The sequence below is a fragment of the Streptomyces typhae genome, assembly GCF_009755605.1.
In the GTDB taxonomy this organism is placed as follows: Bacteria; Actinomycetota; Actinomycetes; order Streptomycetales; family Streptomycetaceae; genus Streptomyces; species Streptomyces typhae.
Map to the genome: position 1 here is coordinate 321,511 of NZ_WPNZ01000007.1, position 57,246 is coordinate 378,756.

Annotated in this window: 49 protein-coding genes (2 of these 49 cut by a window edge); 20 read left to right on the plus strand and 29 right to left on the minus strand. The window is 73.5% G+C overall.

The window, feature by feature from the left end; all coding sequences use genetic code 11:
- Positions 1-192, plus strand: partial view of a flavin reductase family protein gene (locus GPA10_RS15345; protein WP_246259105.1) — the 3' end only. Its footprint begins 534 nt before the window's first position; only the last 192 of its 726 coding nucleotides appear in the window; the start codon falls outside the window, past its left edge; it ends in the stop codon at positions 190-192.
- A gap of 3 nt (positions 193-195) precedes the next feature.
- On the opposite strand, the gene GPA10_RS15350 is transcribed toward GPA10_RS15345, so the two are convergent.
- On the minus strand, positions 196-1,644 hold the full coding sequence (locus GPA10_RS15350; RefSeq protein WP_343040890.1) for an MFS transporter: 1,449 nt from the start codon (positions 1,642-1,644) through the stop codon (positions 196-198).
- Positions 1,645-1,716: 72 nt separating this feature from the next.
- Between GPA10_RS15350 and GPA10_RS15355 the strand changes: the two genes are divergently transcribed.
- Together GPA10_RS15355 and GPA10_RS15360 are read left to right on the plus strand one after the other, a co-directional pair.
- Positions 1,717-2,733 (plus strand): GlxA family transcriptional regulator, encoded by a 1,017-nt coding sequence (locus tag GPA10_RS15355; protein WP_157165964.1) that lies wholly within the window; start codon positions 1,717-1,719, stop codon positions 2,731-2,733.
- Positions 2,734-2,795: 62 nt separating this feature from the next.
- Positions 2,796-3,347, plus strand: coding sequence for a GNAT family N-acetyltransferase (locus tag GPA10_RS15360; protein WP_157166066.1), 552 nt, complete (start codon positions 2,796-2,798; stop codon positions 3,345-3,347).
- Positions 3,348-3,409: 62 nt separating this feature from the next.
- Here the strand turns inward: GPA10_RS15360 and GPA10_RS15365 are convergent, their stop codons facing one another.
- The 4 genes from GPA10_RS15365 to GPA10_RS15380 form a co-directional block, all read right to left on the minus strand.
- Positions 3,410-4,627 carry an MFS transporter gene (locus GPA10_RS15365; RefSeq protein ID WP_157165965.1) on the minus strand — a complete coding sequence of 406 codons (1,218 nt, stop codon included), beginning with the start codon at positions 4,625-4,627 and terminating at the stop codon, positions 3,410-3,412.
- Positions 4,628-4,733: 106 nt separating this feature from the next.
- Entirely contained in the window at positions 4,734-5,783 is a 1,050-nt protein-coding gene (locus GPA10_RS15370) for a Zn-dependent alcohol dehydrogenase (protein ID WP_157165966.1), read from the minus strand.
- Positions 5,780-7,075, minus strand: a complete 1,296-nt coding sequence (locus GPA10_RS15375) for an acyl-CoA dehydrogenase family protein (RefSeq protein ID WP_343040891.1) — start codon at positions 7,073-7,075, stop codon at positions 5,780-5,782. Before GPA10_RS15375 ends, GPA10_RS15370 begins: the two co-directional genes overlap by 4 nt.
- Positions 7,076-7,083: 8 nt before the next feature.
- The gene (locus GPA10_RS15380) at positions 7,084-8,094 is read right to left on the minus strand and encodes an SDR family NAD(P)-dependent oxidoreductase (protein ID WP_343040892.1); all 1,011 of its coding nucleotides are present in this window, start codon (positions 8,092-8,094) and stop codon (positions 7,084-7,086) included.
- 83 nt (positions 8,095-8,177) lie between these two features.
- Here GPA10_RS15380 and GPA10_RS15385 point away from each other — a divergent pair, with 83 nt between their 5' ends.
- On the plus strand, positions 8,178-9,140 hold the full coding sequence (locus GPA10_RS15385; protein ID WP_157165967.1) for a cyclase family protein: 963 nt from the start codon (positions 8,178-8,180) through the stop codon (positions 9,138-9,140).
- A 511-nt stretch (positions 9,141-9,651) separates the two neighbouring features.
- Here the strand turns inward: GPA10_RS15385 and GPA10_RS15390 are convergent.
- The 3 genes from GPA10_RS15390 to GPA10_RS15400 all read right to left on the minus strand — a co-directional run bounded on the left by GPA10_RS15390 (position 9,652) and on the right by GPA10_RS15400 (position 12,734).
- Positions 9,652-10,200, minus strand: coding sequence for an ATP-binding protein (locus tag GPA10_RS15390; RefSeq protein WP_343040894.1), 549 nt, complete (start codon positions 10,198-10,200; stop codon positions 9,652-9,654).
- Between the two features lie 466 nt (positions 10,201-10,666).
- Entirely contained in the window at positions 10,667-11,584 is a 918-nt protein-coding gene (locus GPA10_RS15395; RefSeq protein WP_343040895.1) for an acyl-CoA dehydrogenase family protein, read from the minus strand.
- Positions 11,585-11,591: 7 nt separating this feature from the next.
- Positions 11,592-12,734 carry an acyl-CoA dehydrogenase family protein gene (locus GPA10_RS15400; RefSeq protein ID WP_157165968.1) on the minus strand — a complete coding sequence of 381 codons (1,143 nt, stop codon included), beginning with the start codon at positions 12,732-12,734 and terminating at the stop codon, positions 11,592-11,594.
- 156 nt (positions 12,735-12,890) lie between these two features.
- Between GPA10_RS15400 and GPA10_RS15405 the strand changes: the two genes are divergently transcribed.
- Positions 12,891-14,444: a class I adenylate-forming enzyme family protein gene (locus tag GPA10_RS15405; protein ID WP_343040896.1), complete on the plus strand. Its 1,554-nt coding sequence runs from the start codon at positions 12,891-12,893 to the stop codon at positions 14,442-14,444.
- A 52-nt stretch (positions 14,445-14,496) separates the two neighbouring features.
- Here the strand turns inward: GPA10_RS15405 and GPA10_RS15410 are convergent, their stop codons facing one another.
- Positions 14,497-14,994, minus strand: coding sequence for an EF-hand domain-containing protein (locus GPA10_RS15410; RefSeq protein WP_157165969.1), 498 nt, complete (start codon positions 14,992-14,994; stop codon positions 14,497-14,499).
- Between the two features lie 342 nt (positions 14,995-15,336).
- Positions 15,337-15,711, minus strand: coding sequence for an STAS domain-containing protein (locus tag GPA10_RS15415; RefSeq protein ID WP_343040898.1), 375 nt, complete (start codon positions 15,709-15,711; stop codon positions 15,337-15,339).
- Between the two features lie 313 nt (positions 15,712-16,024).
- Between GPA10_RS15415 and GPA10_RS15420 the strand changes: the two genes are divergently transcribed.
- Both GPA10_RS15420 and GPA10_RS15425 read left to right on the plus strand, forming a co-directional pair.
- Complete coding sequence (locus GPA10_RS15420) at positions 16,025-16,612, plus strand: sigma-70 family RNA polymerase sigma factor (protein ID WP_157165970.1); 588 nt, start codon at positions 16,025-16,027, stop codon at positions 16,610-16,612.
- On the plus strand, positions 16,609-17,961 hold the full coding sequence (locus tag GPA10_RS15425; RefSeq protein WP_343040899.1) for a zf-HC2 domain-containing protein: 1,353 nt from the start codon (positions 16,609-16,611) through the stop codon (positions 17,959-17,961). The genes GPA10_RS15420 and GPA10_RS15425 overlap by 4 nt, the downstream gene beginning before the upstream one ends.
- Positions 17,962-18,150: 189 nt before the next feature.
- On the opposite strand, the gene purU is transcribed toward GPA10_RS15425, so the two are convergent.
- Both purU and GPA10_RS15435 read right to left on the minus strand, forming a co-directional pair.
- Positions 18,151-19,044, minus strand: coding sequence for a formyltetrahydrofolate deformylase (purU, locus tag GPA10_RS15430; protein ID WP_058846204.1), 894 nt, complete (start codon positions 19,042-19,044; stop codon positions 18,151-18,153).
- Between the two features lie 26 nt (positions 19,045-19,070).
- On the minus strand, positions 19,071-19,571 hold the full coding sequence (locus tag GPA10_RS15435) for an SCO4402 family protein (RefSeq protein ID WP_079085979.1): 501 nt from the start codon (positions 19,569-19,571) through the stop codon (positions 19,071-19,073).
- Between the two features lie 118 nt (positions 19,572-19,689).
- Here GPA10_RS15435 and GPA10_RS15440 point away from each other — a divergent pair, with 118 nt between their 5' ends.
- Positions 19,690-21,039, plus strand: coding sequence for an ABC transporter substrate-binding protein (locus GPA10_RS15440; RefSeq protein WP_157165971.1), 1,350 nt, complete (start codon positions 19,690-19,692; stop codon positions 21,037-21,039).
- Between the two features lie 8 nt (positions 21,040-21,047).
- Here the strand turns inward: GPA10_RS15440 and GPA10_RS42465 are convergent, their stop codons facing one another.
- Together GPA10_RS42465 and GPA10_RS15450 are read right to left on the minus strand one after the other, a co-directional pair.
- Positions 21,048-23,012: a hypothetical protein gene (locus GPA10_RS42465; RefSeq protein ID WP_343040900.1), complete on the minus strand. Its 1,965-nt coding sequence runs from the start codon at positions 23,010-23,012 to the stop codon at positions 21,048-21,050.
- A gap of 293 nt (positions 23,013-23,305) precedes the next feature.
- Entirely contained in the window at positions 23,306-24,694 is a 1,389-nt protein-coding gene (locus tag GPA10_RS15450) for an NsdA family TPR-like regulatory protein (RefSeq protein WP_058846206.1), read from the minus strand.
- A 387-nt stretch (positions 24,695-25,081) separates the two neighbouring features.
- Here GPA10_RS15450 and GPA10_RS15455 point away from each other — a divergent pair, with 387 nt between their 5' ends.
- The 4 genes from GPA10_RS15455 to GPA10_RS15470 all read left to right on the plus strand — a co-directional run bounded on the left by GPA10_RS15455 (position 25,082) and on the right by GPA10_RS15470 (position 30,119).
- Positions 25,082-25,744, plus strand: a complete 663-nt coding sequence (locus tag GPA10_RS15455) for a bifunctional DNA primase/polymerase (RefSeq protein WP_343040901.1) — start codon at positions 25,082-25,084, stop codon at positions 25,742-25,744.
- Between the two features lie 139 nt (positions 25,745-25,883).
- A complete protein-coding gene (locus GPA10_RS15460) occupies positions 25,884-26,660 on the plus strand; it encodes an ABC transporter ATP-binding protein (protein ID WP_058846208.1) in 777 nt (258 codons plus the stop codon).
- Positions 26,657-28,282 (plus strand): transporter, encoded by a 1,626-nt coding sequence (locus tag GPA10_RS15465; RefSeq protein WP_343040902.1) that lies wholly within the window; start codon positions 26,657-26,659, stop codon positions 28,280-28,282. Before GPA10_RS15460 ends, GPA10_RS15465 begins: the two co-directional genes overlap by 4 nt.
- A 466-nt stretch (positions 28,283-28,748) precedes the next feature.
- A complete protein-coding gene (locus tag GPA10_RS15470; protein ID WP_343040904.1) occupies positions 28,749-30,119 on the plus strand; it encodes a PAS domain-containing protein in 1,371 nt (456 codons plus the stop codon).
- 37 nt (positions 30,120-30,156) lie between these two features.
- On the opposite strand, the gene GPA10_RS15475 is transcribed toward GPA10_RS15470, so the two are convergent.
- Complete coding sequence (locus GPA10_RS15475) at positions 30,157-31,008, minus strand: SIS domain-containing protein (protein ID WP_343040905.1); 852 nt, start codon at positions 31,006-31,008, stop codon at positions 30,157-30,159.
- A 239-nt stretch (positions 31,009-31,247) separates the two neighbouring features.
- Between GPA10_RS15475 and GPA10_RS15480 the strand changes: the two genes are divergently transcribed.
- Both GPA10_RS15480 and GPA10_RS15485 read left to right on the plus strand, forming a co-directional pair.
- The gene (locus GPA10_RS15480; RefSeq protein ID WP_030361523.1) at positions 31,248-31,940 is read left to right on the plus strand and encodes an iron-dependent transcriptional repressor DtxR; all 693 of its coding nucleotides are present in this window, start codon (positions 31,248-31,250) and stop codon (positions 31,938-31,940) included.
- Positions 31,941-32,583: 643 nt separating this feature from the next.
- A complete protein-coding gene (locus GPA10_RS15485; protein ID WP_157165972.1) occupies positions 32,584-33,450 on the plus strand; it encodes an alpha/beta fold hydrolase in 867 nt (288 codons plus the stop codon).
- A 29-nt stretch (positions 33,451-33,479) separates the two neighbouring features.
- On the opposite strand, the gene pdxH is transcribed toward GPA10_RS15485, so the two are convergent.
- Entirely contained in the window at positions 33,480-34,226 is a 747-nt protein-coding gene (gene pdxH, locus GPA10_RS15490; protein ID WP_425505753.1) for a pyridoxamine 5'-phosphate oxidase, read from the minus strand.
- A 233-nt stretch (positions 34,227-34,459) separates the two neighbouring features.
- On the opposite strand from pdxH, the gene GPA10_RS15495 reads away from it, so the two are divergent.
- Entirely contained in the window at positions 34,460-35,560 is a 1,101-nt protein-coding gene (locus GPA10_RS15495) for a citrate synthase 2 (RefSeq protein WP_157165973.1), read from the plus strand.
- Positions 35,561-35,606: 46 nt separating this feature from the next.
- Here GPA10_RS15495 and GPA10_RS15500 read toward each other — a convergent pair whose 3' ends face one another.
- From GPA10_RS15500 to GPA10_RS15540, 9 genes are all read right to left on the minus strand, one after another.
- On the minus strand, positions 35,607-36,254 hold the full coding sequence (locus GPA10_RS15500; RefSeq protein ID WP_157165974.1) for a TetR/AcrR family transcriptional regulator: 648 nt from the start codon (positions 36,252-36,254) through the stop codon (positions 35,607-35,609).
- Positions 36,242-36,991, minus strand: a complete 750-nt coding sequence (locus GPA10_RS15505; protein ID WP_157165975.1) for an enoyl-CoA hydratase family protein — start codon at positions 36,989-36,991, stop codon at positions 36,242-36,244. Before GPA10_RS15505 ends, GPA10_RS15500 begins: the two co-directional genes overlap by 13 nt.
- Positions 36,992-37,036: 45 nt before the next feature.
- Complete coding sequence (locus tag GPA10_RS15510) at positions 37,037-38,200, minus strand: acyl-CoA dehydrogenase family protein (protein WP_343040907.1); 1,164 nt, start codon at positions 38,198-38,200, stop codon at positions 37,037-37,039.
- Positions 38,197-40,119, minus strand: coding sequence for an acetyl/propionyl/methylcrotonyl-CoA carboxylase subunit alpha (locus tag GPA10_RS15515; RefSeq protein ID WP_157165976.1), 1,923 nt, complete (start codon positions 40,117-40,119; stop codon positions 38,197-38,199). Before GPA10_RS15515 ends, GPA10_RS15510 begins: the two co-directional genes overlap by 4 nt.
- A 9-nt stretch (positions 40,120-40,128) precedes the next feature.
- On the minus strand, positions 40,129-41,727 hold the full coding sequence (locus tag GPA10_RS15520; RefSeq protein WP_058846218.1) for an acyl-CoA carboxylase subunit beta: 1,599 nt from the start codon (positions 41,725-41,727) through the stop codon (positions 40,129-40,131).
- A 37-nt stretch (positions 41,728-41,764) separates the two neighbouring features.
- Positions 41,765-43,456 (minus strand): acyclic terpene utilization AtuA family protein, encoded by a 1,692-nt coding sequence (locus GPA10_RS15525; RefSeq protein ID WP_157166081.1) that lies wholly within the window; start codon positions 43,454-43,456, stop codon positions 41,765-41,767.
- A gap of 86 nt (positions 43,457-43,542) precedes the next feature.
- Positions 43,543-44,334, minus strand: a complete 792-nt coding sequence (locus GPA10_RS15530) for a TIGR03084 family metal-binding protein (RefSeq protein ID WP_343040924.1) — start codon at positions 44,332-44,334, stop codon at positions 43,543-43,545.
- 198 nt (positions 44,335-44,532) lie between these two features.
- Positions 44,533-45,435, minus strand: a complete 903-nt coding sequence (locus tag GPA10_RS15535) for an EamA family transporter (RefSeq protein ID WP_425505754.1) — start codon at positions 45,433-45,435, stop codon at positions 44,533-44,535.
- Positions 45,436-45,774: 339 nt separating this feature from the next.
- Positions 45,775-48,603, minus strand: coding sequence for an FAD-binding and (Fe-S)-binding domain-containing protein (locus tag GPA10_RS15540; RefSeq protein WP_157165977.1), 2,829 nt, complete (start codon positions 48,601-48,603; stop codon positions 45,775-45,777).
- 134 nt (positions 48,604-48,737) lie between these two features.
- Between GPA10_RS15540 and serC the strand changes: the two genes are divergently transcribed.
- Positions 48,738-49,856 (plus strand): phosphoserine transaminase, encoded by a 1,119-nt coding sequence (gene serC, locus GPA10_RS15545; RefSeq protein WP_343040910.1) that lies wholly within the window; start codon positions 48,738-48,740, stop codon positions 49,854-49,856.
- 59 nt (positions 49,857-49,915) lie between these two features.
- On the opposite strand, the gene GPA10_RS15550 is transcribed toward serC, so the two are convergent.
- Positions 49,916-50,761, minus strand: coding sequence for an ABC transporter permease (locus tag GPA10_RS15550; protein WP_058846221.1), 846 nt, complete (start codon positions 50,759-50,761; stop codon positions 49,916-49,918).
- Complete coding sequence (locus GPA10_RS15555; RefSeq protein ID WP_157165978.1) at positions 50,758-51,744, minus strand: ATP-binding cassette domain-containing protein; 987 nt, start codon at positions 51,742-51,744, stop codon at positions 50,758-50,760. The genes GPA10_RS15550 and GPA10_RS15555 overlap by 4 nt, the downstream gene beginning before the upstream one ends.
- A 105-nt stretch (positions 51,745-51,849) precedes the next feature.
- Between GPA10_RS15555 and GPA10_RS15560 the strand changes: the two genes are divergently transcribed.
- Positions 51,850-52,623, plus strand: coding sequence for a TetR/AcrR family transcriptional regulator (locus tag GPA10_RS15560; RefSeq protein WP_157165979.1), 774 nt, complete (start codon positions 51,850-51,852; stop codon positions 52,621-52,623).
- Between the two features lie 22 nt (positions 52,624-52,645).
- Here GPA10_RS15560 and GPA10_RS15565 read toward each other — a convergent pair whose 3' ends face one another.
- A complete protein-coding gene (locus GPA10_RS15565) occupies positions 52,646-53,656 on the minus strand; it encodes a WD40 repeat domain-containing protein (RefSeq protein ID WP_157165980.1) in 1,011 nt (336 codons plus the stop codon).
- A 112-nt stretch (positions 53,657-53,768) separates the two neighbouring features.
- Between GPA10_RS15565 and GPA10_RS15570 the strand changes: the two genes are divergently transcribed.
- Positions 53,769-54,443: an SGNH/GDSL hydrolase family protein gene (locus GPA10_RS15570; protein ID WP_157165981.1), complete on the plus strand. Its 675-nt coding sequence runs from the start codon at positions 53,769-53,771 to the stop codon at positions 54,441-54,443.
- A 213-nt stretch (positions 54,444-54,656) separates the two neighbouring features.
- On the opposite strand, the gene GPA10_RS15575 is transcribed toward GPA10_RS15570, so the two are convergent.
- Complete coding sequence (locus GPA10_RS15575) at positions 54,657-55,490, minus strand: SDR family oxidoreductase (RefSeq protein WP_157165982.1); 834 nt, start codon at positions 55,488-55,490, stop codon at positions 54,657-54,659.
- Between the two features lie 59 nt (positions 55,491-55,549).
- Between GPA10_RS15575 and GPA10_RS15580 the strand changes: the two genes are divergently transcribed.
- Both GPA10_RS15580 and GPA10_RS15585 read left to right on the plus strand, forming a co-directional pair.
- Positions 55,550-55,933 carry a MerR family transcriptional regulator gene (locus GPA10_RS15580; protein WP_058846229.1) on the plus strand — a complete coding sequence of 128 codons (384 nt, stop codon included), beginning with the start codon at positions 55,550-55,552 and terminating at the stop codon, positions 55,931-55,933.
- A 6-nt stretch (positions 55,934-55,939) separates the two neighbouring features.
- A protein-coding gene (locus GPA10_RS15585; protein WP_157165983.1) for a tetratricopeptide repeat protein crosses the window boundary here: on the plus strand, positions 55,940-57,246 show its 5' portion. The gene runs 253 nt beyond the window's last position; the window shows 1,307 of its 1,560 coding nt (coding positions 1-1,307); its start codon is at positions 55,940-55,942; its stop codon lies off the right edge, out of view.

Genomic DNA, 57,246 nt, shown 5'->3' on the forward strand with positions numbered 1-57,246 from the left:
GCGCCGGTCACCGGGTCGCCGCGGCTCGCGGGGGTGCCCGCCTGGATCGACTGCACCGTGCACGCCGTGCACACCGGCGGCGACCACCTCATCGTCGTGGGGCGCGTGGAAGCGCTCGGCGCCGAGGCCGGGGCCGCCGCGCCGCTGCTCTTCCACCGCGGCGCCTTCGGCGACTTCACGCCCCGCGCGTGACGCTCACGCCGCCGACGCCGCCACCTCCGGCACATTGCGCCGGATCACCAGCGCCATCAGCGCCGCCGCCGCGCACAGCGCCCCGGACGCGTACCAGACCACGTCGTACGACCCGAAGACGTCCCGCGCGACACCGCCGAGGAAGGCGACCACCGCCGCCCCCACCTGGTGCGAGGCGAGGACCCAGCCGAAGACGATGGCGCTGTCGGCACCGTAGTGCTCACGGCACAGGGCCAGCGTGGGCGGGACCGTCGCCACCCAGTCGAGGCCGTAGAAGACGATGAAGAAGATCATCGGGATGTGCACGGTCGGTGCCAGGAGCATCGGCAGGAAGAGCAGCGAGACGCCCCGCAGCGCGTAGTAGACCGCGAGCAGGCGGCGCGCCTCGAAGCGGTCAGTCAGCCAGCCGGACGCGATCGTGCCCACGACGTCGAAGACGCCGATGACGGCGAGCAGCGACGCAGCCGCGGTGATCTGCATGCCGTGGTCGTGCGCGGAGGGCACGAAGTGCGTGCGGATCAGGCCGTTAGTGGAGGCACCGCAGATTGCGAACGAGCCCGCGAGCAGCCAGAAAGGGCCCGTGCGCGCGGCGTCCAGGAGCACACGTACCGTCCTGCGCGCCGCGCCCCGCGCCGGTTCCGGCTTCGGTACGTACTCCCCGCCGTACGGGGCGAGTCCCACGTCCGCCGGATGGTCGCGCAGCAGCAGCCACACGAACGGGACCACGACCAGCGCCGCCAGCGCCACCGTCACCGACGCGGGCCGCCAGCCGTGCTCGTCCACGATCCACGCGCACAGCGGCAGGAACACCAGCTGCCCGGAGGCGCCTGCCGCCGTCAGGATGCCCGTGACCAGGCCGCGGCGCCGAACGAACCAGCGGTTGGTGACCGTCGCCGAGAAGGCGAGCGCCATCGATCCGGTGCCGAGGCCCACGAGCAGGCCCCAGTAGAGCATCAGCTGCCAGCTCGCCGTCATCCATACGCTGAGCAGGTCGCCGGCCGCGACCAGGCCGAGGGCGGCCACGACGACCTTGCGGATGCCGAAGCGGTCCATGAGCGCCGCGGCGAACGGCGCGGTCAGGCCGTACAGCGCCATGTCGATGGACACCGCGAAGCCGATCTCGCCCCGGGACCAGCCGAACTCGTCGTGCAGCGGGTCGATGAGCAGGCCCGGCAGCGAGTTGAAGGCGGCGCCGCCGATGATCGTCACGAAGGCGACAGCGGCGACGAACCAGGCCCGGTGCACGCGGCGGACGCGGCGGACGCGGACGGTTCGCCGGCCCTTGCGCCCTGGGCGCGGCGACCCGCTCGGCTCGACCGGCCCGGCCGTCTCGTCCCCCACTTCCGCCTGGAGTGTTCCCGGCGTCCGCGGCGACTGCGGCGGCTGCTGCGGCTGCTGCGGCTGCTGCGGCTGCGGCTGCGGCTGCGGCTGCGGATTCATTGTCTCGCTCACGTCAGACAGCTTCCGTGGCGCCGATCACCGCCGACGAGTGGCCCGAGGGACAGCCTTCGCTAGGATCGGGCCATGGATCGAGCCGTGCAGGAATCCCGTAAGGAACTCGGCAAGCAGCACCGGGTCGTCGTCCTCGCCCTCGACGGCGTCATCCCCTTCGAACTCGGCATCCCGCAGCGGATCTTCGGGCGGGCCAGGAACGCCGCGGGCCGGCCGCTGTACTCCGTCGTGACCTGCTCGGTCCGGCCGCCGGGGCCGGTCCGTACGGACGCCGACTTCGCGATCCTCACCGAGCACGGGCCGGAGGCGCTCGCCGCCGCGGACACCCTCGTCGTGCCCGCCTCCTACGAACTGGGGCCCGTGTACGAGGAGGGCCGCCTCACGGACGAGCTGGCGGCCGCCCTCGCCCACCTGCGGCCCGGCACCCGGCTCGTGTCCATCTGCACCGGCGGCTACGTCCTCGCGGCGGCCGGATATCTGGACGGGCGTCCCGCCACCACGCACTGGTCGTCGGCCGAACACTTCCAGCGGCTCTTCCCCGCGGTCGACGTGGACGCGGACGTGCTGTTCATCGACGACGGCGACGTGCTGACGTCGGCGGGGGTCGCCGCCGGCCTCGACCTGTGTCTGCATCTGGTACGCCGGGACCACGGCACGGCCGTCGCCAACGAGGTCGCCCGCCGCACCGTGGTGCCGCCCCACCGTGACGGCGGGCAGGCCCAGTACATCCGGCGGCCCGTGCCCGAACCGCAGGTCGCGACGACGACCACGGCGCGGGCGTGGGCGCTCGGGCGGCTGCACGAGCCGATCCAGCTGCGGGACATGGCCGAGCAGGAGGCGATGTCCGTGCGGACCTTCACCCGCCGGTTCCGCGAGGAGGCCGGGGTCAGCCCCGGGCAGTGGCTGACGCGGCAGCGGGTGGAGCGGGCCCGGCACCTCCTCGAATCCAGCGACCTGTCGGTCGACCAGGTCGCCCGGGACGCGGGCTTCGGCACCGCCCAGTCCATGCGCCAGCACCTGCAGACGGCCCTCGGGGTGACCCCCACCACCTACCGGCGGACGTTCCGCGCCGCGGACGCCGACCGATAATGATCCCGCAGCCGCGGTGACGTACGCCGCGGTGGACGGGGAGGATCCCGATGAGGACGCCGATGTACGCGATATCCCTCGGTGCCGACGGCGCGGAGCTGCGCCCGTTGGAGCCCTGGCAGGCCGACGAGTTCCTGGCCCACATCGACCGGGGGCGGGAGTTCATCGGGCAGCACAACGGGCTGCCCGACGTCGTCACCGACCTGGCGTCGAGCCGGGCCTACCTACAGGCCTACGCCGACAAGGCCGCCACCGACACCGGCCGGATCTGCGGCATCCACCTGGACGGCGCGCTCGTCGGCGCGGTCATCCTGCGCACCATGGACGTCGCCCAGGGCACCGCCGAGGCGGGCTGCTGGCTGGAGCCCGCCGCGGCCGGCAAGGGGCTCGTCACCCGGGCGTGCCGGGTCCTCATCGACTGGGCCGTCGAGGAACGCGGGATCCACCGCGTCGACTGGTGGGTCTCCTCCGGCAACGCGCCCAGCATCGCCGTGGCACGGCGGCTCGGCATGTCCCGCGAGGGCGTGCTGCGGGACAGCTACCTCTACCGGGGGCAGCGGCACGACCAGGAGATCTGGTCGGTCCTCGCCCCGGAGTGGCGCGCGGGGCGCTGAGCCCCGCAGACCAGCCCGTCCGGCGTTTGAGGACGAGCGCGCAGCGCGACTGGGCGTCCACCTCAACTCGGCCGTGCCACAGAGTTCGACGGAGCCGGAACATCCGGTGCCGTGGCCGGTGCCGGGGCCGGGCGGACCTCCGCCAGCGTGCCCACCAGCGTCAGGACCACCGTCATGGCCACCCCGGCCAGGATCGCCGTGGAGGGCGTGGTGACGCTGAGGAGGGCGCCCGCCAGGGAGCCGCTCGCCGCGTAACCGGCACCCACGGCCGCGTACATCACCGAGTAGCCCGCGGCGAGCGCGCTCGGGGGCAGGACCTCGCGGAGGGTCAGATGCCGGGTGAGCATCGCACCGGCCTGGAGGAAACCCGCGCAGACGAGGACCACCGCGAGCCATGGCGCCGTCGGCAGCACGGCGATCACGGCGAGGCAGCCGCAGACGCCGAGCATGCACACCAGGCTCTGTCTGCGCAGGCGCCCCGGCCAGGTCCGCAGCCCGTACACGAAGGAGCCGGCCGCGGAGCCGACCGCGAGTCCCGCGAGCAGCGGGCCCGACATGCCGACGGATATCTCCCGCTGCTCCAGGAGCGCGGGCAGGATCAGCTCGGCGAGGGCCAGGAGCGAGAGTCCTGCCGCACCCGTCACGTACACCGGCCAGGCGCGGGCCATGATGCGCAGCATCGACTCGCCTTCCCGGTCGGACTCGTCCGCCTTCCAGCCCGCGGGCAGCGTCCACAGGCCCGGCACGGACAGCGCCATCAGGACGGCGGCGAGGAGCAGCGGCAGGCCCGGCGCGACCCCGAGCGCGAGCCCCGCCACCGTCGCGGGGGCCGCCGCCCAGATCATGAAGACCAGGATCGACTCGGCGGACATCGCCTGCGCCACGGCCCGCTCCGGGACCATGCCGTTGAGCAGGGCACGCAGACCGCCGGGAGCGGCGGCGGGCGCGGCACCGGCGACGAACGCGCACACCGCGAGCACCGCGGCGGGCGCTCCGGGCAGCGCTCCGAGCGCCCCGAAGCCCACCGCGCCGGCGGCCAGGCCCGCGGCCAGCTGCGGCCTGGCCCGCTCGGCCCGCATCCGCATGCCGAGGAAGGGGGCGCCTGCGATCTCACCGATGACGTAGGCCGCGGCGAGCATCGCACCCAGTGTGTAACCCCCGTCCCGTTCGCGAACGAGGAAGACCAGGGCGAGGGGCGCCATGGCCACGGGCATCCGGGCGCCCACGGACACGGCCGCCCAGGCCAGGGTCTGCCGCGAGGCGATGTCGCGATAGCTCATGGGAACGACGGTAGGACACACCACTGACAACGCCCCAGGAGTTTTCTCAGAACACCAGCGCCCCCGCGAGCTTTCGCAGAACACCAGCGCCCCCCCGCGAGCCTTCTCAGAACACCAGCACCCCCCGCGCCACCTTCCCCGCCTCCGCGTCCGCCCGCGCCGCCGCGAACTCCTCCACCGGATACGTCCGCGTCACCAGTTCGTCGAGCAGCAGGCGCCCCGCCAGGTACAGGTCGGCGTACAGCGCGAAGTCCCGTTGCGGGCGGGCCGATCCGTAGCGGCAGCCGAGGATCGACTTGTCCAGGAACAGGGAGGAGACGAGGAACGACGCCTCGGCCTGCGCGGGTGGCACGCCGAGCAGGACGGCCTGGCCGTGCCGGTCGAGTACGTCGACGGCCTGCCGGATCAGCTCCACGCGGCCCACGCATTCGAAGGCGTGGTCCGCGCCGGTCGGCAGGATCTGTGGGACGGCGTCCGCCGTGGGAAGGAAGTGGGTGGCGCCGAACTGCCGGGCCATCGCCTCCTTGGCGGGGTCGCAGTCCACGGCCACGATCGTCGTGGCACCGGCGACGCGGGCGCCCTGGAGGACGTTCAGGCCGATGCCGCCCGTGCCGATGACGACGACGGAGTCGCCGTACGCGACCCGCGCGCGGTTGAGGACCGCGCCGACGCCGGTGACCACGCCGCAGCCGATGAGCGCCGCGGACGTCAGCGGGATCTCCTCGGGGATCCGCACGGCCTGGACGGCCTTGACGACGGTGCGTTCGGCGAACGCGGAGTTCGCGGCGAACTGGTGGAGCGGCTTCCCGGCCCGCGCGAAGGGCTGTTGCGGCCTGCCGATGGCCTTGCGGCACATCGTGGGGCGGCCCCGGCCGCACTCGGCGCAGGCCCCGCAGCTCGCGATGGTGGACAGGGCCACGTGGTCGCCGGGCGCGACGTGCGCGACGCCCGCTCCGACGGCCTCGACGACGCCCGCGCCCTCGTGGCCGAGCACCACGGGCCGCGGGAAGGGAATCGTCCCGTCGAGGACCGACAGGTCGCTGTGGCACAGGCCGGCCGCCGCGACGGCCACCAGGACCTCCCCGGGCCCCGGGTCCCGTACCTCCAGGTCGTCGACGACCTGGACGCGCTCCCCGTCGCACACCACGCCTCTCATGGGGTACCCCTCACCGGCCCCTTGGCCTCTTTCGGCAGGCCGAGCACCCGCTCGGCGATGATGTTCCGCTGGATCTCGTCGGAGCCGCCGTACACGGTGTCGGCACGGGAGAAGAGGAACAGGCGCTGCGCGGCGTCCAGTTCGTACGGGGCGTCGGCGCGCCAGTCCGTGGGGCCGACGGCGGCCGCCGTGCCGCGTACGGCAAGCGCCAGTTCCCCCAGGCGCTGGTGCCAGCCGCCCCACAGCAGCTTGGCCACGCTGGGCGCGCCCGCGTCGTCCCCCGGTCCGCCGGTGCTCCCCAGCGTGCGGAGCGCGTTCCAGCGCATGACGCGCAGCTCCGCCCACTGCCGCACCAGGCGGTCGCGGTACACCGGGTCGGCCGCGCCGTCGCCGCGCAGCGCCGCGCGCACGACGTCCTCCAACTCCCGCGCGAAACCGATCTGCTGGGCCAGCGTGGCCACCCCGCGCTCGAAGCCGAGCAGACCCATGGCGACCCGCCAGCCGTTGCCCGCGCCGCCCACCACGTGGTCGCCGCGCGCGCGGGCGCCGTCGAAGAAGACCTCGTTGAACTCGCTGGTCCCGGTGAGCTGCCTGATCGGGCGGACCTCCACGCGTCCGGGCTGGTCCATGGGCAGCAGGAGCAGGGAGAGCCCCTGGTGCCGGTGGGAGCCCGGCTCCGTGCGGGCGAGCACGAAGCACCAGTCCGCCTCGTGCGCGAGGGACGTCCAGATCTTCTGGCCGGTCACGCGGTACGTCCCGTCGCCGTCCCGAACGGCGGCGGTGCGCACGCCCGCCAGGTCGGACCCGGCGCCCGGTTCGCTGTAGCCCTGGCACCACAGGGCCTCCCCGCGCGCGATGGTCGGCAGGAACGTGTCCTGCTGCTGCTTGCTGCCGTACGCGAGGAGGGTGGGCGCCAGCAGGTTCTCGCCTACGTGCCCGCAGCGGCCCGGCGCGCGCACGCGCGCGTACTCCTCGGCCCACACGACCTGCTGCGTCAGGGAGGCCCGCCGCACCCCGTACCCACCTCTGCCGCCTCCGGTACCTTCGCCGCCGCACCCACCTCTGCCGCACCCGGTACCTTCGCCGCCGCCCCCGACCCCCCACCCGATCCCGATCCACCCACCCCGCCCCAGCTCCCGCTCCCAGGCCCGCCGCACGCCCCCGCGCTCGTGCTCGCTGCCGGGCCCGCCCCGCCCGGCCGCCGCCGCGAACTCCCCCACGAGGTGTTCCTCCAGCCAGCCCCGCGCCTCCCGCCGGAAGGCCTCGTCCGCGGCCCCGAATGCGAAGTCCACGGCGTGGCCTAGGCGTTGGGGCCGGGGGCGGGAGAGGTTCCGGACCCGGCGGCGGAAGCGGTTCCGGACCCGGGGGCGGGCCCAGGGCGCTTCCCGGGGGACGGCGGCGCCGCGTTGGGCCGCTCCTCGGCCCCGGCGGCCCGAGCCATCTCCTCCAGCCTGCCCAGCATCGGCATCGGGTCGGTGCCCACGGTCCCCGGCAGGAAGTCCGCGATCCTCCGGGGTGTCCAGCCGCCCTCCGCGTACCCGGCGCGCAGCTCGCGCGGCTGGGCCCAGACGGCGATCTTCGGGCCTGCGACGGTGTACACCTGGCCGGTGATCCTCTCCTGCCGGGCCCGGTCGCTGAGGAGGTAGACGACGAGGGCGGCGACGTCCTCGGGTTCGCCGATCTCCGTGAGTTCCATGGGGACGTTCGCGGACATCCGGGTGCGGGCGACGGGGGCGACGGCGTTGGCGGTGACCCCGTACTTGTGCAGGCCGAGCGCGGCGCTGCGGACCAGGGAGATGATGCCGCCCTTGGCGGCGCTGTAGTTGGCCTGGGCCACGGAGCCCTGGTGGTTGCCGCTGGTGAAGCCGACGAGGGTGCCGGAGCGCTGCTCGCGCATGACGGCGGACGCGGCCCTGAAGACGGTGAAGGTGCCCTTCAGATGGGTGGCGACGACGGGGTCCCACTCCTGCTCGGACATGTTGAACAGCATGCGCTCGCGCAGGATGCCCGCCACGCACACGACGCCGTCCACGCGCCCGTACTCGGCGAGGGCCACGTCGACGATCCGCTGTCCGCCCGCCATCGTGGAGACGTCGTCGGCGACGGCGACCGCCGTGCCGCCCGCCGACTCGATCTCCTTGACGACGGCGGCGGCGACCTCGCTCGTGGGCTCACCGCCCTCGATCGACACGCCGTAGTCGTTGACGACGACCTTCGCGCCCTCGGCCGCCGCGGCGAGGGCGACCGCCCGGCCGATGCCCCGCCCGGCGCCGGTCACGGCGATGACCTTGCCTGCCAAGAAGTTCCCCACACCGGCCCCTTCCCGCGGTTTCTGACGACCCGTTAGATTTTATGGCCCGCCGGACACGGGAAGACAAGCCCCGGGGAGCGTCCATGTCAGCGCCGAGCCCGCCGGACCCGCCCGCCGCGCCGTCCTTGCCGCCGCCGTACCCCGATCTCGCCGCGCGCGTGAACAACTGGGGGCGCTGGGGCGCCGACGACGAGATCGGCACCCTGAACCTGATCACCGACGCGGTGGTGCGCGCGGCCGCCGCGACGGTGCGGACGGGGCTGCGGGTACCGCTCGCGCTGCCGCTGCGCCAGGACGGCGTCCAGTCCGGCGCGATCCCGGGCCGGGTCAATCCGCTGCACACGATGGTGCAGATCAACCGACGACTCTTCGGCCCGGACTCCGTCGCCACCAGCGACGACACCGTGACGATGGGCCTACAGGCGGCCACTCACTGGGACGCCCTGCCGCACGCCTCGCACTCGGGCCTGCTCTACAACGGCCGCCCCGCCGACACGATCACCGCGCACGGGGGTGCCCGCTTCAGCTCCATCGCCACGGCCACCCATGTCGTCTCGCGCGGCGTCCTGCTCGACGTCGCCGCCGCCAAGGGCCTGCCGCGGCTGGCCACCGGCCACGCGGTGACGCCCGAAGACCTGGACGTGGCCGAGGAGTTCGGGCGCGTCACGGTCGGCGCGGGCGACATCGTCCTCGTACGGACGGGCCAGCTCCAGGTGTATCTGGCGGGCGACAGGGCGGCCTACGCGTATCCGTCGCCGGGTCTGTCGGTGCGGACGCCGGAGTGGTTCCACGCGCGGGACGTGGCGGCCGTCGCCAACGACACGCTCACCTTCGAGATCTGCCCGCCGGAGATCGAGAACCTGTGGCTGCCGGTGCACGCCCTCGACCTGGTCGAGATGGGCATGCCGCAGGGCCAGAACTGGAATCTGGAGGACTTGTCCACAGCCTGTGGAGAGACGGGTCGGTACGCCTTCCTGCTGTCGGCGACGCCCGAGCCCTTCCTGGGGGCGACGGGCTCTCCGGTGGCGCCGGTCGCGATTCTGTGACCCCGGCACCGGCCCACCGGGAGGGTCGGGTGGCGGCGCGTCCGCGCCCGCCCCGAGCGCTGTACGGCGCGCCGCCATCCGGCTCCGGCGCACGGGCCCCGCCCCCCTTGCCGCCCTGGAGGAGCACCACGCCGAATCACGAACCGCACCTCGCCGAGGGCCGGGCCACAGGCACCAGCGCCCCTCGGCGTCCCCTCGCGACGGATCGCTGCGACCAGCGTGATCAATTGGTCACGGTACGTCAACACCGAGTCGAGGATTTACGGGGTTTGCCGGATTTACCCGCGCCCGCGCACGGCCGCGCATCGAGGCACGGGACGGCGCATACGACGGCACGGCGGGCGGCTCGGGGGCGCGGGGCGCGCGTCGTGGGGCGCGGGGACACAGGAGGGCGTGGGAGCGGCCGGGGGTCCACACTGCTCCGCGGGGGAAGCCGGGGGCTCGCGCGGCCCCGTACGGGAAGCCGGGGTTTCGCACGGCTCCGCAGAGGAAACCGGGGGTCCGCACCGCTTCACACGGCTTCGTACGCGACGTCCTGGTGGTTCGTGCCCGCGAACTTCTGGCGGGGGGCGCCGGTGAAGTCCTGGTGGGTGGTGCCGGCGAACGTGTCGGCGGGGGTGGACGCGTCGCAGCGGTCGACCTCGCACCAGATGCTCTTGCCGCCGCCCTCGTGCCGCCAGCCCCAGCGGTCGGCGAGGCCGTCGACGAGTTCCAGGCCGCGGCCGTTGGTGTCGTCGCCGTCCGCGTGCCGGGGCCGGGGCGGGCGGGCGCTGCGGTCGGCGACCTCCACCCGGACGGTGCCGGGCTCGTCGGTACCGGGCTCGTCGGTGCCGGGCTCGTCGGCGGGCGGTCCGGGGAGCAGCATGCGCAGGACCGCCGGACAGCCCGTGTGCACCACGGCGTTGGTGACGAGTTCCGAGATCAGCAGGATCAGCGTCTCGGCCACCGGCTCGTCGGCAGCTATACCCGACCCGGCAAGCCGGGAACGGGCCCATCTGCGCGCCCGGCCCACCTCCGCGGGATCCGGCCCGACTTCCAGCTGAACATGAAGCACCTGCACCGCTCACACCATCCGAACCGGCGGACACATCGCCTCGTGGCTCCAGGGGATCACCGACCGTGATCCCCTTGGGAGACAGCATGGTTGACGTTCAGTCACCCCAACAAGCGCTTCGGGCATATTCCAGCGCGAAGGAGTACGCGTGCGGCATACTGTGCGACGCACACTGCGGGTGGTCGAACAGGCGGGCGCTCGGCCTCGTCCTGCGCGGCGAGAAACGCGCGTCACCAGGCACGGAGCCGCCTCGGGGGCAACACCGGCACGGCTCGGCCTCAGGACCACTCGCATCTCACACAAGGTACCGGAGCCGGGCACCGACTCCGCGTCGTGACGAGTCGCGCGTAGGACACAACCCGATATCGACGCTCAGTAGCCTTACCGGCTTTTCACCGGCACACAAGTCGATCATGTGGTGCTCACGGGGCGCAATCGGCGACGTCCTGTCGCCCCTCGGTCCGGGCGCCCTTCAGAGAGCCGCGGCAAGGTCTTCCTCCGCGCGCCGGGCACCGGCGCCGAGCCCGGCCCGTACCCAGGCCCGCTTGAGGTGCAGATGGACGTCCGACTCCCAGGTGAAGCCCATGCCGCCGTGCACCTGAAGGCAGTCGCGGGCGTTGCGCACGGCGGCGTCGTCGGCGAGCAGCCGGGCCCCCGCGGCCTCCAGGCGGTCCCCGGTGACGGCGGCGGCGTACACGGCGACCCGGGCCAGTTCCGCCCGGACCAGCATGTCGGCGCACAGGTGCTGCACGGCCTGGAAGCGGCCGACGGGCCCGCCGAACTGCTCCCGGGTGCGGGCGTATCGCACGGCTGTCTCACACGTACGCGTGGCGGAGCCGAGCTGTTCGGCGGCGCGCAGGAGAGAGGCGGTCGCACCGGGGCCCAGGGTGTCCGGGCCCTGCGCACCGGAGCCCAGGGGGGCCGGGCGCCGCGTCCCGGTGTCCGGTGCCTCCGGTACGCGGTGCAGCGGCGTCAGGGGATCCACGGACCGCACGGCGACGGCGCCGCCGGTGTCGCCTCGCACCACGTCGGCCCCCGCAAGCCAGGGCACGAGCGCCCCCTCGGCGGCGGTGACGACGGTCTCGCCCGCCGCGGCGCCCTCGATTTCACCGGCGGCGAGGAAGGTGGCGACGGCGGGCCCCGGGAGCAGCACCCGGCCCGCCTCCTCGAAGGCGAGCACGGCCTCGGGCAGGCCGAGGCCGACGCCGCCCGCGTCCTCGGGCAGGCACAGGGCGAAGAACCCGGCGTCGCCGAGGGCCCGCCACAGCTCCCGGTCCAGGGCGGGGGCTTCGACCGCGGCACGCAGCGCCTCCGGCCCGAACCGGGCCTCCAGGACCTCCCTGATGCCGTGCCGCAACGCCTGTTGGTCCTCGCTCGGCCGGAAGTCCACGCGTGGCTCACCGCCCCTTCGGCAGGCCGAGGACGCGCTCGGCGACGATGTTGCGCTGGATCTGCGAGGTGCCCGCGGCGATGGTGTACGACAGCGCCGACAGCCGCTCCAGGACCCAGGGGCGATCCAGGTCCAGGGCGTCGGGGCCGAGCACGTCGGCCGCCGCCTCGTACAGCTCCTGGCGGGCGTGCGAGTAGCGCAGCTTGAAGACGGAGCCGCCGGAGCCGGGCACGCCGCCGGTGCGCCGGGCCCCGGAGACGTTCCACTGGGTCAGCCGCCACAGGGCGGTGAACTCCGCGCTCAGCCGCCCGATGCGGCGGCGCAGCACCGCGTCGTCCCAGCTCCCGTTGGCGCGCGCCCGCGCGGCGAGTTCACCGAGCAGCCGCCGGCAGGCCACGACCTCCCCGACGAAGGCGGTGCCGCGCTCGAACGACAGCGTCACCATGGACACGCGCCACCCGTCGTCCTGCGCGCCCACCCTGTTGGCGACGGGCACCCGCACCTCGTCCAGGAACACCTCGGCGAACTCCGTGGTGCCCGCGAGGGTGCGCAGCGGCCGCACGGTGACGCCCGCGGCGTCCATCGGCAGGGCGAGCCAGGTGATGCCGCGGTGCTTGGGCACGTCGGCACTCACCGGTGTCGTGCGCACGAGCAGCTCGCACCAGTCGGCGACCTCGGCGTGCGAGGTCCAGATCTTGGCACCGCTCACCACGTAGCAGTCGCCGTCCCGGCACGCGCGCGTGCGCAAGGACGCGAGGTCGGACCCGGCGTCCGGTTCGCTGAAGCCCTGGCACCACACCTCGTCGCCGCGCAGCACGGGCGGCAGCCAGCGTGCGCGCTGCTCGGGGGTGCCCTCGGCGGCGATGGTGGGGCCCGCGTGCAGCAGACCGACGAAGTTGGCGCCCACGTAAGGGGCTCCTGCCTTCTCCGTCTCCTCCAGGAAGATCAGCCGGAGGGTCGGGGACGCGTCCCAGTGCACCTCGCCGTACCCGGCGTCGTACAGCGTCCGCTGCCACCCGGTGTCGTACGCCCGCCGCCCCGGCCAGTCGTCGGGCGCCGGCCGGTCGGGCAGTTCGGGCAGCACCCGGGCGAGCCAGTCCCGCAGCCCGGCCCTGAAGGCCTCCTCCTCGGGTGTGTACGTCAGGTCCATGAGGCAGGGCCCCCGTCTCCGGCACTACGTTTCTGACGGTACGTCAGCTCGAAGGCTAACCCCGCCCCTCTGGACCGGCAAGGAGTCGCGCCCTACGCTCTGCACCTAACTGACGGAACGTCAGAACCCGTTCGCGGAGCCGCCGAGGGGGACGCCGTGCACGACGACACCGCCCACGCCCTGAGCGCCTGTGCCACGCTCTGGGAACTCATCGAGCGCCGCGCCGCCCTCACCCCGGACGCCCCCGCCCTGATCCAGGCCACCGCCGACCCCGCCGCCGACCGGACGCTGACGTTCGGCGGGCTGCGGGACCGCTGCGAGCGGGTCGCTGCGGGCCTGTACGGCATGGGAGTGCGTCCCGGCACGGTCGTCGCGTGGCAACTCCCCACGCGCGTCGAGACGGCCGTCCTGTCCTTCGCCCTCGCCAGGATCGGCGCCGTCCAGTCCCCCCTGATCCCCTTCCACCGGGACCGCGAAGTCGGCTTCGCGCTCCGGGAGACCGAGGCCGAGTTCTTCGCCGTACCGGGCGTGTGGCGCGGCTTCGACCACACGGAGATGGCGCGGCGGCTCGGGGCGCGCGGCGTGTTCACCGCGTACGACGACCTGCCCGAAGGCGACCCGGGGCTGCTGCCCGCGCCGCCCTCCGACGGGCGGGCGGTGCGCTGGATCTACTGGACGTCCGGCACCACGTCGGACCCCAAGGGCGTGCTGCACACCGACCGCTCCCTGCTCGCGGGCGGCTCCTGCCTGGCGCACGCGCTGCGCCTCACCCCGGACGACGTGGGCTCGATGGCCTTCCCCTTCGCACATGTCGCGGGCCCCGACTACACGGTGATGCTGCTCCTGTGCGGCTTCCCCGCCGTCATGTTCGAGCACTTCGCGCTGCCCGACGCGCTGGCCGGATACCGGCGGCACGGAGTGACGGTCGCGGGCGGCTCGACGGCGTTCTACTCGATGTTCCTCACCGAGCAGCGCAAGCAGCCGGGGCGCAGGCTGCTCCCCACGCTCCGGCTGCTCGCGGGCGGCGGGGCGCCCAAGCCGCCCGAGATCCACCACGCCGTGGTCCGCGAGCTGGGCTGTCGCCTCGCCCACGGCTACGGCATGACCGAAGTACCGATGATCACGATGGGCGACCCCGACGACACCCCTGAGAACCTCGCCACCACGGAGGGCCGCCCGCCCGCCGGCATGGAGATCCGGATCACCGGCGCCGACGGCGGGGTGCTGCCCCCGGGCACGGACGGCGAGGTGCGGCTGCGCGGCGAGGCGGTCTGCCGGGGCTATCTGGACGAGGCCGCCACGCGCGCGGCGTTCGACGCGGACGGGTTCCTCGTCACCGGCGACCTCGGACACGTACGGGAGTCCGGGCACCTCGTGCTCACCGGCCGGGCCAAGGACACCATCATCCGCAAGGGCGAGAACGTCTCCGCCAAGGAGATCGAGGACCTGCTGCACACCCACCCGGCGGTCGCCGACGTGGCGGTGGTCGGGCTGCCCGACCCCGAGCGCGGGGAACGCGTCTGCGCGGTCGTCGAAGGCGCTCCCGGAGTCCCCGAGTTGACGCTCCCGGAGGCGTCGGCGTTCCTGCGGGCGCGGGGCCTCGCGGTGTACAAGGTGCCGGAGCAGGTGGAGGTGGTGGGCGCGCTGCCCCGCAACGAGGCCTTGCGGAAGGTTCTCAAGTACAAGTTGCGGGAGCAGTTCTCCGGGTGAGCGGTCCGCTGCTCCGTGCGAGCGGTCCCGCCACTCCGGGCGAGCGGACCCGCTACTCGGGGACGGTGAAGTACTCCGCGAAGGCCGTGACCACCTGGTCCTCCGTCACCGGGCCGAGCGCGGCGGCGGACTGCTCGGCGAGGTCGGACTCCACGCCCAGGGCCCGCAGGGCGCGCTGGACCTCCGCGGGGGTCACGGAGGCGTCGCCGTCGCCGTCCGCCAGGGCGATCACCGCGTGCAGGAACGGCCGGGCGATCTCCGCGAACCGCGCGGGGTTGTCGCGCAGCCGCTTCACGGCTCCGCCCACGAACTCGTCCCGGGTGATGCGCTGGTCGCCGTCCCGGTCGGCGATTCCCGCCATGCCCTGCCAGAACGCCTCGGCCCCGATGTACAGGGACTGGCCCTTCTCGGACCGTGCGGTCACCCCGAACTCCGCGAGCAGCACCTTGGCCGCCGTGCTGAAGTCCTCACGGGAGATGTAGCCGTTGCCGTCCTGGTCGAAGGTGGCGAAACGGGCCGCGATCCTGCGTTCGTACTCGGCACTGTCCATGGTCTTCGGGCCGCCTCACTTCTCATGCGGTTGGGGGGTCCGGCCGCCGCGACCGCCGCCGCGTGAGCCGTCCTACAGGTATCTGTCCAGGAGCGTACGACGCCGTCGGCCGCCAGGAGGCGGAAAAGCAACGCCTGTGCCAAGACCGCGGGAAATCCGCGACAAAGGTGTGTCACGGACATCCGTGCGACCTCTGTGCGACCTTGCGGGCGCAGCGACGACGAGGGCCGTCCGGGACGGTTGTATCAGGAATCCGATCTTGACCGGGACACAGGGTTCCGCTTGGCGTCCGCCCGCGCTCCGCCCGGCCCTCCGCTCGGCCTTCCCTCCATGGGCGGAGCGCTACGCCGTCAGCGGTTCGGCGCCGTCGTCGACCGCCGACGCCGCGTCCGGATAGACCTCGAACAGCCGCCGCACACCGAGCGCGGCGAGCACCCGGTTGACGTGCGAGCCGTCGACCGCGCCCTGCGCGGGCAGGATCAGCCGCAGCCGGCCGCGACAGGACCGCATCAGACGGCGCGTGGTGATCAGTACGCCGACGCCGCTGGAGTCGCAGAAGAACACGTCGGACAGGTCGAGCACCAGGCTGCGGCGGCCGTCGGCCACGGCGTCGTGCACGCGCTGGCGCAGCACAGGTGACGCCAGGAGGTCCATCTCCCCCGACACCCGCAGCACGACCCAGTCGCCCTGCTCACCCACGGCCACCTTCAACGACACGCGCCAGCCCCTCGTCCACCGATCCGGAAGCAGCTCCTTCGTTTCTTCTCCTCGCGGCTGCCCCACAGCGGTTCCATGAAACACCAGGGCCCCATCCGTCCCGAAAGCGGGCTTTGCGCGCCCGGATCCGGGCACCCGGGACGACGGGCGGCGTTCAATATCATCCGTGGCCGCGCACGGCCCCGCTTTGCCGCAAAGAACATGAAAGCGAGGGGAAAGGGCGGTGCGCTGTCAGTGCCGCCGACTACATTCGAAGCAACCGAAGCAACCGAAGCAACGGGCCGGTGACGACGGCGAGCGCAGAGGGGGCCGCATGCCGAAGGACGCGCCACGCCGCTGGGACCGCCGCATGCAGCAGCGCCTGGCGCACGGCGAAGCAGCCGCGCTGGGCGAGCTGTACGACCACTTCGCCTCGCTGGTGCACGGCCTCGCGCACCGTGTGCTCGGCGACGTGGCGGCGGCCGACCGCATCACGCGCGAGGTGTTCACGCACATCTGGGAGAACCCCGAGGCGTACGACCCCAAGCAGGGCCCGCTGCGCTCGTGGATCGCCATGCTCGCCCACCAGCAGGCCGTGCGCCGCCTGCGGCACACGGAGTCGGCGGCCCTCGCCGACGGCGAGGGCACCCCGGAGGACCTGGAGCGCAAGGTGCACCGCGCCTCGGCCGCCGCCCGCGCCGACTACATCGTCACGGCCATGCCCGCCCCGCTGCGCGCCGCCCTGGAGCTGGCCTACTTCCAGCGCCGCGACTACCGCCAGACAGCCGCCGACCTCGGCGTCACGGAGGACGAGGCCCGCCGCAGGCTCCGCCTGGGCCTCCAGCTGCTCGCCACCGCCCACGACATCCCCGCCCACACCGAAGGACCGACCGGGACCACGGGCTACGGGAGAGCACTGTGAACAGGCCCGACCAGCCGGACCCCCACGACGGCGAGGAACCGGGCCGAGGCCCCCGCGACGGCGACCGGCAGGGCGACCACCGGACGCCGCGGATACCGGCACCGCGGTCACCGGTGGAGGACGGCGGCCTGCCGCTGCCGCAGGTGCCCGGCGCCCCGCCGCATCACGTACAGGACGCGCGTGACAACGGTGACGGCGGCAGCCGCGGCGACGGCTTGGACCACCACGTGCTGAAGTCATTACTCGGCGCTTGGGCGCTGTCCGCCTGTTCGGCACCGGAGGCGACGGCCGTCGAGGAGCATCTGGGCACGTGCGGGCCGTGCGCGGAGGAGGCGCTGCGGCTGCGGGACGCGGTCGGCCTGCTGCACCCCGAGGAGAGCCTCGACCTGGACCCGGGGCTGCGCACCCGCGTCCTGGAGAGCTGCCTCGGCCGCCGCCCGCCGCGCATCCCGCTGCCGGAGTGGGCCGCTCCGTACGACGCCGAGACGGCGCGGCTCGACGCGCTGCTGCGAGACATCGGGGACGCCGAGTGGCACGCCCCGGTCCGCCTGCGGTGGTTCGAGGACGACGTGCCGGTGAACCGCAAGACGACGGTCGCCGGGGTGATCGCCCATCTGCTCGCCGTGGACGGCCTGGTGGGCGCGGCGCTCGGCCTCACCGATCCGCTGGGGGTCGACGCGCCGCCGGTGCCGGATCCCACGCGGCGCACGGAGACGTTCTGGGGCGCGTCGCGCTTCCCGCCCACGCGGGCGGTGCGCGAGCCCTGGCGGGACCAGACGCACGAACTGATCAGGACGGTGTCGTTCGCGGGCGGCGGCTCGGGGCGGCTCGGCGTGGAGTACGGCGTGGCGGGTGCCCGGGGCGCGGAGGGGTGCCGGACCTTCACGGTGCCGCTGCGGGACTCCATGGTGGAGCGGGCCTTCGAGTGCTGGATCCATGCGGAGGACATCGCGGAGGCGGTGGACTACCCCTACGAACCGCCCTCGCCGCGGCACTTGCACCACATGATCGACCTGGCGGCGCGGATGCTGCCGGTGACGCTGGCCGAGCGGCGGCGGGCCGGGCGGGCGGCGCCGTCGCGGGAGCTGGTGGCCGCGGGGGCGCCGGGGCGCAGCCTGCGTCTTGAGGTGGAGGGGGTCGGCGGCGGGGAATGGTTCATTCCGCTGGACTCGCCCGGGGCCAGCGGGTCCGCCGAGTGCGAGGTCGCGCACATCGCGCTCGACGGGGTCGAGTTCTGCCGCCTCGCGGCGGGGCACGTCGCCCCCGAGGAGGCGGCCGCCGGCCAGATGGGCGACCGCGAGGCCATCCGCGACGTCCTGTTCGCGGCAGCTTCACTGAGCCGCCTGTAGCTGCGCGAGGCGCGGACGCCGACGGCGGGTGCGCCCCACAGGGGGCGTTCACCGGGCAGCCGGGGAGAAACGGGCGGGCGGGTGGGAGAGATTCCGACCGCGAAGCGGGCGGGCCAGGACGCGAGGGGCGGACGCCGACGGGGCGGGCCAGGACGCGAGAGGCGGACGCGTGGCGGGCCAGGCCGGGGGTCAGGCGAAGACGACGGTTCGGTGACCGTTCAGGAGGATGCGCCGCTCCGCATGCCACTTAACGGCCCGCGCCAGCGCCTGGCACTCGACATCCCGCCCGACGGCGACAAGCTGATCGGGAGTGACCCCGTGCCCCACCCGCTCGACCTCCTGCTCGATGATCGGCCCCTCGTCGAGATCGGCGGTCACATAGTGCGCCGTCGCACCGATCAGCTTCACACCCCGGGCATGCGCCTGGTGATAGGGCCGCGCCCCCTTGAAGCTGGGCAGGAACGAGTGGTGGATGTTGATGATCCGCCCGCTGAGCTGCTTGCACAGGTCGTCGGAGAGCACCTGCATGTACCGGGCGAGGACGACCAGCTCGACGTTCTCCTCGCGCACGATCTCCAGGAGCCGCGCCTCGGCCTCGGACTTGGTGTCCCGGGTGACCGGAATGTGGTGGAAGGGCACGTCGTACGAGGCGGCCAGCTCGGCGAAGTCGGTGTGGTTGGAGACGACCGCCGCGATCTCCACCGGCAGCGCCCCGATGCGCGAGCGGAACAGCAGGTCGTTCAGGCAGTGCCCGAACTTCGACACCAGGAGCACGACGCGCATCCGGTCGTCGGCCCGGTGGAGCTGCCAGTCCATCTGGAAGGAGTCACCGATCGCGGCGAAGCTCGCCCGCAGCTTGTCGAGCGTGACGGGCGCCCCGGCCGAGAAGTGCACCCGCATGAAGAAGAGCCCGGTGTCGTGGTCGCCGAACTGCTGACTGTCCTCGATGTTGCAGCCGGTCATGAAGAGGTAGCTCGACACGGCGTGCACGATGCCCTGTTTGTCGGGGCAGGACAGCGTGAGGACGTACTGCTCGGCGCGGTCGGCGCGCGGGGCACTGGCGACGGCGGACTGCTCGTTCATCCGCCCAGGGTCCCATATCCCCGCGGTCAGCCCGACCGGGTGAGGATCCGCAGGACCTCCAGGGTGCGGGGCGCCCCGTCCGGGTCGTCGCCGTCCCCGGAGGCGAGCCGCACGTGCGCCTCCCGCGCCGCGTGCACCGCCTCCGTCCAGCCCGGGTGGTCCAGGTACACGGACACCGCCGCGTCCGGGCCGACCTCGTGCATGATCCGCAGCACCCGCAGCACGGCGGCGTCGACGAGTGCTGCCTCCTGCTGGTCGCGGAAGATCGTCCCCACGTACTTCTCCGCCGACCAGTTGTCCAGCCACGTGTCCTCGACCAGGCGGTACACGGCGTCGGTCACATCCCCGTACTCCTCGCGCCCGGCGAGCCAGCACTCCCGCTGGAAGACCGGGTCCGAGAGCATGTGCAGCGCGGAGCGCACATTGCTGCGCCAGCGCCACCACGGCATGTCGTTCGTTGGCATGCCGCCTATGGTCGTCGACCGACGGCCACGACGGGAAGACTTCTCCGTTCCTTGCACGGTCATCGATCGTACGTTCCCACATCCTCCACGCGTCTATGACCCCACCAGTTCACGCGTCCGTCACCATTCGTTGCGTACGCGTCACTCCGCGGTTGGCCCGCTGCCGGAATCGTGCGTGTCCATGACCGCCTTGCGACGCGTCTTCCCTCCCCGTCCCGTCGAGTCCGCGCGCCGAGCGCGAAAAGCGCTGGTGGGCGCGGCGGCCGTGACGGCGTGTGCGTCCCTGGCCGTCGGCTGCGGGGTCATCCCCGGTACCACGGGGGGTGCCGAGGATGACCCCGTCAGGGTCATGACCTGGGCGCCGGACCACACCCGGGCGACCAACAAGCCCGGTATGCCCGCGATGGCCGAGGCCTACGCCCGCTGGATCAACGCCAACGGCGGCCTCGACGGCCGCAAACTCGAAGTCGTCACCTGCAACGAGCGCAACGACCCGGTCAGCGCGGGCAACTGCGCCCGCGAGGCCGTCAAACAGGACGTGGCCGCCGTCGTCGGCTCCTACAGCCAGCACGGCCGCGCCTTCATGGGCCCCCTGGAGTCGGCGGGCATCCCGTACATCGGCGGCTACGGCCTGACCGACGAGGAGTTCTCCAGCCCGCTGTCGTACCCCGTCAACGGCGGGCAGCCCGCGCTGCTCGCGGGCAACGGACGGCAGCTCGCCGGGGTCTGCGAGCGGGTCTCCCTGGTGCGGCCCGACACCATCGCGGGCGACAGCCTCTCCAAGCTCCTCGACTCCGGCCTCGCCCAGGACCACCGCGGCGCGTCCGCGGACATCCGGGCCCCCGAGGACGGTACGGACTACACGGCGCAGGCCGAGCAGGCGCTCGACCGCGCGTCGCGGGGCACCGGCGACGGCATCACCGCGGCCTCCGTCTCCGGCGGCAAGCGCTCCGGGCAGAGCAGGGGGTGCGTCGCGGCCGCGCTCGGCACCCGCACGGACACGTTCTTCGACTCGTTCCGGCGCACCGAGGACAACTATCCGCCGGTGCGCACCGCCTCCGTGCTCGGCAGCGTCGACCAGTCCCTGATCGACCGCACGGGCGGCGCGGAAGGCCCGTACGAAGGCGCGTACGTCACCGGCTGGTACCCCGACGGCGGCGACCGGCGCTGGTCCAAGATGCGCGAGGTCATCCGCGCGCAGGCGTTCGGGGACAACCGGGTCGACGCGGCGGACGCGGGCGTGCAGACGACCTGGATCGCGTTCACCGTCCTGAAGCAGGCCGTCGAGTCGCTGAACGGCGACGCCGTCACCGCCCGCTCCCTGCGGCGCACCCTCGACCAGGGCCTGCGGATCGACACGGGCGGGCTCACGCCGATGCTGAGCTGGCGCTTCGACGACATGCTCGCGGCGGGCGACTACCCGCGTCTGGTGAACGCGGGCGTCACCTTCCAGGTGGTGCGGGACGGCCGCCTCGTCCTCGCCCGCAAGGCGTTCGTCGACGTGGAGAAGACGCTGGAATCGGCCCGCTGAGAGGCCCGCTACAGCTGTGCCTTGTCCCGCTTCGTCAGGCCGTGCTTCTGGGCGATCGCGTTCCACAGGGTCGCGGCCTGCTGCTTGGCCTGGGTGGCCTCGCCGCTCGCGCGGTTGCCCGCGGCCGAGTGGCCGGTCTGGCGGGCGTGGCCCTTGCGGCAGCCCTTCTTGCGGGCGACCTGGTCGGCCCACGCGGCGTAGTGGTTGTCGGCCGAGGCGGAGGCCTTCCACGCCTTGTTGAGCGCCGCGGTCAGGCGGGTGTTCGCGGGCAGCTCGTCGACGGTCAGGCCGGACAGGCGGCCGACGAGGCCGTTGCGCTGCCTGGCCGCGGCCCGCAGGTCGGTGGCCGCCTGCTTGAGGTTCGTGCACTTGCCCACGTCGCGCACGGCGCCGATCACGCTCTCGCGGCTGTTGTTGCTGTCCGCGAGCAGCTTGTCCAGGGCGACGGCCTGCTTCTTGGCCGGGTCCGCGGTCGGTGTGGGCTTCTTGCTCTCGGGCGAGGCGGACGAGGCGAGCGGCTGGCTGTCGTCCTTGGCCTCCTCGCCGTCGCTCCCGCCTCCGCCGCCGCTGAGCAGCGCGCCCGCGCCCACACCGAGTACGGCGATGCCCACGCCGACGGCCGCGAGCAACGGCATCTTGGAGCCGCCGCGCCCGCGCCGGTTCCGCCCGGCGTCGGGCTCCGGCACGCCGCCCATCGGCGCCGGCTCGGGCACGGGGCCGGGCCCCGGCGCCTGGATGCGGGGCATCTGCTGCGTGGACGCGGGCCCCTCGGGCTCCGGCTCCCTGCGGAACAGGCTGTCGAACTCGGCGGGCGGCTGCCGGTCGCCGGGCGCCCCGGGGCGCACACCGTACGCGGCGGCGGGGGACGCGGCGGCAGGGCCCGAGGGGGCGCCGCTGTCCGTGATGGGCGCGATGAACTGAGTGGGCGCGTTGTCGTCCGGCACGCCGGGCGCCGCTCCCGGGAGCACGTCACCGGCGCGGCCGAGGAACTGCGTGGCACCGTCGGCGGGCCGCTCGGGCGGCAGCGCGCCCGGCACCTCGGCGGGGATCGGCGCGATGAACTGGGTGGCTTCGGCGTCGGGCCCGGTGGGCATCGGTCCTGACGCGGCGTGTCGGCCGCCGCCGGTGCCGGCCCCGCCGGGATAGCCGGGATCGGGCTGCCCGCCCGGGTACGCGGCGTGCGCGGGGCCCGCGTGCGCGGGGCCGGGGCTGCCGTACGCGGCGTCGTACTGTCCCGCCGACGGGAGGTGGCCGCCGCGCGGGGCGCCCTGGTCGACGGGCGGCAGCGGCTGACTGGGGTTGACCGGCGGCAGCGGTCGGCTCGGGGCCTGGGCGTGGGGCCCCGGCTGGGGCTGGTAGGGCTGCTCGTACGGTTGCTGCTGAGCGTGCTGGTGCTGCTGCTGAGCGTGCTGGTGCTGCTGGTACGGCTGGTGCTCCTGCTGGGCGTGCGGCTGCTCGTAGGCCTGCGGCTGATGCGGCTGATGCGGCTGATGATTCTGATACTGCTGATGCATCTGCTGCGCCTGCGGGGGCTGCGCCTGCGGCGGCTGTGCCTGCGGCTGCGGCTGGTAGGTGCCGCCCGCCACGGGTATCTGCCCCTGGCCGGGTATCTGCCCCGGCGTCGGGGCGTACCCCTCAGGCGGCAGCGGTGCCCCCGTCGACGGCGGCTGCGTGCCCTCGGGCGGCAGCGGCATTCCGGCCCCCGGCTGGGCGGAGGGAGCGGCGGACTCCTGGTAGGGGGCGCCCCAGGCCTCGCCCGCTCCCGGTGCCGGAGGCGGCGCCGGGGTCGAGGGGGCGGGGCCCCACGGGTCGCCCCAGGGGCTGCCCACGGGCGGGGCGGCGTGGTCGCCGGTGGTGCCCGGCATCAGGGGCGCACTGCCGTCCGCGGGCAGCACGATGCCCTCGTGCGCGTGTCGCGCCGAGGGCTGCTGCGGTTCGGAGGAAGCAGCGCCTTGCCCGCTCTGCTGCGTCACCGGGACTCCTACGAATGGGGGACCTTCGGAACGTCGGCTCACGCTACCGGGTCCCCGCGGCGCTCTGCCACGCAGCTCAGAGCCCGCCGCACGCCACCCCTGTCACAGACGGCACACGAGTAACAGAAGTCCAAGGGGAGACGCTGTTGAGGGGGTCGAGGGTTGACGGGGTACGAGGGGCAGGCGCCGGACGGGGTCCGAAAGGCCACGGCACCAGGGGTGGTGGGGGGGGGGGGGGGGCCGCACCCCCCCCCCCCCCCCCCCCCCCCCCACCCCTGGTGCCGTGGCGGCCGTCACGCCGCCTGGAGGTCGAGCCTGGCCCCGAACTCCCGTACCACCGGCTCCTCCCGGAACGGTTCGAGCCGCTGCTGGAAGTCGTCCAGGTACTCGGCGCCGCGGTTGGAGCGCAGGGTGCCGAGGAGTTCGACGGCCTTCATGCCGGTGTGGCAGGCCTGTTCGACCTCGCGCCGCTGGACCTGGGCGGTGGCGAGCAGGACGAGACCGATGGCGCGACGGCGCGCCCGCGTCGGCGGATGCCCGGCCAGGGACTCCTCCGCGCGCCGTGCGGCGGCGTCCGCCTGGCCCAGGTCGCGGTGGCAGTGGGCCAGTTCGTCGGCCAGATACGCCTGGTCGAAGTGGCGGATCCACACCGGGTCGTCGCCGGAGTCCTCCTCACCCGTGGCCCGTTCCATCGCCTCGACCGCGCGGCCCGCGACGGCCTGCGTGGACCGGGCGTCGCCGAGCAGCGCGTGGCCCCGCGCCTCCGCGGCGTAGAACATGGACTCGGCGCGCGGGGTGACGCGCCCCCGCGCCCCTTCCTGCGCCGCCCGTGCGAGCTGCGAGATCTCGCGGGGGTTGCCCAACTGCGCGGCGAGATGGCTCATCGACGCCGCGAGGACATAGCCGCCGTACGCCCGGTCGCCCGCCGCCTGGGCCAGGCGCAGCGCCTGGATGTAGTAGCGCTGGGCGAGGCCGGGCTGGCCCGTGTCCACGGCCATGTACCCGGCGAGTTCCGTCAACCGGGCCACGGCGGCGAACAGTTCACGGCCCACCGACTCCCGGTACGAGCCCGCGAGCAGCCCGGAGACCACCGAGTTCAGGTAGTGCACGACGACGGGGCGCACATGCCCGCTGCCGTACTGGTGGTCGAGCTGGGTGAGGGCCTCCGTCATCGCCTTGACGGCGGCGACGTCCGAGAGCCCGACACGCGGCCCGGCCGTCCGGCCGACCTGCGCGTCCGGCGAGGAGATCAGCCAGTCCCTGCTCGGCTCCACCAGGGCGGACGCGGCGACGGACGAGCCGGACAGGAAGTCCCGCCGGCCCACGTCGCTGCGCCACAGCTCGCAGACCTGCTCGATGGCGCCGAGAACGGTGGGCGAGAACTGCAGTCCCACGCCGGAGGCGAGGTTCTTGCCGTTCGCCATGCCGATCTCGTCGATCGTGACCGTGCGTCCCAGTTTGCGGCCGAGCGCCTCGGCGATGATGCCCGGCGCACGCCCGCGCGGCTGCTGGCCGCGCAGCCAGCGAGCGACCGACGTCTTGTCGTAGCGAAGATCGAGACCGTGCTCCGCGCCGCACATGTTCACGCGACGGGCCAGGCCGGCGTTGGAACAGCCGGCTTCCTGAATGAGCGCCTGCAGCCGTTCGTTGGGCTGCCGCGCGACGAGAGGCCTGGCGGCCATGGCGTACCCCCTGATGTGCACCGTGGACCATCTGGAACTTCGGATGTCGTGTGGAACGAGGAACGGTCCGGGCCGGATTGCCCGCATCGCCCAGATGATCAATGCCCTGGGAACAACTGGAAGATGCACCACAATCACCACAGATACGCAGCAACCTGTCGAGTTACCATGTTTGTTGGACTCTTGCGGCAGAACGCAGCGCATGTCAGCGAGCTGGGTGAAGACGGGTGAACTCCGACTGCCCCTGACCTGGCTACCCGCACCGGACGCCCCTTGCCCATGCGCGCCCCCACCTGTGCACCCATGCGCCCCGCGGGGGGAACGATGCTCCTCCCCCGCGCACATGACAGCCCGTAACCCCTGCTCACGCGCGCAGTTGAGACGTTCGTGGAAGAGACCATCGGAGTCACGTCAGCCGCCCAGATCCCGAAGCAGCGCGGAGAGGCCCTGCCCGACACGGCCGTACGGTACGCGGAGGAGCGGCACTGGGATGTCTTCCCCGGCGCCTGGCTCGAATCCGTCGAGGGAACGTGGCGCTGCTCGTGCGGTGAGGCCGCCTGCCCCGCGCCCGGCGCACACCCGGCGCGCGACGACTGGGCGACGCAGGCCACCGGCAGTGCGACGGTCGCCCGGCGGATGTGGGCGAAGCAGCCGAACGCCTCCATCCTGCTTCCCACCGGCCGTACGTTCGACGCGATCGACGTTCCCGAGACCGCCGGGTTCCTCGCTCTCGCCCGCATGGAGCGCATGGAGCTCACCCTCGGACCGGTGACGTGCACACCGGACCGGCGCATGCACTTCTTCGTGCTTCCCGGTGCCGCGGCGAAGGTTCCCGATCTCCTGCGGAAGTTGGGCTGGCCGCCCGCCGCGCTCGACCTCGTCACCCTCGGTGAAGGCAGCTACGTCGCCGCGCCCCCGACCCGTTTCGGCGCGTCCGGCGCCGTCCAGTGGGCCTGCCGGCCCACCGCCGCCAACCGCTGGCTGCCCGACGCCGAGGAAATCATCTCCCCCCTGTCGTACGCCTGCGGCAGGGAGTCCCGCCGCAAGTAGTTTCTCCCACCCACCCTGCCCTCTTCCTCCCGCGGAGCACCCGCCCGCGCTGTGGGCAACTGGGCCGCCGTCGAAGCCCCCGGTCACGGAGCCCCACGTAGGGTTCACGGACGGCCTACGGCAACAAAAAGGGGCACCGGTGACCGAGCCAGCAGTACACGTACACAACCTGTGGAAGGCCTTCGGCCAGCAACTCGCCGTGGCGGGCGTCGACCTCACCCTCCCCGCGGGCAAGTTCATCGGCCTGGTGGGCCCCAACGGAGCGGGCAAGACCACCACCCTCTCCATGGTCACCGGCCTGCTCCGCCCCGACCAGGGCACCGTCGAAGTCGTCGGCCACGACGTCTGGAAGGACCCCGCCGAGGTCAAGGCCCGCATCGGCGTGCTCCCGGAGGGCCTGCGCCTGTTCGACCGGCTCTCGGGCCGGGAACTCCTCGCGTACACGGGCAGGCTGCGGGGCCTGCCCGGCACGGAGGTCGACAAGCGCGCCACCCAGCTCCTGGACGTCCTCGACCTCGCGGGCGCCCAGCACAAACTGGTCGTCGACTACTCCACCGGCATGCGCAAGAAGATCGGCCTCGCGGCAGCGCTCCTGCACAACCCCGAAGTGCTGTTCCTCGACGAGCCCTTCGAGGGCGTCGACCCGGTCTCCGCCCAGACGATCCGCGGCGTCCTCGAGCGCTACACCGGCTCCGGCGCGACCGTCGTCTTCTCCAGCCACGTCATGGAACTGGTGGAGTCCCTGTGCGACTGGGTCGCCGTCATCGCGGCGGGCCGCATCCGCGCGCAGGGCCCCCTCGCCGAGGTCCGCGGCGACGCCGCCACGCTCCAGGAGGCCTTCCTCGAACTCGTCGGCGCGCACGGGCGCGACGCGGCCACGGACCTGGACTGGCTCGGCGGCGGGAGCACCCGGTGACGGCCCCGGCAGCAGCGCCCGCCGCCCCCGCCGCGGCACCGTCCCTGACCCCCGTCTTCGTACGTCTGAAACTGTCCCTCCTGCGCAACGGCCTGCGCCAGTCCTCCGGCCGCCGCGCCGCCTACGTGGCGTCCGCCGTCGTCGCGCTGCTGTTCGCCGCGCTCCAACTGCTCGGCCTGATCCTGCTGCGCGGCGACGAGCACGCCGCGACGGTGACGGTCATCCTCGTCGCGGTGCTCGCGCTCGGCTGGGCCGTCATGCCGCTGTTCTTCCCCAGCGGCGACGAGACGCTCGACCCGACCCGCCTGGTGATGCTGCCGCTGCGGCCGCGCCCCCTCGTCCGCGCCCTCCTCGTCGCCTCCCTCGTGGGCATCGGGCCGCTCTTCACGCTCTGCCTGGCTCTCGGCGCGGTGATCGCGGTGGCACGGGGCGGGGCGGCGGTCGCGGTGGGCGCCGTGGCCGTACCGCTGACGCTGCTCCTGTGCGTGGCGCTCGCGCGGGCCGTCGCCACCGCCAACGTCCGCCTGCTCACCAGCCGCAGGGGCCGGGACCTCGCCGTGCTCAGCGGACTCGTCATCGCCGTCGGGGCGCAGCTGGTGAACTTCGGCGCGCAGCGCATCGGTTCGTCGGCGGAAGGTCTCGGCGAGCTGGAACCGGCCGCGGACGTCCTCGGCTGGATCCCGCCGTCGTCCGCGCTGTCGGCGGTGCACGCGACGGGCGAGGCCCGCTACGCCACCGCGGCGGCCCAGCTCATCCTGTCCTTCGCCGCCCTGCTGCTGCTCCTGCACCTCTGGCAGCGCAGCCTGACCCGGCTCATGACCTCGCCCGACGGCTCGACGCTCGCGGCGGCGGAACCGGACCGCAGGCAACGCGGCGGCGGCCTCTTCGCCCGGCTGCCCGCCGGCCGCACCGGACCCGTCATGGAGCGCACGCTGCGCTACGTGTGGCGCGACCCGAAGACCAAGGCGGCCTGGGTGACGTCCCTCGCCATCGGCTTGATCGTGCCGGTGTTCAACGCCCTCCAGGACACCGGTTCCGTGTACTTCGCGTGCTTCGCCGCGGGAATGCTCGGCATCCAGATGTACAACCAGTTCGGGCAGGACACGTCGGCGTTCTGGATGGTCGCCATGACGGTCGCCTCCACCCGGGACGCGTACGAGGAACTGCGCGCCCGCGCGCTCGCCCTGCTCGTGATCACCCTGCCGTACGCGGCACTCGTCACCGTCCTGACCACGGCCCTGCTCGGCGAGTGGCACGCGCTCCCGGAGACCCTCGGTCTGTCCTTCGCGCTCCTGGGCGCCATGCTGGCCACCGGCGCCTGGTCGTCGGCCCGCTATCCGTACTCGATCCCGCAGCAGGGCCACAAGAACGTCGCCCCCGGCCAGGCGGGCCTCGCCTGGATCTCCATCTTCGGCGGCATGCTCGCCGCCGCCGTCCTGTGCGCCCCGGTCCTCGCTCTCACGATCTGGCTGCACACCGCGGGCCACGGCTCCTGGACGTGGCTGCTGCTGCCCGTGGGGACGCTGTACGGCGTCGCGGTCACCGGTGCGGGGCTGCGGATCGCGGCACCGCGGGTGGCGCGGCGGCTGCCGGAGATCCTCGCCGCGGTGAGCAAGGGCTGAGCGAGGCGTGCGCGAGGCGTGTGCGAGCTGCCCGCGAGGTGCGCGGGCTGAGCGCGCAGCGACCCGCGAGCCGTGGTTCCTCCGCCGTGCGGCGGGGGAAGCCGGCCGGACGTACCGGCGGCTCGCGGGTCGGGTGACTGCCTGAGATTAGGGCCGGCTGCGCGCCTGTCACACGCGCTGGTCCGGCACCGCACTGAGTGTGGTGGCGGGCCGCTAGCCCGCAGTCACCTCTTCCGTCCGGTTTCCATACATCTGCCGAACCACCTCCTCTCTGAAGTAACACTCACCCTAGGAAGGCCGCGGCGGCCGTTCAACTGTTTTTCGGGGATGCTGGTCCGGCAACGATTTGCCTCAACTTCCGGGAACTTACTGTGTGCTGGGTCACGTTCAAGTTGAATGATCTGACGTGCGGTAGGACTACGCGCGGTAGGAAGACGTGCAGTACACGGCGTGCAGGGGGGACCGGGTGAGTGCTTCCCGACAGAGCGGAACCACCGACGAACTGGGTCCCGAGGAGCCGGAGTCCGGCGGGGCGGAGCTGCTCGCGGCGCTCCTCGACGGGATGGACGCGGCGCTGTGCGCGTTCGACGCCGACGGGGTCGTGACGCACTGGAACCGCGAGGCCGAGCGCGTCCTCGGCTGGAGTGCCGACGAGGCCGTCGGGCGGCGCGGGTTCGCGGGCTGGGCGGTGCGCACCGCCGACGCGGCGGAGGTCGAGGGGCGGCTGCTCTCCGCCATGCACGCCCCGGGGCGGCGGGTCGACGAGTTCGCCCTGCTCACCAAGGACGGCGGGCGGGTCCTCGTGCGCACCCAGTCCGCCTCCGTGCGCGGCGGCGACGGCAAGCCCAGCGGGGTGTACTGCGCCTTCAGCGAGGTGCACGCCCAGATCGACCTGGAGCGGTCGATCGCGCTGAGCGAGGCCCTCTTCGACAACGCCTCGTGGGGCGTCGTCCTCGTCGACGCCGACCTGCGGCCCGCCGTGGTGAACGAGCACGCGGCCCGCGCCCTGCGCATGGGCCGCACGGCGCTGCTCGGACGCCCGCTCGGCGAGGTGCTCTCCCAGGGCGTCGAGGAGCTGGAGAGCGCCCTCACGCACGTCCTCGCCGAGGGGGCGCCGCCCGCGCCGGCCGAGATGTGGGTGGCCGTGCGCGGTGAGAGCGGCGAGCCGGAGCGCCGGTGCTGGCGCAGCGGCTTCCTGCGGCTCGGCTCGCCGCTGGCCGAGGAACCGGTGCCGCTCGGCGTGGGCTGGCTCTTCCTCGACGTCACGGAGGCCAAGCACACCGAGCAGGAGGCGGCACAGCTCCGCTTCCGGTCCCAGCAGCTGCACCGCGCCGCCCGCGCCGCCGCCGAGTGCGAGGACCCGATGGAGGCGGCCACCGTCCAGCTCGACTTCGCCCTGGCCGGGTTCGCCGACCACGCCCTGATCGACGTGGTCGTCGGCGAGGACCCCGAGCTGCGGCTCGTGCGCACGGTCGCGTCCCCGGCGGGGACCCCGGGGCCGCGGGTGCCCGGTGGCAAGTCGCAGCTGCCCGTGCGCTACCCGGAGGGGCATCCGGCGCCGCAGTGCGTGGAGCGGGTGGGGTCGGTGCGGGCCAGCGCCGGGCCGGGGACCGCTCCCGAGCGGGGCCGGGAGTGGGCCCTGGCCCGGCAGTGGCCGGAGTCCACGGTGCACGCCCTGTGCGCGGTGCTGCGCAGCCGGGGGCGGACCCTGGGCGTGGTGACCTTCCTTCGGGGATCCGCTCGGGCGCAGTTCGAGCGGGCGGACGCGGTGTACGCGGAGAGCGTCGCCGCGCGGGTCGCGGGCTGCCTCGACCTCGCGGGGCGCGGCAGGGAGTGAGCCGCCGCGCTCGCGCCGCGTGCCCCCGGCGAGGCCCTCAGTGCCGGTAGAAGATCCGGTCGCCGTACTCGGCGAAGATCCGCCCGTTCCAGTCGTGCCCCCCGTCCACGTTCCCGGAGCGCAGCAGGGGCGGCTGGATACCTCGGCTCCCGAGGGCGGCGACCGCGGTGGCCGTGACGGCCTGCATGAGCGCGCTGGTGACAGCGGTGGAAGCGGGTCCGAACGGAGCGTCGACGGAGTCGACGGAGAGCTCCGCGTCACCGATGGCGATCTTGGAGTCGAGCACGACGTCGCAGTGGTCCTTGAGGAAGGTCCCGGACACGTGCCGCGACTTCGTCTCCGTCGCGTACACCACCGAGGTCACGCCGATGACCTTCAGGCCGAGCGCGCGGGCGTTCATGGCCATCTCCACCGGCAGCGCGTTGCGCCCGGACAGGGAGATGATCACGAGGACGTCGCCGGGGCGGACCGGGCTGGAGTCCAGGACGGCGGCGGCGAGGCCGTCCACGCGCTCCAGGGCCGAGCCGAGCGTCGCGGGCATCACGTCCACGCCGACGGCGCCGGGCACGGCGAGCAGGTTCATCAGGGCGAGGCCGCCCGCGCGGTAGACGACGTCCTGGGCGGCGAGGGAGGAGTGGCCCGCGCCGAAGGCGAAGAGGCGGCCGTCCGCGGCCACCGCGTCGGCGATCAGCTCGCCCGCGGCCGTGATCGCCGGTGTCTCCTCGTCCCGCACCCGGCGCAGCAGGTCGATCGTGGCGTCGAGGTAGCGCTCGGCGACTGGCGCCGTGGCACCGGAACGGTCACCGCCCGTGCCGGACGCGCCCTCGCCACCGCCGGGTACGCCACCGCTCCCGCCGGGCGACGCGCCCGCCCCCGTCGCGTCTTTCACCGGGGTCGCTCCGCCCTCACGGACCCCCTCGGACCCGCCTGCCGCCATGCCGTGGCTCATCCGCGAAACCCCTTCGTCCCGCCGTCGTCCCGTCGTGTCGCGGATCACGGTGCGGTCTGGACCAGGGCCCTGTCAATACGGCCTCCGACCGCCTCTTTTCCCGGCGCAACCCGGTTGTCAGCGGTATGCGTCAGAATTGGAGACAGGGCCAGCGCACGAGCGAATTCTGAGGGGCACCCATGTCGGGGCTGATTGACACCACTGAGATGTATTTGCGCACCATCCTCGAGCTGGAGGAGGAGGGTGTCGTCCCCATGCGCGCCAGGATCGCCGAGCGGCTCGACCAGAGCGGCCCGACGGTGAGCCAGACGGTGGCGCGGATGGAGCGTGACGGCCTGGTGGCCGTCGCAAGCGACCGGCACCTGGAGCTGACCGAGGAGGGCCGCCGTCTCGCCACCCGCGTGATGCGCAAGCACCGCCTCGCCGAATGTCTCCTGGTCGACGTGATCGGCCTGGAGTGGGAGCAGGTGCACGCCGAGGCCTGCCGCTGGGAGCACGTGATGAGCGAGGCGGTGGAGCGCCGCGTCCTCGAGCTCCTGCGCCATCCCACCGAGTCGCCGTACGGCAACCCCATCCCGGGCCTGGAAGAGCTCGGCGAGAAGGACGGCGCCGACCCGTTCCTGGACGAGGGCATGGTCTCCCTGATCGACCTCGACCCCGGCACGGACGGCAAGACGGTCGTGGTGCGCCGCATCGGCGAGCCGATCCAGACGGATGCCCAGCTGATGTACACGCTCCGGCGCGCGGGCGTGCAGCCCGGCTCGGTCGTGAGCGTCACGGAGTCCGCGGGCGGCGTGCTCGTCGGCAGCAGCGGCGAGGCCGCCGAGCTCGCGGCGGACGTCGCGTCGCACGTGTTCGTGGCCAAGCGCTGACGGCGCCCGGCCCCGGGCCGGGTGCCGAACCGGCTGTTCCGGTCAACTCCTGTGAGCACAGAGGCGGTTGGGACAAGACCGAGACCGGCCGGAGTGGAAGATCCAGTGTGCCGAATCGCAGCGGCGGAACGCATTGCGTGCGAGGCTGTCGCGAGAGGCATATGACCCGATGATTCTCGACCCGGCGCCGTCCGGGCCCCCGGAGGACGGGACCCGGCGGGCGGTCGGCCAGGGCGGTCACCGGGTCCTGCACCGGGTCCTTGCCGCACGGCGGGAGAGGGGGCGGACGATGAGCCCGGCTGGTGATCAGGCGTGCGCGAACCGCAGAGCACCCCGCGTCGCCCGCGGCATGCCCCGCGCCGCCCGCGCAGAGGGCCCCGGCGCCCTTGGGCGCCGGGGCCTGTCCTCCCCTGTGCTGACCCGGAGCCCCGAGCTCTCAGGGTCATTCCCCACGGGCCGGTTTCCCCGAGCGGCCCGCCCCCCGATGAAGATCTCCCCTCGGCGGCGGCGGTCAATCCTTGAGCACGGTCACCCGAACGAGGGGTGTTGGCGGCAAGACGGCCGAGATCGAATGAGGGTTCGATAGCGTGCCGGGGTGCGTGAGCGAACGACACGTCCGGATCCAAGGGGGGTGCCTGGGACCATGGTGCGACGCATCGACGTGACCGGCGCGGGTGGCGTGGGCCTCGCCGCCTGGGAGTACGCGGACCCTCCCAAATCCAGGGAGGCCGAGGCGTCCCCGGGCGGAGTCCTGCTGCTGCACGGCCTGATGGGCCGTGCCTCGCACTGGGCGGGCACGGCCCGCTGGCTCGCCGAGCGGCACCGCGCGGTCGCCCTCGACCAGCGCGGGCACGGCCAGAGCGACAAGCCGGCCGACGGCCCCTACCACCGCGAGGCGTACGTGGACGACGCCGAGGCCGCCCTGGAACAGCTAGGCCTCGCCCCCGCCGTCCTCATCGGCCACTCCATGGGCGCGCTCACCGGATGGCAGCTCGCCGCGCGCCGCCCCGACCTGGTGCGGGGCCTGGTCGTCTGCGACATGCGCGCCTCGGCGCTCGGAGCCGCCTCGCAGCGGGAGTGGGCGGACTGGTTCAAGTCCTGGCCGGTGCCGTTCGCGACGCTCGCCGACGTCCGCAAGTGGTTCGGCGAGGACGACCCCTGGGTGGAGCGGCCCAACCCCTCGCGGGGCAACTTCTTCGCGGAGGTGATGACCGAGGGCGACGACGGCTGGCGCCCCGTCTTCGACCCGGCGCACATGCTGAAGTCCCGCGAGACCTGGGTGTACGACGCGCACTGGGAGGAGCTGATCCAGGTCCAGTGCCCCGCCCTCGTCGTCCGCGGCCTGGACGGCGAGCTGGGCCGCGCCGAGGCCCAGGAGATGGTGCGCGTCCTGCCCCGCGGGGCCTACGCGGAGGTCCCCGACGCCGGCCACCTCGTGCACTACGACCAGCCGGCGGGCTGGCGAGAGGCGATCGAGCCGTTCCTGGACGGCGTCCTGACGGGCTCCTAGGCCCGCCCGGCCCGCAGGAACTCAGGAACTCAGGGGCTGAGGCGCTGGAGCGTCCACGGCGCGGAGGCGTCCTCGCGGACGTAGCGCAGCCTGTCGTGCAGGCGATCGGCGCGGCCCTGCCAGAACTCGACCGCGTCCGGGACGACGCGGTAGCCGCCCCAGTGCGGCGGCGCGGGCACCTGCTCGCCCTCCGGATGGCGCGCGGCCAACTCCGCGTACGCGGCGTCGAGTTCCGCGCGGGAGCCGATGACGGACGACTGGGCGCTCGCCCAGGCCCCGAGCTGGGAGCCGTGCGGGCGGCTGCGGAAGTAGCGGACGGTCTCGTCCCTGCCGGTCCGCTCCGCCGTGCCGGTCACGATCACCTGGCGGGCCATCGGGTGCCAGGGGAAGAGCAGCGAGACATGCGGGTTGGCGTCGATGTCCCGCGCCTTGCCGGACTCGTAGTTCGTGTAGAAGACGAAGCCGCGGGTGTCGTAGCCCTTCAGGAGCACCGTGCGGGAACTGGGCCGCCCCTGGGCGTCCGCCGTGGACACGACCATCGCGTTGGGCTCGTGGATCACCCCGGCGGGGTCCGCGGCCTCGGCGGCCGCTCGGGCGAACCAGTGCCCGAACTGTTCGAAGGGATCGGCGGGGAAGTCGGCTTCGGCGATGCCCTCGGCGACGTAGTGGGCACGCATGGCGGCCAGGTCGGCGGCGCCCGCGGGGGAGCCCGCGGTGGGGCCGCTCTCGTCGGGGTCGGTGGCACGGGAGTCGGTCACCCGGTCATCTTGCCGTATCCGAACACCGCGGCACGCGGCGGCAGTCGGCGGTGTTCAAGTCCCCCTTGAGGTGATGTGTGGCACTGAGTGCCGCAGTCCATCGCCAAGGGTGGCACCAAGGGCTATCGTTCCCAATCCGTGTCGGTTGGGTGACCTCCGGCCGCGCGGGGCATCACCGGGTTACCCCGGATCCCGGAGACCGGGTTCCGGGTCGCATCCACCCCGTCGTACACATCCCGAGGAGCCGCCTGATGTCCGACTTCGTACCCGGACTTGAAGGAGTCGTCGCTTTCGAGACGGAGATCGCCGAACCGGACAAGGAAGGCGGTGCCCTGCGTTACCGGGGCGTCGACATCGAGGACCTGGTCGGTCACGTCTCCTTCGGCAACGTCTGGGGCCTGCTCGTGGACGGCGCCTTCGACCCCGGTCTGCCGCCCGCCGAGCCGTTCCCCATTCCCGTGCACTCCGGTGACATCCGCGTCGACGTGCAGTCGGCGCTCGCCATGCTCGCCCCCGTGTGGGGCCTGCGCCCGCTGCTCGACATCGACGAGTCCCAGGCCCGCGACGACCTCGCGCGTGCCGCCGTCATGGCGCTGTCGTACGTGGCGCAGTCCGCGCGCGGCCAGGGCCTGCCGATGGTCCCGCAGCGTGAGATCGACAAGGCCCAGACCGTCGTGGAGCGCTTCATGCGGCGCTGGCGCGGCGAGCCCGACCCGCGCCACGTCCGGGCCGTCGACGCCTACTGGACGTCCGCCGCCGAGCACGGCATGAACGCCTCCACCTTCACCGCCCGCGTCATCGCCTCCACCGGCGCCGACGTGGCCGCCGCCCTGTCCGGCGCGGTCGGCGCCATGTCGGGCCCGCTGCACGGCGGCGCGCCCTCCCGCGTCCTCGGCATGATCGAGGAGATCGAGCGCACCGGTGACGCCGTCGCCTACGTCAAACAGGCCCTCGACAAGGGCGAGCGGCTGATGGGATTCGGGCACCGCGTCTACCGCGCCGAGGACCCGCGCGCCCGCGTCCTGCGCCGCACCGCCCGCGAGCTGGGCGCCCCCCGCTTCGAGGTCGCCGAGGCCCTGGAGAAGGCCGCCCTCGACGAGTTGCACGCCCGCCGTCCCGACCGGGTCCTCGCCACCAACGTGGAGTTCTGGGCGGCGATCGTCCTGGACTTCGCCGAGGTCCCGGCGCACATGTTCACGTCCATGTTCACCTGTGCCCGCACCGCCGGCTGGTCGGCGCACATCCTGGAGCAGAAGCGCACCGGCCGCCTGGTGCGCCCGTCGGCGCGGTACGTGGGCCCCGCCGCGCGCAGCCCCCGGGACATCCCCGGGTACGGAGACCTGAAGGGCTGAGGCCCCGCGCCACCGGGGTGGGGGCGCCGGGCCGGAGCCGAGCAGGTCAGCCCAGTGCCTCGTCCACCAGGCGCCCCCACTGCGCCACGACCCGCTCGCGGCGGGCCCCGTCGTCCGTGAGGAGGTTCGCGAGGCCGAGGCCGCGCGCCATGTCGAGCAGGCCCTGCACGGTCTCGCGGACGCCGGGCCCGCGCTCGTCGGCGCCGAGCAGCTCCACCGCGATGCGGTGCGTCTCCCGGCCCACGCGCGCCTCCAGCTCGGCCACGCGCGGGCTCAGCTGCTCCTCGTTGGAGGCGGCGACCCACAGTTGCAGGGCGGCCCGGAACAGCGGGCCCGTGTACAGGTCGACGAGGGCGGCGACCACCGCGGTCCGGTCGGCCCCGGCCGCGCGCCGACCGCCTCGCGGGGTCGTGCCCCGGCCGCCTCGCGGGGCCGTGGGGAAGAGGCCGCGCAGTGCGGCCGACCGCTCCTCGGCGACGTACTCGACCGCCGCCGTGAACAGTTCCTCGCGGGTGCGGAAGTGGTGCTGGGCCGCGCCGCGCGACACCCCCGCGCGTTCGGCGACCACGGACACCGTCGACCCCGCCCAGCCGTGCTCGGCGAGGCAGGCGACCGCCGCCTCCAGGAGCCGCTGCCGGGTGACCCGGCTGCGGTCCTGCTTGGGGGCGCGGTCGGCCTCGGTCACAGCGCCCATGAACGCTCCCGTCGTTCCAGGAACGCCTCCATCCCCTCCCTGGCCTCGGCGGAACCGAAACGGCGTGCGGAAAGGGCGACGAGGGCGTCCGCTTCCTTGTCGAATGCGTCAAGCACCCTAGCCGCCACGAGTTCCTTCGCGTCCGCCAGCGCCCCCGGGGCCGCCTTGCGCAACCCTTCGAGCACCGGCGCCAGGACCGTGTCGACGTCCCCGCCGTCCTGCGCGCACGCCGTGAGCAGGCCGATCCTGGCCGCCTCCGGCGCATCGAAGCGTTCCCCGGTGAGGTAGTAGCGGGCGGCGGCGCGCGGCTGAAGGCGTGGCAGCAGGGTCAGTGAGATCACCGCGGGGACGACACCGATGTGCACCTCGGTGAGCGCGAACGACGCGTCCGTGCCGCCCGCCACCGCGATGTCGCAGGCCCCGAGCAGACCGAGCCCACCCGCACGTACATGCCCCGTCACGCGTGCCACCACCGGCTTCGGCAGCGCGACGAGCTGCCTCAGCAGCGCCACGAACGCCCCCGGGTCCGGCGGTTCGCGCAGGTCGGCGCCCGCGCAGAACGTCGAGCCGGTGTGGGTGAGGACGACGGCGCGCACGGCGTCGTCCGCGCCCGCCGCCGTCAGCGCGGCGGCCAGCTCACCCACGAGGGCGGCCGAGAGCGCGTTGCGGTTCGCGGGCGCGTCCAGGGTGAGCGTGAGGACACCCCGGTCGGGCCCGGCCACCAGAACCGATGCCATGAGAACTTCCTCTGCTCTAAAACGACCGTTCTATTTATTGCTGAGCTAGTACGACTTGGGCAGGCCCAGGGTCTGATGGGACACGAAGTTCAGGATCATCTCGCGGCTGACCGGCGCGATCCGCGCCACCCGGGACGCCACGATCAGCGAGGCGAGCCCGTACTCCTTGGACAGGCCGTTGCCGCCGAGGGTGTGCACGGCCTGGTCGACGGCCTTCACACAGGCGTCGGCCGCCGCGAACTTCGCCATGTTCGCGGCTTCGCCCGCGCCCATGTCGTCGCCCTCGTCGTACAGGCGCGCCGCCTTCTGCATCATCAGGCGGGCCAGTTCGATCTCGATGTGCGACTGGGCCAGCGGGTGCGCGACGGCCTGGTGGGCGCCGATCGGGGACTTCCACACCGCGCGTTCCTTGGCGTACTCGACGGCCCGCTCAAGGGCGAAGCGGGCCATGCCGACGGAGAACGCGGCCGTCATGATGCGTTCGGGGTTGAGCCCGGCGAACAGCTGGAGCAGGCCCGCGTCCTCGTCGCCGACCAGCGCGTCCGCGGGCAGCCGGACGTCGTCGAGCACCAGCTCGAACTGCTTCTCCGGTGCCTGCACCTCCATGTCGATGCGGTTCCGCGCGAAGCCCGGGGCGTCGCGCGGAACGATGAACAGACACGGCTTGAGACGGCCGGTGCGGGCGTCCTCGGTGCGGCCGACGATCAGTGTGGCGTCGGCGATGTCGACGCCGGAGATGAAGACCTTGCGGCCGGTCAGGAGCCAGTCGTCGCCGTCCCTGCGGGCGGTGGTGGTGATGCGGTGCGAGTTGGAGCCGGCGTCGGGCTCGGTGATGCCGAACGCCATGGTGCGGCTGCCGTCGGCGAGGCCGGGCAGCCACTGCCGCTTCTGCTCGTCGGTGCCGAAGCGGGCGATGACCGTGCCGCAGATCGCCGGGGACACCACCAGCATCAGCAGCGGGCTGCCCGCGGCGCCCAGCTCCTCCAGGACGATGGAGAGCTCGGCTATGCCGCCGCCCCCGCCGCCGTACTCCTCGGGCAGGTTAACGCCCAGGTAGCCGAGTTTCGCGGCGTCGGCCCACAGCTCGTCCGGGTGGCCCTCCTCCGCGACGACGCGGGTCATGTAGTCGCGGCCGTAGCGCCTGCCGAGCGCGGCGACGGCGGCGCGCAGTGCCTGGTGTTCCTCGGTCTCCAGAACGGGAGCGTTCACAGTTCTTCCTCCTGTACGTCTTCCTCGACCCCGGTGAGCTGTACGTCTTCCTGGACCACGGCGAGCAGCGCGCCCACCTCGACCTGCCTGCCGGGCACCGCGTGCAGCGCGGTGAGCCGCCCGGCCGCCGGGGCCACCACGCGGTGCTCCATCTTCATGGCCTCCAGCCACACGACCGGCTGGCCCGCGGTGACGTGGGCGCCCTCCACCAGGCCTTCGGCGACCCGCAGCACCGTTCCCGGCATCGGCGCGAGCAGCGAGCCAGGCTCCTGGCGCACGGTCGGCTCGGGCAGCAGCGGCAGCGCGGTGAGCGGTACGTTCCCGACGTACACGCGGTCGTCCCCGTACCGGGCCACGGGGAACTCCCTGCGCACGCCGTCCACTTCGAGCACGACGAGGCCGGGGGCGGCGGCGAGGACGCGTACGCCCTCCGCGACCGGACCTCCACGGGTGTGCGTGTAGCGGACCTCGTGCTCGACGCCGTCCGCCTCGGTCCGGTACCGCTTGGTCTGCGGCTGCGAGCGCAGGTTGCGCCAGCCGCCGAAGCGGGAGCGCCCGCAGGCGTCGGCGAGGGCGGCGGCCAGCGGCGCGTACCGGACGTCCGGGCCCGCGTCGGTGCCGGTGCCGGTCAGCCCGGCCAGGTGCCGGTCGTAGAAGGACGTGGTCATGCGCCCGGCGGTGAACTCGGGGTGGCGCAGCGAGCGGACCAGGAGTTCCCGGTTGGTGACCGGTCCGTGGACGGTGGTCCGCTCCAGGGCGCCCGCCAGTTTGCGCAGGGCCTCCGCGCGGGTCGGCGCGTGGGCGACGACCTTGGCCAGCATCGCGTCGTAGTGCACGCCGACCGCGTCGCCGTCGACGTACCCCGTGTCGAGGCGCACGCCCTCCGGTACGGAGAGCCGGTGCAGCGTCCCGGTCTGCGGGGCCCATCCGGCCGCCGGGTCCTCCGCGTACAGACGGGCCTCGATCGCGTGGCCGCGGGCGGGCGGCGGTTCGGTGCCGGGCAGCGGCTCACCCTCCGCGATCCGGATCTGGAGGGCGACCAGGTCGAGCCCGGACACGGCCTCCGTCACGGGGTGCTCGACCTGGAGGCGGGTGTTCATCTCCAGGAAGTGCGCGGTGCCGTCGGCGGCGAGGAGGAACTCGACGGTGCCCGCGCCTCGGTAGCCGGTGGCGCGGGCCGCCCGGACCGCCAGGTCGTGCAGCTCCCGCACCTGGTCCCCGGTGAGCCCTGGCGCCGGGGCCTCCTCGACGACCTTCTGGTGGCGGCGCTGGAGCGTGCAGTCGCGCGTCCCGAGCGCCCACACCGCCCCGTGCCCGTCGGCCATGACCTGCACCTCGACGTGGCGCCCGCCCTCGACGTACGGCTCGACGAACACCTCGCCGTCCCCGAAGGCGCTCGTGGCCTCGGCACGGGCCGCCGCCAGCTCGCCCCGCAACGCGTCCAGTTCGCGTACGACGCGCATGCCGCGCCCGCCGCCACCGGCCGCCGCCTTCACCAGGACGGGCAGGTCGGCCTCCGTGACCGTGTCCGCGTCCAGGGGCGCGAGCCCCATCAGCTCCTTCGCGCGCGTCTTGGACGCCATCGCCTCGATGGCCTCGGGCGGCGGCCCGATCCATACGAGGCCCGCGTCGACGACGGCCCGCGCGAACTCGGCGTTCTCCGAAAGGAATCCGTACCCGGGGTGGATCGCGTCCGCGCCGGCTGTCTGCGCGGCCTTCACGATCAGGTCGCCGCGCAGGTACGTGTCCGACGGCGCGGCTCCCGGCAGCCGTACCGCCTCGTCGGCCTCGCGTACGTGCAGGGCGTCCGCGTCGGGGTCGGAGTGCACGGCGACGGTGGCGATGCCGAGGTCACGGCAGGTGCGGAAGACGCGGCAGGCGATCTCGCCCCGGTTGGCGACGAGGAGTTTGGAAAGCATCAGCGTGTCTCACATCCTGAAGACGCCGAAGCCGCCGCGGGCGCCTTCGACGGGGGCCGTGTGCAGCGCGGACAGGCAGATGCCGAGGATCGTGCGGGTGTCGCGCGGGTCGATGACGCCGTCGTCGTACAGCCGCCCGGACAGGAACATCGGCAGCGACTCGGACTCGATCTGCTGCTCCACCATGGCGCGCAGCGCCGCGTCGGCCTCGTCGTCGTAGGGCCGGCCCTTCGCGGCGGCCGACTGCCGGGCGACGATCGACAGGACGCCCGCGAGCTGCTGCGGGCCCATGACGGCGGACTTGGCGCTCGGCCAGGCGAACAGGAAGCGGGGGTCGTAGGCGCGTCCGCACATGCCGTAGTGCCCGGCGCCGTAGGAGGCGCCCACGAGGACGGACAGGTGCGGGACCTTCGAGTTCGAGACCGCGTTGATCATCATGGCGCCGTGTTTGATGATGCCGCCCTGCTCGTACTCCTTGCCGACCATGTAGCCGGTGGTGTTGTGCAGGAAGAGCAGCGGGATGTCGCGCTGGTTGGCGAGCTGGATGAACTGGGCGGCCTTCTGCGACTCGGCGGAGAAGAGCACGCCCTGGGCGTTGGCGAGGATGCCGACGGGATAGCCGTGCAGCGCCGCCCAGCCGGTGACCAGGCTCGTCCCGTACAGGGGCTTGAACTCGTCGAAGTCGGAGGCGTCGACGACGCGGGCGATGACCTCGCGCGGGTCGAAGGGGGTGCGCAGATCGCCGGGGACGACGCCGAGGAGTTCGTCCGGGTCGTACTTCGGCGGTTCGGCGGGGGCCGGATCGGGGTGCGCCTTGCGCCAGTTGAGGCGGGAGACGACGCGGCGGGTCCGGCGCAGGGCGTCCCGCTCGTCCTCGGCGAGATGGTCGGCGAGGCCGGAGGTGCGGGCGTGCATCTCGGCGCCGCCGAGGGACTCGTCGTCGCTCTCCTCGCCGGTGGCCATCCGCACCAGCGGCGGTCCGCCGAGGAACACCTTCGCGCGCTCCTTGACCATGATCACGTGGTCGCACAGGCCGGGCACGTAGGCGCCGCCCGCCGTGGAGTTGCCGAACACGACGGCGATGGTGGGTATCCCGGCGGCGGAGGACTGGGTGAGGTGCTTGAACAGCGCACCGCCGGGGATGAAGATCTCCTTCTGGGAGGGCAGGTCGGCGCCGCCGGACTCCACGAGGTGGATCGACGGCAGCCGGTTGGCGTACCCGATCTCGTGTGCGCGGAAGGCCTTCTTCAGCGTCCAGGGGTTGCTGGCGCCGCCGCGTACCGTCGGATCGTTGGCCGTGATCAGGCACTCGACGCCCGCGACGACGCCGATGCCGGTGACCATGGACGCCCCGACCGGGTACTCGCTGCCCCAGGCGGCGAGCGGCGACAGCTCCAGGAACGGGGTGTCGGGGTCGAGCAGCAGCTCGATGCGCTCCCGGACGAGCAGCTTGCCGCGGTCGCGGTGGCGCGCGACGTATTTCTCACCGCCGCCTTCGAGGGCCTTGGCCTGTTCGGTGTCGAGCTCCGCCAGCTTGGCGAGCATGGCTTCGCGGTGGGCGGCGTACTCGGTGCTCGCGGGGTCGAGCGCCGAGGCGAGGACGGTCACAGGAGTACCTCCGGTGGGGCAGGCGGGGCGGGGGCGGTCACAGGAGTTCCTCCGGCAGGTCGACGTGGCGGGAGCGCAGCCACTCGCCGAGTGCCTTGGCCTGCGGGTCGAAGCGGGCCTGCGAGGCGACACCGGCGCCGAGGACGCCCTCGACGACGAAGTTCAGGGCGCGCAGGCCGGGAAGGAGGTGCCGGGTGACGTCGAGGCCCCGGCTCTCCGGGATCAGCTCCCGGAACCGCTCCACCGTCAGCTCGTGCGCGAGCCACCGCCAGGCGTCGTCCGTGCGGACCCACACCCCGACGTTGGCGTCGCCGCCCTTGTCGCCGCTGCGGGCACCGGCGATCAGGCCGAGGGGGGCGCGGCGGACGCGGTCGCGGTCGTACGGCAGGGGCTCGGGGAGGGGCGGCGGGGGGACGTCGGTGAGGTCCAGGGTGGTGCCCGGCGCGGGGATGTCCAGGCGCCGCCCGTCGTGCAGGACGACGACGTGCGGGACGTCGGCGGCGGGCACGTACACCGCCTCGAAGACTCCGTACGGTGTGCCCTTGCCGGGGGGAGCGGTGACGTGGAAGCCGGGGTAGCTGCCGAGGGCGAGTTCGACGGCGGCACCGGTCAGCGGCCGCCCCACCGCCTCCGGGTCCGGGTCGCGCACGACGAGCCGCAGCAGGGCGCTCGCGGTCTCCTCGGTGTCCGCGTCGTCGCGATCGGTGCGGGCGAGCTCCCAGCACACCTCGCCGGGGCGGGAGTCGGCGCGGTCCAGGGCGTCCTCGATCTGGGCGCGCGCGAGGGCGGCCTTCGCCTCGATGTCGAGGCCGGTGAGGACGAACACGACCTCGTTGCGGTGGCCGCCGACGCGGGTGAGTCCGGCCTTGAGGGTGGGGGGCGGCGGCTCGCCCCGTACGCCGTGGACGCGGACGCGGTCGGGGCTCTCCTGGGTGAGGCGGACGGTGTCGAGGCGGGTGGTGACGTCGGGTCCCGGGTAGCGGGCGCCGGACGTCTCGTACAGCAGTTGCGCGGTGAGGGTGCCGACGTCGACGACGCCGCCGGTCCCGTCGTGCTTGGTGATGACGCAGGACCCGTCGTCGTGGATCTCGGCGAGCGGGAAACCGGGCCGGAGCAGGGCGGCGGGCTCGTGCTCGGTGAAGAAGGCGTAGTTGCCGCCGGTGGCCTGGGTGCCGCACTCCAGGAGGTGACCGGCGACGACGGCGCCCGCGATCCGGTCGTGGTCGTGCGGGCCCCAGCCGAAGTGGGCGGCGGCGGGACCGGTGACGAGGGCGGCGTCGGTGACGCGTCCGGTGACGACGACGTCGGCGCCGGCGCGCAGGGCCTCGGCGATGCCGGTGCCGCCGAGGTAGGCGTGGGCGGTGAGGGCGTCGGGGTGGCGGGGGCCGAGGTCGTCGCCCTCGACGTGGGCGACGCGCACGCCGTCGAGCCCGAGCTTGCCCGCCAGTTCCCGGACGGCGGTGGCGAGTCCGGCGGGGTGGAGTCCCCCCGCGTTGGTGACGATGCGCACGCCCCGGTCGACGGCCTCCCCGAGGCACTCCTCCAGCTGCCGCAGAAAGGTCTTCGCGTACCCGCGGGCGGGGTCCTTCAGGCGGTCCCGGCCGAGGATGAGCATGGTCAGCTCGGCGAGGTAGTCGCCGGTGAGGACGTCCAGGGGGCCGCCGGTGAGCATCTCCCGCACGGCGGAGTGGCGGTCGCCGTAGAACCCGGAGGCGTTGCCGACGCGCAGGGGCCGCGGGGCGTCACCCGCACGCCCCCGCTCCGGGGCGGGGCGGGGACGGGGCCGCCGGACGCCCGCGCCGCCCCGCGCTCCGCTCACGCCTCTCCCGCCTTCGGCTGCCGCGCGCCCGCCTCGCGTCCCCGCCCCGGCGGTCCGGCGAACGCCTGGGCGATGTCGAGCCACCGGTCGGCGTCGGGGCCGTCGGCGCGCAGGGCGAGGTCGGCGCGGTGGGCCCGCTGGGTGGCGAGGAGACAGAAGTCGAGGGCGGGGCCGGTCACGCGCTGGGCGGCGTCCGCGGGCCCGTACGTCCACACCGCGCCGGAGGGCGCGGTCAGCTCCACCCGGAACTCCTCCTCCGGCGCGCTCAGCCCCCGCACGAAGTAGGCGTAGTCGCGGGCCCGTACGCCGATGCGGGCCACGTGCCGCAGCCGGTCCGTGGGGACGCGCCGCACCCCGAGGGCGTCCGCGACGTCCTGGGCGTGGGCCCAGGTCTCCATCAGGCGCGCGGTGGCGACGGACGCGGCGGACATGGGCGGCCCGTACCAGGGGAAGCGGGCCCCGGCGGGAGCCGCGCGCAGCACCCGCTGCAACTCCTCACGCCCGGCGCGCCACTGGGCGAGGAGTGCGGCGGGCGGCAGCGCGGCCCCTTCGCGGGCACCGTCGTCGACGAAGGTGCCGGCCGCCTTCAGGGCGTCGGCGGCGTGCGCGGCGAAGGCGTCGGGGTCGGTCGCCGCGAGCAGCGCCGCCCGGTCGGTCCAGGCGAGGTGGGCGATCTGGTGGGCGACGGTCCAGCCGGGCGCGGGGGTGTCGAGCGCCCAGCTCCCCTCCCCCGTATCTCCGACGAGCCGGTCGAGTTCACCGCTCTCGGCACGCAGGTCGTCGAGCACGGCGACGACGGTGGCGGCGGGCGCGGCGGGGGTGGCGGCGGGCGCAGCGACGGTGGCGGCTGGCGCAGCGGCGGCGGCGTTGGCGGCGGCGGCGTTGGCGGCGGATGTGGGTACGTCGGACACGGGGCGCTCCCCTCGGGGCACGGCGGTGTGCCCTGGAGCATGGCAGCGCGACAGGAAACAATCAAGCGCGCTTGGTTATTTTCGCCCTACCTGCGTCCGCACCGCCCCCATGCTCGCCGCGACGACCAGCGCGATCGCCAGGGACTCCAGGAGCGTCAGGGCCTGGTCGAGTACGAGGAGACCGGCGATGGCGGCGATGGCCGGTTCGAGGCTCATCATGACGGCGAAGGTCGACGCGGGCAGGCGGCGCAGGGCGAGGAGTTCGAGGGTGTAGGGCAGCACGGAGGACATGACGGCCACGGCCGCGGCGAGGCCGAGCGTGCTGGGGACCGTCAGCTTCGTACCGGACTCCACGATGCCGAGGGGCAGCATCAGGACCGCCCCGAACGCCATGGCGAGGGCGAGCCCGTCGGCCTGCGGGAAGCGGCGGCCCGTGCGGGCGCTGAAGACGATGTACAGCGCCCACATCGCCCCCGCGGCCAGCGCGAAGGCCACGCCGGCCTTGTCCAGCGCGCCGAAGCCCCCGGCCCCGCCGCCGCCGAGCAGGAAGACACCGCAGAGGGCGAGACCCGCCCAGACCACGTTCACCGCGCGGCGGGAGGCGATGACGGACAGGGCCAGCGGGCCGAGGACCTCCAGGGTGACGGCGGGGCCCAGCGGGATCCGGGCCACGGCCTGGTAGAAGAGGCCGTTCATCGCGGCCATCGTGGCGCCGAAGGCGAGGACCGTGCCCCAGTCCGCCCGCGAGTGCCCGCGCAGGCGGGGGCGGCAGACGACGAGCAGCACCAGGGCGGCGAACACCAGGCGCAGGGTGACGATGCCCAGCGCGCCGGCGCGCGGCATCAGGCTCACGGCGATGGCGCCGCCGAACTGCACGGAGACGCAGCCCGCGAGGACGAGGCCGACGGGCCCGAGGGCCGCCCGGCGGCGGCCGGCTCCGGGCCCGCCCGGCCCCACACCGGACCCACCCGGCCCCACGCCGGACCGGACCGGCCCCACGCCGGACCGGCCCGGCCCCACGCCGGACCCACCCGCGGCCGCCGCGCCCGCCACCTCCGGCACCCCCACCGTGGCGGGCGCCTCCACCGCGGCGGGGACTCCCACGCCTCCCCCAGGACCGCCGGGGCCGCCCCGGCCCGCCGTCGCACCGTCCGCCGTACGCGAGCTGTTCACGCCACGCCTTTCCCGTCGCCACCAGCACGGCGACCCTGCCCACAGTTCATCTTCATGCACTCTCAAGTCCAAGCTAATGGACCATGTCAGGGTTGTGAAACCCTTTTGCCACTGTACGAGGGGTCCGAGGGGGGCCTGGCGGCGTCAGGTCCGGTCCAGTGCCTCCGCCAGGACCTCGGCCAGATGTCGCCCCCGCAGCCCGCCCAGCTGCTCCAGCTGGGTCCGGCAGGAGTAGCCGTCCGCCAGAATCTGCGCGCCCTCGGGGGCCGACCGCACCGCGGGCAGGAGCTGGTCCTCCGCGCAGGCCGACGACACGTCGTAGTGACCTTTCTCGAAGCCGAAGTTGCCCGCGAGGCCGCAGCAGCCGCCGCTCAGCTCGCCGTCCAGGCCCGCCCGCGCGCGCAGCCGCTGTTCGGCCGCGTCGCCGAGCACGGCGTGCTGGTGGCAGTGGGTCTGGCCGGTCACGGGCCGGTTCACGCGCGGCGGCTCCCAGTGGGGGGCGTACTCCTCCAGGGTCTGCGCGAAGGTGCGCACGGACGCGGCGAGCACGCGCGCGTCCGGGGCCCCGGAGGGTGCCAGCTCCACCAGGTCCGTCCTCAGCGCCGCCGCGCAGCTCGGTTCGAGGACGACGAGGGGCGTGCCCGCCGCGAGCAGTGGAAGCATCCGCTTCATCCGCTCCAGGGTGCGGCGCTGCACCGCGCGCGCCTGGTCGAGCTGCCCCGTGGAGACGTAGGTGAGCCCGCAGCACACGCCGTCGGGCGGCAGCAGGACCGTCAGACCCGCGGCTTCGAGCACGCGTACGGCGGCGCGTGCGACGGAGGGCGAGAGGTGGTCGGTGAAGGTGTCGGGCCACAGGACGACCGTGCGGCCACCTCCATGCCCGCTCACCACCGCCCGACTCCCCCACCACCGCCGGAACGTCCGCGGCGCCACCCGCGGCAGCGCACGCCGCGGCTCGATGCCGCCGAGGCGCTTCGCGAGCGCGGCCAGCGGTGGGACGGACGTGAGGAGGTTGACGAGGCGGGCGGTGCGGGTGGCGGCGACGGCCCGCAGCCAGCGCGGGAGGCGGCCCATGACGTAGTGCGCGGCGGGCCTGCGCCGCCCCGCGTAGTGGTGGTGCAGGAACTCGGCCTTGTACGTGGCCATGTCGACGCCGACCGGGCAGTCGGAGCGGCAGCCCTTGCAGGACAGGCAGAGGTCGAGCGCGTCCCGCACCTCCACCGAGCGCCAGCCGTCCTCGACGACCTCGCCCGCCAGCATCTCGTGCAGGAGCCGGGCCCGGCCGCGCGTGGAGTGCTCCTCCTCGCCGGTGGCGCGGAAGGAGGGGCACATCACGCCGCCGCCGGAAGCGGCGCTCGGCGTACGGCACTTGGCGACGCCCACGCATCTGCGGACCGCCGCCGAGAAGTCCCCGCCGTCGTGCGGGTAGCCGAAGGCGACGTCGACGGGTTCGCGGGGCAGGGGCGCGAAGCGCAGATGGGAGTCGAGGGGGTGGGGGCGGACGAGGATGCCGGGGTTGAGGAGACCGGTCGGGTCCCAGAGGTCCTTGACCCGCGCGAAGAGCCCGACGAGGTCGGGCCCGTACATCTTCGGCAGCAGTTCCGCGCGGGCCTGGCCGTCGCCGTGTTCCCCGGACAGCGAGCCGCCGTGGGCGACGACGAGTTCCGCCAGGTCCTCGGAGAAGCGGCGGAAGCGGGCCACGCCCGGCGCGGTCAGGAGGTCGAAGTCGATGCGTACGTGGATGCAGCCGTCGCCGAAGTGCCCGTACGGGGTGCCCCGCAGGCCGTGTTCGGCGAGCAGCGCGCGGAAGTCCCGCAGATAGGGGCCGAGCCGGGCGGGCGGCACGGCGCAGTCCTCCCAGCCCGGCCAGGCCTCGCTGCCGTCCGGCATCCGGGTGGCCGTGCCGGAGGCGTCCTCGCGGACCCGCCACAGCGTGCGCTGCCGCGCCGGGTCCGCCACGACGGCGGCGTCCAGGCAGTCCGCCGCGCGCACGATCGCGGTGGCGTGCGCCTGCGCATCGGCGGCCGTCGCACCGCCCGTCTCCACGAACAGCCAGGCACCGCCCCGGGGCAGACCGTGCGTGTCGCGTACGAGGTCGGCGGCCATGCCTTCGACGGTGAGCGGGTGGTGCGGGAGCAGCCCGGGGGCGGCTTCGGCGGCGGCGCTCTCGTCGGTGTACCCGAGGACCGCGAGGGCGCGGGCGCGGGGTGCCTCGACGAGCCGGACCGTGGCCTCGGTGAGGACGCCGAGGGTGCCTTCGCTGCCGCAGAGGAGACGGGTGAGGTCGGGGCCCCGTTCCGGCAGGAGGGCGTCGAGCGCGTAGCCGGAGATGCGGCGGGGCAGGTCGGGGAAGCCGGTGCGGAGCAGGGCCAGGTCCCGTTCGACCAGGTCCTTCAGGCCTTCCGGGGCTCCGGTCCAGGTGCCGGGGCGCAGGGTGCGGGGCGCTTCCGCGCCCGGGGCGGCGGCCGTCAGGACGGTCAGCTCGCGCACGTTGTCGGCGGTGGTGCCCCAGGCCACGGAGTGGGCGCCGCAGGAGTTGTTGCCGATCATGCCGCCGAGGGTGCAGCGGCTGTGGGTGGAGGGGTCGGGGCCGAAGGTGAGGTGGTGCGGCGCGGCGGCGCTCCGCAGGGTGTCCAGGACGAGGCCGGGCTGCACGCGGGCCGTGCGGGTGCCGGGGTCCAGGTCGAGGAGCCCGTTCATGTACCGGGTGAAGTCCAGGACCACGCCGGTTCCTGTGGCCTGGCCCGCGATGGAGGTGGCGGCGCCTCTGGGGACGACGGGAGTGCCGTGTTCCCGGCACACGGCGAGGGCCGCGGCGACGTCGGCCGCGTCTCGCGGGGCGATCGTTCCTCGCGGGACGCGGCGGTAGTTGGACGCGTCCATGGTCGCCAGCGCGCGGGCCGTCCGCGTGAAGTCCACGTCCCCCCGCACCGCGCGGCGCAGGGCCCGCTCCAGCTCATCTCCATTACCCATGCCTCAGAGGCTGCCCAGGCGGCGCCCCGCTCACCACCGCCCACAGCGGGAACGGGGTGACGGGCGGGACGTCGGCCGTCTCGCGAGGTGGACGAGGGGCAGCCCGGATCCACCGGAGAGGCTAGGCTCGGCCCGTGGCTGAGATCCGGATTCCCGCTGACATCAAGCCCGCCGACGGCCGTTTCGGCGCGGGCCCCTCCAAGGTGCGGACGGAGGCGCTGGACGCCCTGGCCGCCACCGGCACCTCGCTCCTCGGCACGTCCCACCGCCAGGCGCCGGTGAAGAACCTCGTGGGCCGCGTCCGCGAGGGCGTACGCGAGCTGTTCCAGTTCCCCGAGGGCTACGAGGTGGTCCTCGGCAACGGCGGCTCCACCGCGTTCTGGGACGTCGCGACCCACGGCCTGATCGAGAACAAGTCGCAGCACCTCACGTTCGGCGAGTTCAGCTCCAAGTTCGCGAAGGCGGCGAAGCTCGCCCCCTGGCTCGCGGAGCCGACGGTCGTCTCCGCCGACCCGGGCACGCACCCCGTCCCCGAGGCCGAGCAGGGCGTGGACGTGTACGCCCTCACGCACAACGAGACCTCCACCGGAGTGGCCGCCCCCATCGAGCGGGTGGCGGGCGCCGACGAGAACGCCCTGGTCCTCGTGGACGCCACCTCCGGCGCGGGCGGCCTGCCCGTCGACATCGCGCAGAGCGACGTCTACTACTTCGCTCCGCAGAAGTCGTTCGCGTCGGACGGCGGCCTGTGGGTGGCGGCGTTCTCCCCGGCGGCCCTGGAGCGCGCCGAGCGCGTGCACGCGAGCGGCCGTCACGTACCGGAGTTCTTCAGCCTGCCGACGGCGATCGACAACTCCCGCAAGAACCAGACGTACAACACCCCGGCCCTCGCCACCCTGTTCCTGCTCGGTGAGCAGCTCGACTGGATCAACGGCCAGGGCGGCCTCGACTGGTCGGTGCGCCGCACGGCGACGTCCGCGCGCACGCTCTACGGCTGGGCGGAGGAGTCGAAGTACGCGACGCCGTTCGTCTCGGACGCGGCCAAGCGCTCGCAGGTCATCGGCACCATCGACTTCGACGACGAGATCGACGCGGCCGCCGTGGCCAAGGTCCTGCGCGCCAACGGCATCGTGGACACCGAGCCGTACCGCAAGCTGGGCCGCAACCAGCTCCGCGTCGCGATGTTCCCGGCGATCGACCCGAAGGACGTCGAGGCGCTCACCAAGTGCGTCGACTATGTGATCGAGCAGCTCTGACTCCGACGTACGCCAGGGTCACGGGTACGCGGTCCGCGTACCCGTGACCCTGGCGGCGTTCAGCGGCTGAGTCGCTTGAACCTCCGCACCGCCAGCGGCAGGAACACCGCCGTCACCACCAGCGGCCACACCACCCCCATGAGCACGGCGTTCTGCTCCACCCAGCTGGAGCCGCCCGCGCCGGGGTTGCCGAAGAGTTCCCGGGCGGCCGTGCCCGTGGACGACACCGGGTTCCAGGCGGCGATCGGCGCCAGCCAGTCCGGCATCAGGGACGGCGCCACGAACACGCTGGAGATCATGGTGAGCGGGAACGCGACGGCGTAGAGGCCGCCCGCCGCCTCCGGGCTCGGGACCACGAGGCCGAGCCACACACCCACCCAGATCAGGCTGAAGCGGAGCAGGAGCAGCAGCGCGAACGCGGCGACCGCGTTCAGGACGCCGTTGTCCGGGCGCCAGCCGATCGCCACGGCCGTCAGCGCGAGGATCGTCAACTCGGCGCAGGCCACGACGAGGTCGGAGAGGCCGCGCCCCGCCGACACCGCGGACGGCGCCATGGGCATGGAGCGGAAGCGGTCGATGACGCCCTTGGAGGCGTCCGTGACGACGCCCATCGCGGTGTTCATGAAGCCGAAGGCCATCGTCATCACGAACATGCCGGGCATCAGGAAGTCCTTGTAGTCGCCCTCGCCGCCCGGCACCTTCATGGCCTCGCCGAAGACGAACCCGTACAGGAGCACGCTGATGATGGGGAAGCCGAGCTGCCAGGCGATGTTGATGGGCTGGCGCCTGAAGTGCGTGAGGTAGCGGCGGGTGACGTTGAGGGTGTCGGCGACCGCCCAGTACGCCCGCCCGTGCGGTACGGGGGCCATCGGGACGGTCCCGCCGGTCGTGGTGATGTCGCTCATGCTGCGGCTCCCGTCTTCTCGCCGGCGGACTTCTCGGCGGGCCTGTCCCCCGTGAGCCGCAGGAACACGTCGTCCAGGCTCGGGCGGCGCAGGCCGATGTCCTCGACGGCGACGCCCTCGTCCTGGAGGGTGCGGGCGACGTCGGTCAGCGCCGCCACGCGGTCGGTGACGGCGGCCTGCACGCGGCGCTCCGCCTCGACCGTCTCCGGCTCGCCGTCCGCGACCCGCGCGACGGCCTTCACGACGGCCGGCAGGTCCGCGGCCTCCGAGACGACGACCTCCAGATGGCTGCCGCCGACGGTGGCCTTCAGGCCGTCGGGGGTGTCGTCGGCGATGGCGCGGCCCTGGTCGATGACGGTGACGCGGGAGGCGAGCTTGTCGGCCTCCTCCAGATACTGTGTAGTGAGTAGAACGCTCGTTCCACTGGCTACGAGGGAACGGACGGAGTCCCAGACCTCGCTGCGGCTGCGCGGGTCGAGGCCGGTCGTCGGCTCGTCCAGGAACAGCACGGACGGGGCGAGGATCATCGAAGCGGCGAGGTCGAGGCGGCGCCGCATGCCGCCGCTGTACTGGCCCGCGCCCTTGTCGGCGGCGGCCGTCAGGTCGAACTGCTCCAGGAGCTCGGCCGCGCGCCGGGCCGCCCGGTCGCCCCCGAGGTGGAAGAGGCGGCCGAACATCTCCAGGTTCTGCCGGCCGGTGAGGATCTCGTCCACCGCCGCGTACTGACCCGTGAGGCCGATACGGCCGCGGACGACGCGGGCGTCGCGCACCACGTCCGCCCCGCCGACCTCGGCCCGGCCGCCGTCGAGCCTGAGCAGCGTCGCCAGGATGCGCACCGCCGTCGTCTTGCCCGCGCCGTTCGGACCGAGCAGGCCGTGCACCGTGCCGTGCTCCACGGTCAGGTCGAAGCCGTCGAGGGCTCTCTTGTCGCCGTACTTCTTCACCAGGCCGCGGGCCCGGACCGCGTGCTCTGCGCCGTTCATTGCCCCTCCGCTGTTCACTGCCCCTCCACCCCTCCTATGAGTACACCGTACTCAGATAAGAGTACATCGTACTCAGTTTTCGCCCAAGGGATTATCGTGAGTGCCATGGCGACCACGGAGACCAGCGGCAGCGGCGATGTCACCCGCAGCCTGGAACTGTTGTGGGGCAGCGGCGAGCGCCCCACGCGCGGGCCCAAGCCCGCCCTGACACTGGAGCGGATCACCGAGGCCGCCGTGCGCCTCGCGGACGCGGAGGGCATCGCCGCGGTCTCCATGCGCCGCCTGTCGACGGAGCTGGGCGCGGGCACGATGTCGCTGTACCGCTACGTCCCCGGCAAGGCCGAGCTGCTCGACCTGATGCTCAATCACGTGCAGGCGCCCACCGACGACGAGGAGTCCTTCCGCGGCGGCTGGCGCGCGGCCGTGGAGGCGTACGGGCGCGAGACCCTCCAGCAGTACCGCGACCACCCCTGGCTGCTCCAGGTCAACCAGACGCGCCCGGTGCTCGGCCCGAGCGCGCTCGGCGGCCTGGAGAAGCTCCTGACGTACATCAAACCGATGGGTCTGCGCGACCCCGAGCTGATCTCGGTCCTCGTGATGGTCGAGGGGTATGTGTCCGGGGTCGCCCGCACCCAGGTGCAGGCGGCGCAGGCGGCCAAGGAGTCACAGCTGTCGGACGAGGCGTTCTGGAAGGCGCAGATCCCGGTCCTGGAGCGGGCCATGGAGAGCGGCCGCTATCCGCTGATAGCGGGGCTCTCCGACGACGCGTTCGGCATGGACTTCGATCACTTCGAGTTCGGGTTGCAGCGCATCCTGGACGGGCTCGACGTGCTGGTGGCGGAGCGCGGGCGGGACGCGGGGCCCGAGGTGACGCCGTAGCGCAGGAACGGCCGCACGGGCGCTATCCCCCCGAGCGCCGGAACACCCGCTTGAGGCCGATGACGGCCAGCAGCGCGACGCCCGCCACGAGGATGCCCTTCTTGTAGTTGCCGCTGATGCCGTCGTTCTCCCCGTCGCTGTCGCCGCCCCCGTCGTCCGAGGCGCCCGCCGGCCGCCCCGCGCCCTTGACCTCGACCGGCTCGACGTCGCTCGCCTCGCCCTCGGTGCCGTACATCAGGCGGGTGCCGTCCGGGCTGTAGGCGACGGACTCGCCCTGACGCTGGAGGGGCACGCTCAGCCGGCCCTCGCGCTCGATCTTCCCGCCGCCCTGCCACAGGTAGGAGACGCCGCCGAAGTAGCCGCGCAGGGCGAGCTGTTTGCCGTTGGGCGAGAAGGCGCCGTCGGTGACCCACAGGTCGGTGGCGGCGCCGCGCTTGAAGATGTTGGGCTTGGAGGTCGACATCTGGGCGATCGGCGGCCCTTCGTAGAGATGGCCGCCGTCCTCCTGCTTGTCGGCGATGTAGATGCGCCCGGTCTTCGGGTGGACCATCAGGGCCTCGGCGTCGCGCGGCCCGTCGGAGTACTTCACGACGTACTGCGTGGCGCGGATCCTCTGGTCCTTCAACTCCTTCGGCTCGGGCAGCTTGTAGACCCACACGAAGGACCACTTGCCGTGGAAGTTGTCGCCGATGTCGCCGACGTACAGGTTGCCGTCGGGGCCCATGGAGATCGCCTCGACGTCGCGCGGGGTGCCGACGCCGGTCATGGTGATCGTGGCGACGGTCTTGCCGGTCCTGCTGTCGACCGCGTACAGGAAGGCGCCCTTGTCCTGGTCGTTGTGGGTCCAGTAGACGCCGGGGTGGGCACGGGAGGCGACGAGCCCGCTGGACTCCGTGATGCGGGGGTCCTCGATGGTGAACCCGTCGTTGCCGGGCTTGCCGTCGGCGTGGGCCGCGGGGGCGGACAGGGCGAGCACCGTGCACAGGGCGACGGCGGTGGCGGCACCGGGGACGACCGGCGGAAGCGAGCGCATGGCGTCAAGCGTGCCATCCGCGGGGCGGTACCGGCCGGGCGGCCGCGGGGCGTGCTCATCCTCACACCCTGCGGGGCGTCCCGCGCCCGGCCACGCACGCGATGATGAGCGGATGCTCAGGTTCATGTTCGTCGGCGACTCGATGACCATCGGAAGCGCCGGTGAGCACACCTGGCGCTACTGGATGTGGCGGCATCTGTGTGCCGCGCACGGCGCCCCCTTCAAGATCGTCGGCCCGCGGGAGGCCCTGCACGACAAGGCCACGGACGACGCGACGTCGTACGAGTACGCCCAACCGGACTTCCCGCGGCGGCACTTGGCGGGCTGGGGCGAGGGCTGGTCGCACATGACCCCGCTGATCGCCGACGCGGTCACCGCGCACCGCGCGGACGTCCTGATGGTCTCCCTCGGCCTGATCGACCTCGGCTTCTACACGAACGCCGAGCAGACGGCGGAGAACGTGCGCCGCTTCGTCGCCGAGGCCCGCTCGGCCAACCCGCGGATCGCCGTCGCCGTCCTGCCGGTGATACCGAACGCGCGCGCCGAGACGGAGCCCGCTTTCGCCGCCGAAGTCACCCGCTTCAACGAACTCCTGGCCAAGACGGTCGCCGACCTGGACACGGCGTCCTCCGCCCTCCTCCTGGCCTCGCCGCCGCCCGAGTACGACATCCATCTGGACACGTACGACGGAACCCACCCCAACGAACAGGGCGAACGGAAGCTGGCGGCGGCGTTCGCGGGGGCGATGTGGGAGGCGTGGGGCGTGGGGGGACCGCTGGAGCTCTAGGGTCTGCCTGTCTGCTGCCCAGGCCGGCCAAGGCCCGCGCCCCGCGAAATTGCGTTGCCCCGGACGTCGTGACCCCGGAGCAGGAGGCCCGCCTCACGGCAGCGAGCGAGCGTCCGCTGCCGCACCCGTACGACGTCCTGGCCCGCCCCAGGGAGCGCTCGCGCCCCGACGGGCGGTGACGCCAAGAGCGCGCGGCAACCCGGCCACGGCCTGTCAGCCGCCGATGCCCTGACCGAACCCTCCGTCCACGGGCAGTTCCACACCGGTGGTGAAGGTGGCGTCGACGGCCAGATACAGCGCGGCGGCAGCGATCTCCGCCACCGTTCCCCCTCGCCCCATCGGCGTGGAGGCGTTGCCCTGCTCGATGAACTCGGCGCGCTGCTTGTCGGTCAGCTCCGCGACGCCCATGGTGGGGGTGAGGATGAACCCGGGAGCGATCGCGTTCACACGGATCTTCCGGGGAAGCAACTCGGCGGCGAGCACCTTGGTGAAGGCGGCGACGGCCTCTTTCGCTCCGGAGTAGGCGCTGAGACCGGGGAAGATCTGGTCGTTGGATACGGTCGTGAACACGATCGAACCGCCCTCGGACACCAGCGGCGCCAGCCGCTGCACGGTGAAGAAGGCGCCCTTGGCGTTGACGTCGAAGACGCGGTCCCACGCTTCCTCGGTGACCTCTTCGAGCGTCTGGAACTCGGCTGTGCCCTGATTCACGAACAGGTAGTCGATCGTGCCGAGACGGTCGGCGACCTGGTCGCGCAGGGCGGCCAGGGCGGCGACGTCGGTGGCGTCGGAGTGCACCGCGTGGGCCAGCGGCGTGCCGAGCGCCGCCTGGGCCTCTGCGAGCCGCCGCTCGTTGCGGCCGGTGTAGATCACTTCGGCGCCGCGGTCGGTCAGGGCCTGGACGATGGCCAGCCCCATGCCGATGGTGCCGCCGGTGACGACGGCCTTCCTGCCCGCCAGGGCCTTGGACTCGACGGTGGACGATTGCCTGGCACTGGCACTGGCACTGGTACTGGTGCTGGTACTGATGCTGTGGCTCGTTGTCATGCCGCGTACGCTAAAGCTTGACATTGACGTCAGAGTCAACCTTGCATGGCGGGGGTCACATGTTCATCGGCGAACTGTCGAGGCGTACCGGCGTCAGCGCCCGGGGCCTGCGGTACTACGAGCAGCAAGGGCTGCTGCGACCGCAGCGACGACCCAGCGGCTACCGCGAGTTCGACGAGTCCGAGGTGGCCACCGTGCGCCGCATCCGGGTCCTGCTGGCGGCCGGGCTGAACACCGATCTGATCCGTGAGGTGCTGCCCTGCATGGCCGACGAGGGGGCCATCCTGGCGCCGACCTGCGAGGAGATGGCCCAGGAGCTGGAGCGCGAACGTGAGCGCCTGAGCAGCTCCATCGAACAGCTCAGGGCAGCCCACGCCATGCTCGACGCGATCATCCACGCGGGCGCACCCCTCACCGCGGGGCCGCGGGCCGCAGTACCGTAAGGGCCCATGGGGGAGAACCACGTCTCCGGGGGACGTCAGGGAAATCTCGTACAGGCCGACTCCATCGGGCAGTTGACGATCACGACGGCGAACGCCGGCGGGGCGGACGACGGAGCGCGCGGACCGCTGCCGCGCCCGCGTCCCTTCTCCGACCCCGAGCGCTGGCACCGCATGTCCGACTGGGACGCCCTCGCCGCCGGAGCGCACCGTGCCCGGCCCGGCGAGGGCGGCACCAAGCTGCCGCCGTACGTCTCCCGGGACGTCGACGCCGAGCTGCGGGACCGCGTGCGGGAGGCCGCCGACCTCGGCGGGTTCGTGCTGGTCGTGGGCGATTCCACGGCCGGGAAGACACGCGCCGCGTACGAGGCCGTACGGGATGTCCTGCCGGAGTACCGGGTACTCGCCCCGCCCGCGGGCGCGCGGCTCCGGTGCGCCCCTGAAGCAGTCGAGGCCTGCGGGTACGGGCCGTGCGTGGTGGTGTGGCTCGACGACCTGGAACGGCACCTCGGGCCCGACGGCCTGACCCCCGACGTGCTCGACGACTTCGCGCGGCTGCGCGTCCCTGTCGTCGCCACGATGCGGCTGAAGCCGTACGAGGCCTTCGGCTCGGGGGACGACGCGGGCACCGGCGGCGACAGCGGCGAGCAGCGGTGGGCGGGGGTCGGTTCGCGGGTGCTCAGGGCCGCCGACGTGGTGGACCTCGACCGGCTCTGGAGCGCCGGTGAGCTGTCCCGCGCCGGTGACTGCGACGACTCCCGGATCACGGAGGCGCTGACCCATCACGGAACGTACGGAATCGCCGAGTACATGGCCGCGGGCCCCGTCCTGCTGCGCACCTGGCGGCACGCCTGGCGCGCGGGCGGCCACCCCCGCGGGGCGGCCCTCGTCGCGGCGGCCGTCGACCTGACGCGGGCGGGCCTGCGCGGGCCGTACTCCCGGGAGCTGCTGGTCGAGGTGCACCAGCGGCGGCTCGCGGACGCGGGCGGTCCGGTCCTGCGCCCGGAAGGCGTCGACGAGGCCTTCGCGTGGGCCTCCCGGGTACGGCACGGGGTGACGAGCCTCCTCGTTCCCGTGGCCGGGGAGCTGTGGGCCCCCTTCGACTACCTCGTGGACGCGGAGGACTCGCCGGTGCCGGAGTGGGTGCGGGAGGCCGCGCTGGCGCACGCGGGCGACGACGACGTCCGCTTCGCCGTCGCGACGAGCGCGTACGAGGCCGGGGCCTTCGGCGTCGCCGAGAAAGCCATGCGGCCACTCGCCGACGCGGGCAACCGCAACGCCCTCTTCAACCTCGCCGTCGTCATGGGCAGGACCGG

Coding starts and splice junctions, on each gene's coding strand:
- GPA10_RS15355 (WP_157165964.1), top strand. CDS start 1,717: ATGGATCGAGCCGTGCAGGAATCCCGTAAGGAACTCGGCAAGCAGCAC.
- GPA10_RS15360 (WP_157166066.1), top strand. CDS start 2,796: ATGTACGCGATATCCCTCGGTGCCGACGGCGCGGAGCTGCGCCCGTTG.
- GPA10_RS15365 (WP_157165965.1), bottom strand. CDS start 4,627: ATGAGCTATCGCGACATCGCCTCGCGGCAGACCCTGGCCTGGGCGGCC.
- GPA10_RS15370 (WP_157165966.1), bottom strand. CDS start 5,783: ATGAGAGGCGTGGTGTGCGACGGGGAGCGCGTCCAGGTCGTCGACGAC.
- GPA10_RS15385 (WP_157165967.1), top strand. CDS start 8,178: ATGTCAGCGCCGAGCCCGCCGGACCCGCCCGCCGCGCCGTCCTTGCCG.
- GPA10_RS15400 (WP_157165968.1), bottom strand. CDS start 12,734: ATGGACCTGACGTACACACCCGAGGAGGAGGCCTTCAGGGCCGGGCTG.
- GPA10_RS15410 (WP_157165969.1), bottom strand. CDS start 14,994: ATGGACAGTGCCGAGTACGAACGCAGGATCGCGGCCCGTTTCGCCACC.
- GPA10_RS15420 (WP_157165970.1), top strand. CDS start 16,025: ATGCCGAAGGACGCGCCACGCCGCTGGGACCGCCGCATGCAGCAGCGC.
- purU (WP_058846204.1), bottom strand. CDS start 19,044: ATGAACGAGCAGTCCGCCGTCGCCAGTGCCCCGCGCGCCGACCGCGCC.
- GPA10_RS15435 (WP_079085979.1), bottom strand. CDS start 19,571: ATGACCGTGCAAGGAACGGAGAAGTCTTCCCGTCGTGGCCGTCGGTCG.
- GPA10_RS15440 (WP_157165971.1), top strand. CDS start 19,690: ATGACCGCCTTGCGACGCGTCTTCCCTCCCCGTCCCGTCGAGTCCGCG.
- GPA10_RS15450 (WP_058846206.1), bottom strand. CDS start 24,694: ATGGCCGCCAGGCCTCTCGTCGCGCGGCAGCCCAACGAACGGCTGCAG.
- GPA10_RS15480 (WP_030361523.1), top strand. CDS start 31,248: ATGTCGGGGCTGATTGACACCACTGAGATGTATTTGCGCACCATCCTC.
- GPA10_RS15485 (WP_157165972.1), top strand. CDS start 32,584: ATGGTGCGACGCATCGACGTGACCGGCGCGGGTGGCGTGGGCCTCGCC.
- GPA10_RS15495 (WP_157165973.1), top strand. CDS start 34,460: ATGTCCGACTTCGTACCCGGACTTGAAGGAGTCGTCGCTTTCGAGACG.
- GPA10_RS15500 (WP_157165974.1), bottom strand. CDS start 36,254: ATGGGCGCTGTGACCGAGGCCGACCGCGCCCCCAAGCAGGACCGCAGC.
- GPA10_RS15505 (WP_157165975.1), bottom strand. CDS start 36,991: ATGGCATCGGTTCTGGTGGCCGGGCCCGACCGGGGTGTCCTCACGCTC.
- GPA10_RS15515 (WP_157165976.1), bottom strand. CDS start 40,119: ATGCTTTCCAAACTCCTCGTCGCCAACCGGGGCGAGATCGCCTGCCGC.
- GPA10_RS15540 (WP_157165977.1), bottom strand. CDS start 48,603: ATGGGTAATGGAGATGAGCTGGAGCGGGCCCTGCGCCGCGCGGTGCGG.
- GPA10_RS15550 (WP_058846221.1), bottom strand. CDS start 50,761: ATGAGCGACATCACCACGACCGGCGGGACCGTCCCGATGGCCCCCGTA.
- GPA10_RS15555 (WP_157165978.1), bottom strand. CDS start 51,744: ATGAACGGCGCAGAGCACGCGGTCCGGGCCCGCGGCCTGGTGAAGAAG.
- GPA10_RS15560 (WP_157165979.1), top strand. CDS start 51,850: ATGGCGACCACGGAGACCAGCGGCAGCGGCGATGTCACCCGCAGCCTG.
- GPA10_RS15565 (WP_157165980.1), bottom strand. CDS start 53,656: ATGCGCTCGCTTCCGCCGGTCGTCCCCGGTGCCGCCACCGCCGTCGCC.
- GPA10_RS15570 (WP_157165981.1), top strand. CDS start 53,769: ATGCTCAGGTTCATGTTCGTCGGCGACTCGATGACCATCGGAAGCGCC.
- GPA10_RS15575 (WP_157165982.1), bottom strand. CDS start 55,490: ATGACAACGAGCCACAGCATCAGTACCAGCACCAGTACCAGTGCCAGT.
- GPA10_RS15580 (WP_058846229.1), top strand. CDS start 55,550: ATGTTCATCGGCGAACTGTCGAGGCGTACCGGCGTCAGCGCCCGGGGC.